The 57,671-nt window shown below is 45.3% G+C and carries 50 protein-coding genes and 1 pseudogene (2 of these 51 only partly in view); 38 read left to right on the top strand and 13 right to left on the bottom strand.

Features of this window, described 5'->3' with window-relative positions; translation table 11 throughout:
- A protein-coding gene (locus ACFPRA_RS10905) for an MFS transporter (protein WP_381434014.1) crosses the window boundary here: on the top strand, positions 1-678 show its end. The gene continues 711 nt to the left of window position 1, outside the view; 678 of the gene's 1,389 nt are visible here — the last part of the coding sequence; its start codon lies beyond the left edge, outside the window; its stop codon occupies positions 676-678.
- Positions 679-792: 114 nt separating this feature from the next.
- Positions 793-1,137, top strand: coding sequence for a hypothetical protein (locus ACFPRA_RS10900; RefSeq protein ID WP_381434011.1), 345 nt, complete (start codon positions 793-795; stop codon positions 1,135-1,137).
- 61 nt (positions 1,138-1,198) lie between these two features.
- Here the strand turns inward: ACFPRA_RS10900 and ACFPRA_RS10895 are convergent.
- Positions 1,199-1,879: pseudogene (locus ACFPRA_RS10895) on the bottom strand (MBL fold metallo-hydrolase); the annotation flags it as partial.
- Between the two features lie 465 nt (positions 1,880-2,344).
- Here ACFPRA_RS10895 and ACFPRA_RS10890 point away from each other — a divergent pair.
- Positions 2,345-3,877: an AbgT family transporter gene (locus tag ACFPRA_RS10890; protein ID WP_381434009.1), complete on the top strand. Its 1,533-nt coding sequence runs from the start codon at positions 2,345-2,347 to the stop codon at positions 3,875-3,877.
- Positions 3,878-3,953: 76 nt separating this feature from the next.
- Here ACFPRA_RS10890 and ACFPRA_RS10885 read toward each other — a convergent pair whose 3' ends face one another.
- From ACFPRA_RS10885 to ACFPRA_RS10875, 3 genes are read right to left on the bottom strand one after another with little or no spacing between them, the layout of a single operon-like run.
- Positions 3,954-4,850 carry a glycine betaine ABC transporter substrate-binding protein gene (locus ACFPRA_RS10885; RefSeq protein WP_381434006.1) on the bottom strand — a complete coding sequence of 299 codons (897 nt, stop codon included), beginning with the start codon at positions 4,848-4,850 and terminating at the stop codon, positions 3,954-3,956.
- Positions 4,847-5,500 (bottom strand): ABC transporter permease, encoded by a 654-nt coding sequence (locus ACFPRA_RS10880; protein WP_381434004.1) that lies wholly within the window; start codon positions 5,498-5,500, stop codon positions 4,847-4,849. The genes ACFPRA_RS10885 and ACFPRA_RS10880 overlap by 4 nt, the downstream gene beginning before the upstream one ends.
- Positions 5,493-6,629: a betaine/proline/choline family ABC transporter ATP-binding protein gene (locus tag ACFPRA_RS10875; RefSeq protein ID WP_381434002.1), complete on the bottom strand. Its 1,137-nt coding sequence runs from the start codon at positions 6,627-6,629 to the stop codon at positions 5,493-5,495. The genes ACFPRA_RS10880 and ACFPRA_RS10875 overlap by 8 nt, the downstream gene beginning before the upstream one ends.
- A gap of 252 nt (positions 6,630-6,881) precedes the next feature.
- On the opposite strand from ACFPRA_RS10875, the gene ACFPRA_RS10870 reads away from it, so the two are divergent.
- The 4 genes from ACFPRA_RS10870 (at position 6,882) to ACFPRA_RS10855 (ending at position 11,691) form a co-directional block, all read left to right on the top strand.
- Positions 6,882-7,559 carry a response regulator transcription factor gene (locus ACFPRA_RS10870; RefSeq protein ID WP_239389967.1) on the top strand — a complete coding sequence of 226 codons (678 nt, stop codon included), beginning with the start codon at positions 6,882-6,884 and terminating at the stop codon, positions 7,557-7,559.
- Between the two features lie 16 nt (positions 7,560-7,575).
- Complete coding sequence (locus ACFPRA_RS10865) at positions 7,576-8,616, top strand: sensor histidine kinase (protein ID WP_381433999.1); 1,041 nt, start codon at positions 7,576-7,578, stop codon at positions 8,614-8,616.
- Between the two features lie 335 nt (positions 8,617-8,951).
- Positions 8,952-9,740, top strand: a complete 789-nt coding sequence (locus tag ACFPRA_RS10860; RefSeq protein ID WP_381433997.1) for an ABC transporter ATP-binding protein — start codon at positions 8,952-8,954, stop codon at positions 9,738-9,740.
- The gene (locus ACFPRA_RS10855) at positions 9,727-11,691 is read left to right on the top strand and encodes an ABC transporter permease (protein ID WP_381433994.1); all 1,965 of its coding nucleotides are present in this window, start codon (positions 9,727-9,729) and stop codon (positions 11,689-11,691) included. The genes ACFPRA_RS10860 and ACFPRA_RS10855 overlap by 14 nt, the downstream gene beginning before the upstream one ends.
- 54 nt (positions 11,692-11,745) lie before the next feature.
- Here ACFPRA_RS10855 and ACFPRA_RS10850 read toward each other — a convergent pair whose 3' ends face one another.
- Together ACFPRA_RS10850 and ACFPRA_RS10845 are read right to left on the bottom strand one after the other, a co-directional pair.
- Positions 11,746-13,194, bottom strand: a complete 1,449-nt coding sequence (locus tag ACFPRA_RS10850; RefSeq protein WP_381433992.1) for an SLC13 family permease — start codon at positions 13,192-13,194, stop codon at positions 11,746-11,748.
- Positions 13,191-14,378, bottom strand: coding sequence for a glycerate kinase family protein (locus ACFPRA_RS10845; RefSeq protein ID WP_381433989.1), 1,188 nt, complete (start codon positions 14,376-14,378; stop codon positions 13,191-13,193). The genes ACFPRA_RS10850 and ACFPRA_RS10845 overlap by 4 nt, the downstream gene beginning before the upstream one ends.
- A gap of 345 nt (positions 14,379-14,723) precedes the next feature.
- Here ACFPRA_RS10845 and ACFPRA_RS10840 point away from each other — a divergent pair, with 345 nt between their 5' ends.
- The 3 genes from ACFPRA_RS10840 (at position 14,724) to ACFPRA_RS10830 (ending at position 17,339) form a co-directional block, all read left to right on the top strand.
- Positions 14,724-15,116: a hypothetical protein gene (locus tag ACFPRA_RS10840; protein WP_381433986.1), complete on the top strand. Its 393-nt coding sequence runs from the start codon at positions 14,724-14,726 to the stop codon at positions 15,114-15,116.
- Positions 15,117-15,161: 45 nt separating this feature from the next.
- The gene (locus tag ACFPRA_RS10835; RefSeq protein WP_381433983.1) at positions 15,162-15,758 is read left to right on the top strand and encodes a hypothetical protein; all 597 of its coding nucleotides are present in this window, start codon (positions 15,162-15,164) and stop codon (positions 15,756-15,758) included.
- A gap of 177 nt (positions 15,759-15,935) precedes the next feature.
- The gene (locus ACFPRA_RS10830; RefSeq protein WP_381433980.1) at positions 15,936-17,339 is read left to right on the top strand and encodes an alanine/glycine:cation symporter family protein; all 1,404 of its coding nucleotides are present in this window, start codon (positions 15,936-15,938) and stop codon (positions 17,337-17,339) included.
- Between the two features lie 108 nt (positions 17,340-17,447).
- Here the strand turns inward: ACFPRA_RS10830 and ACFPRA_RS10825 are convergent, their stop codons facing one another.
- Entirely contained in the window at positions 17,448-17,945 is a 498-nt protein-coding gene (locus tag ACFPRA_RS10825) for a DUF3231 family protein (RefSeq protein WP_381433977.1), read from the bottom strand.
- A gap of 228 nt (positions 17,946-18,173) precedes the next feature.
- Between ACFPRA_RS10825 and ACFPRA_RS10820 the strand changes: the two genes are divergently transcribed.
- The 15 genes from ACFPRA_RS10820 to ACFPRA_RS10750 all read left to right on the top strand — a co-directional run bounded on the left by ACFPRA_RS10820 (position 18,174) and on the right by ACFPRA_RS10750 (position 36,480).
- On the top strand, positions 18,174-19,031 hold the full coding sequence (locus ACFPRA_RS10820) for an MBL fold metallo-hydrolase (RefSeq protein ID WP_381433973.1): 858 nt from the start codon (positions 18,174-18,176) through the stop codon (positions 19,029-19,031).
- A gap of 443 nt (positions 19,032-19,474) precedes the next feature.
- Positions 19,475-21,697, top strand: coding sequence for a ribonucleoside-diphosphate reductase subunit alpha (locus tag ACFPRA_RS10815; protein ID WP_381433971.1), 2,223 nt, complete (start codon positions 19,475-19,477; stop codon positions 21,695-21,697).
- On the top strand, positions 21,682-22,125 hold the full coding sequence (locus ACFPRA_RS10810; RefSeq protein ID WP_381433968.1) for a flavodoxin: 444 nt from the start codon (positions 21,682-21,684) through the stop codon (positions 22,123-22,125). The genes ACFPRA_RS10815 and ACFPRA_RS10810 overlap by 16 nt, the downstream gene beginning before the upstream one ends.
- The gene (locus ACFPRA_RS10805; protein WP_381433965.1) at positions 22,080-23,141 is read left to right on the top strand and encodes a ribonucleotide-diphosphate reductase subunit beta; all 1,062 of its coding nucleotides are present in this window, start codon (positions 22,080-22,082) and stop codon (positions 23,139-23,141) included. The genes ACFPRA_RS10810 and ACFPRA_RS10805 overlap by 46 nt, the downstream gene beginning before the upstream one ends.
- A 329-nt stretch (positions 23,142-23,470) precedes the next feature.
- Complete coding sequence (locus ACFPRA_RS10800) at positions 23,471-27,157, top strand: nitrate reductase subunit alpha (RefSeq protein WP_381433962.1); 3,687 nt, start codon at positions 23,471-23,473, stop codon at positions 27,155-27,157.
- Positions 27,147-28,745: a nitrate reductase subunit beta gene (gene narH / locus ACFPRA_RS10795; RefSeq protein WP_381433960.1), complete on the top strand. Its 1,599-nt coding sequence runs from the start codon at positions 27,147-27,149 to the stop codon at positions 28,743-28,745. The genes ACFPRA_RS10800 and narH overlap by 11 nt, the downstream gene beginning before the upstream one ends.
- The gene (narJ, locus tag ACFPRA_RS10790) at positions 28,738-29,307 is read left to right on the top strand and encodes a nitrate reductase molybdenum cofactor assembly chaperone (protein WP_381433957.1); all 570 of its coding nucleotides are present in this window, start codon (positions 28,738-28,740) and stop codon (positions 29,305-29,307) included. Before narH ends, narJ begins: the two co-directional genes overlap by 8 nt.
- Positions 29,300-29,980 carry a respiratory nitrate reductase subunit gamma gene (gene narI, locus ACFPRA_RS10785; RefSeq protein ID WP_381433955.1) on the top strand — a complete coding sequence of 227 codons (681 nt, stop codon included), beginning with the start codon at positions 29,300-29,302 and terminating at the stop codon, positions 29,978-29,980. Before narJ ends, narI begins: the two co-directional genes overlap by 8 nt.
- A 298-nt stretch (positions 29,981-30,278) precedes the next feature.
- The gene (locus ACFPRA_RS10780; RefSeq protein WP_381433953.1) at positions 30,279-30,743 is read left to right on the top strand and encodes a GAF domain-containing protein; all 465 of its coding nucleotides are present in this window, start codon (positions 30,279-30,281) and stop codon (positions 30,741-30,743) included.
- Complete coding sequence (locus tag ACFPRA_RS10775; protein ID WP_381433950.1) at positions 30,740-31,807, top strand: PAS domain-containing sensor histidine kinase; 1,068 nt, start codon at positions 30,740-30,742, stop codon at positions 31,805-31,807. The genes ACFPRA_RS10780 and ACFPRA_RS10775 overlap by 4 nt, the downstream gene beginning before the upstream one ends.
- The gene (locus tag ACFPRA_RS10770) at positions 31,804-32,451 is read left to right on the top strand and encodes a response regulator (protein WP_239389797.1); all 648 of its coding nucleotides are present in this window, start codon (positions 31,804-31,806) and stop codon (positions 32,449-32,451) included. The genes ACFPRA_RS10775 and ACFPRA_RS10770 overlap by 4 nt, the downstream gene beginning before the upstream one ends.
- A 21-nt stretch (positions 32,452-32,472) precedes the next feature.
- Positions 32,473-33,000 carry a hemerythrin domain-containing protein gene (locus ACFPRA_RS10765; RefSeq protein ID WP_381433948.1) on the top strand — a complete coding sequence of 176 codons (528 nt, stop codon included), beginning with the start codon at positions 32,473-32,475 and terminating at the stop codon, positions 32,998-33,000.
- A 338-nt stretch (positions 33,001-33,338) separates the two neighbouring features.
- Positions 33,339-34,853: a nitrate/nitrite transporter gene (locus tag ACFPRA_RS10760; RefSeq protein ID WP_381433945.1), complete on the top strand. Its 1,515-nt coding sequence runs from the start codon at positions 33,339-33,341 to the stop codon at positions 34,851-34,853.
- 76 nt (positions 34,854-34,929) lie between these two features.
- Positions 34,930-35,949: a ThiF family adenylyltransferase gene (locus ACFPRA_RS10755; protein WP_381433942.1), complete on the top strand. Its 1,020-nt coding sequence runs from the start codon at positions 34,930-34,932 to the stop codon at positions 35,947-35,949.
- 15 nt (positions 35,950-35,964) lie between these two features.
- A complete protein-coding gene (locus ACFPRA_RS10750) occupies positions 35,965-36,480 on the top strand; it encodes a MogA/MoaB family molybdenum cofactor biosynthesis protein (protein WP_381433940.1) in 516 nt (171 codons plus the stop codon).
- A gap of 76 nt (positions 36,481-36,556) precedes the next feature.
- On the opposite strand, the gene moaC is transcribed toward ACFPRA_RS10750, so the two are convergent.
- Positions 36,557-37,048, bottom strand: coding sequence for a cyclic pyranopterin monophosphate synthase MoaC (gene moaC, locus ACFPRA_RS10745; protein WP_381433938.1), 492 nt, complete (start codon positions 37,046-37,048; stop codon positions 36,557-36,559).
- A 61-nt stretch (positions 37,049-37,109) separates the two neighbouring features.
- Here moaC and ACFPRA_RS10740 point away from each other — a divergent pair, with 61 nt between their 5' ends.
- The 6 genes from ACFPRA_RS10740 to moaA are packed head-to-tail and all read left to right on the top strand — an operon-like array spanning position 37,110 to position 41,122.
- Positions 37,110-38,366: a molybdopterin molybdotransferase MoeA gene (locus ACFPRA_RS10740; protein WP_381434866.1), complete on the top strand. Its 1,257-nt coding sequence runs from the start codon at positions 37,110-37,112 to the stop codon at positions 38,364-38,366.
- Entirely contained in the window at positions 38,363-38,875 is a 513-nt protein-coding gene (gene mobB, locus ACFPRA_RS10735; protein ID WP_381433935.1) for a molybdopterin-guanine dinucleotide biosynthesis protein B, read from the top strand. The genes ACFPRA_RS10740 and mobB overlap by 4 nt, the downstream gene beginning before the upstream one ends.
- On the top strand, positions 38,862-39,308 hold the full coding sequence (locus ACFPRA_RS10730; RefSeq protein ID WP_381433933.1) for a molybdenum cofactor biosynthesis protein MoaE: 447 nt from the start codon (positions 38,862-38,864) through the stop codon (positions 39,306-39,308). Before mobB ends, ACFPRA_RS10730 begins: the two co-directional genes overlap by 14 nt.
- Entirely contained in the window at positions 39,305-39,538 is a 234-nt protein-coding gene (moaD, locus tag ACFPRA_RS10725; RefSeq protein ID WP_381433931.1) for a molybdopterin converting factor subunit 1, read from the top strand. Before ACFPRA_RS10730 ends, moaD begins: the two co-directional genes overlap by 4 nt.
- Positions 39,535-40,131 carry a molybdenum cofactor guanylyltransferase gene (locus ACFPRA_RS10720; protein WP_381433928.1) on the top strand — a complete coding sequence of 199 codons (597 nt, stop codon included), beginning with the start codon at positions 39,535-39,537 and terminating at the stop codon, positions 40,129-40,131. The genes moaD and ACFPRA_RS10720 overlap by 4 nt, the downstream gene beginning before the upstream one ends.
- Complete coding sequence (gene moaA, locus ACFPRA_RS10715; protein WP_381433925.1) at positions 40,112-41,122, top strand: GTP 3',8-cyclase MoaA; 1,011 nt, start codon at positions 40,112-40,114, stop codon at positions 41,120-41,122. Before ACFPRA_RS10720 ends, moaA begins: the two co-directional genes overlap by 20 nt.
- 130 nt (positions 41,123-41,252) lie before the next feature.
- Here the strand turns inward: moaA and ACFPRA_RS10710 are convergent, their stop codons facing one another.
- The 5 genes from ACFPRA_RS10710 to ACFPRA_RS10690 all read right to left on the bottom strand — a co-directional run bounded on the left by ACFPRA_RS10710 (position 41,253) and on the right by ACFPRA_RS10690 (position 47,277).
- The gene (locus ACFPRA_RS10710) at positions 41,253-42,779 is read right to left on the bottom strand and encodes a tripartite tricarboxylate transporter permease (RefSeq protein ID WP_381433922.1); all 1,527 of its coding nucleotides are present in this window, start codon (positions 42,777-42,779) and stop codon (positions 41,253-41,255) included.
- 282 nt (positions 42,780-43,061) lie between these two features.
- Complete coding sequence (locus tag ACFPRA_RS10705; RefSeq protein ID WP_381433919.1) at positions 43,062-43,511, bottom strand: tripartite tricarboxylate transporter TctB family protein; 450 nt, start codon at positions 43,509-43,511, stop codon at positions 43,062-43,064.
- A gap of 323 nt (positions 43,512-43,834) precedes the next feature.
- Positions 43,835-44,848, bottom strand: a complete 1,014-nt coding sequence (locus ACFPRA_RS10700) for a Bug family tripartite tricarboxylate transporter substrate binding protein (RefSeq protein WP_381433915.1) — start codon at positions 44,846-44,848, stop codon at positions 43,835-43,837.
- A 141-nt stretch (positions 44,849-44,989) separates the two neighbouring features.
- Complete coding sequence (locus ACFPRA_RS10695) at positions 44,990-45,682, bottom strand: response regulator (protein ID WP_381433912.1); 693 nt, start codon at positions 45,680-45,682, stop codon at positions 44,990-44,992.
- Positions 45,679-47,277 carry an ATP-binding protein gene (locus ACFPRA_RS10690; protein ID WP_381433909.1) on the bottom strand — a complete coding sequence of 533 codons (1,599 nt, stop codon included), beginning with the start codon at positions 47,275-47,277 and terminating at the stop codon, positions 45,679-45,681. The genes ACFPRA_RS10695 and ACFPRA_RS10690 overlap by 4 nt, the downstream gene beginning before the upstream one ends.
- A gap of 119 nt (positions 47,278-47,396) precedes the next feature.
- Here ACFPRA_RS10690 and ACFPRA_RS10685 point away from each other — a divergent pair, with 119 nt between their 5' ends.
- The 7 genes from ACFPRA_RS10685 to ACFPRA_RS10655 all read left to right on the top strand — a co-directional run.
- Complete coding sequence (locus ACFPRA_RS10685) at positions 47,397-48,359, top strand: 2-hydroxyacid dehydrogenase (protein ID WP_381433906.1); 963 nt, start codon at positions 47,397-47,399, stop codon at positions 48,357-48,359.
- 362 nt (positions 48,360-48,721) lie between these two features.
- Entirely contained in the window at positions 48,722-50,611 is a 1,890-nt protein-coding gene (locus ACFPRA_RS10680; protein WP_381433903.1) for a V4R domain-containing protein, read from the top strand.
- Positions 50,612-50,770: 159 nt separating this feature from the next.
- Positions 50,771-51,760 carry a formylglycine-generating enzyme family protein gene (locus ACFPRA_RS10675; protein WP_381433900.1) on the top strand — a complete coding sequence of 330 codons (990 nt, stop codon included), beginning with the start codon at positions 50,771-50,773 and terminating at the stop codon, positions 51,758-51,760.
- A gap of 329 nt (positions 51,761-52,089) precedes the next feature.
- Entirely contained in the window at positions 52,090-54,357 is a 2,268-nt protein-coding gene (locus ACFPRA_RS10670; protein WP_381433897.1) for an arylsulfatase, read from the top strand.
- A 294-nt stretch (positions 54,358-54,651) separates the two neighbouring features.
- A complete protein-coding gene (locus tag ACFPRA_RS10665; RefSeq protein WP_381433895.1) occupies positions 54,652-55,491 on the top strand; it encodes an alpha/beta fold hydrolase in 840 nt (279 codons plus the stop codon).
- A 28-nt stretch (positions 55,492-55,519) separates the two neighbouring features.
- Positions 55,520-56,731 carry an acyl-CoA dehydrogenase family protein gene (locus ACFPRA_RS10660; protein WP_381433892.1) on the top strand — a complete coding sequence of 404 codons (1,212 nt, stop codon included), beginning with the start codon at positions 55,520-55,522 and terminating at the stop codon, positions 56,729-56,731.
- 26 nt (positions 56,732-56,757) lie between these two features.
- Positions 56,758-57,671, top strand: the 5' portion of a protein-coding gene (locus ACFPRA_RS10655; RefSeq protein ID WP_381433889.1) for a VOC family protein. Its footprint extends 91 nt past the window's final position; 914 of the gene's 1,005 nt are visible here — the first part of the coding sequence; its start codon is at positions 56,758-56,760; the stop codon falls past the right edge of the window.

The following is a 57,671-nucleotide window of genomic DNA, read 5'->3' as shown; positions in this document are numbered from 1 at the left end:
GTTGGGTTACCGGTCGTTAAAATGTTTGAAGAGAAGCGAGCGCTTAGCACTTTTATGTTTTGGATTGCCAGCTTCTGCTCACTCCTCCTCGTTTTCTCTTTGACTACTTGGCTGCCACGTCTATTGATGCAGGCAGGCTATGATTTGAGTTCAAGCTTACTCTTTACGGCGGTCATGCAAGTTGGGGCAATTGCAGGAACAATTCTACTTGGAAGGCTGATGGACAAAGTAGGTCCAAAAAAAGTGCTTGTCCCCCTTTTTCTTTCTGGAGCTCTTGCGCTTGGGCTCATTGGCTTTTCAAAAAGTACGGTCATCGTCTTCGGACTGATTGCAGTCATCGGTGCAGCGTCTATTGGAGTTCAAAATTTATCAAGTACATTTGTTTCCCAGTATTATCCGACTAGTATACGTGCGTCTGCACTTGGCAGTACAATGGCAATTGGCCGGATTGGCGGTATCTTAGCCCCAATCCTTATCGGAATCTTGTTGACGTTGAACTTGCATCCGCAATTTAACTTTGGGGCTATTGGAATCGCGTCTTTAGTTGGCGGTATAGCATTAGCGTTTGTACAGGAGCAACATGCGTCCTATAACAAGCTAGAAGAGGAAAACTTGAAACAAGTTCAATCTAAACTAGTTAAAGAGAGCTATGCGGAACCGATTCGATTACCAAAATAAAATAAAAGATGGCAATGTCGGTGGTGTGAGTATCTAGGCAAATGTTAATCTATTGGACCAGTTTGTTATAAAACAAAGCTAAGTGAAGAAAAAAGCATTTTACCCTTGGCGGGGGTGCGGAGATGTGCAACGGTTTTATCGATGTGTCCGCATAATATACAAGCAGGTGCCCAGCCAGCTCTGATCGCTCAGGCCTTTCCAGCTAGATTGCGCTATAGTGGTGCTTCCATTGGTTTACAAATACCTGCAATATTTGCTGGAGGGATCGCTCCGCTCGTCTGCACGTATCTCGTGCAAGTGACTGGAACCATTTACTCAATTGGTTTTTATTTAGCATTTACTGCGGTTCTGAGTCTTATAGGTACTGTTTTACTTAAAAATCTTTCAGCAACTGGTGAAGAGACTGAGGAAATGATAATCGGCAGCGATATGGAACAGCCGAAACTAGTGAAAAATTGATGCATGATTGAAGAAAAGGGCTGTCCAGAAAGTTTGTGAAAACTGAGGACAGCCTCTTTGGTTATAGAGAAATTGTGTACGGCTTCCCGACTTCCGCAAGCTCGACAGATCCGTTAAATGTACTGGCAGCGGCCGCAAGAATCTCTTGGATATCACCGTGCAGTGGCAAATGGGTGAGTACAAGCTGGTTGACACCGGCCAGTTTCGCCAATTTGCCCGCTTCGCTACCGCCCATATGACCGGGTGCTTTGCCAACATGTTCTTCATACAAGTTCGCTTCACTTATTAACAGATCAGCCCCGCATGCGAAGTCCACCAGCTCATCCCGCCACTCTGTATCTGCCGTCAAAATGACTGATCGATCGTCCACTTTAAATTTCATTGCCAAGCAATAGACAGGGTGGATTGTTCGACAAAAAGATACTTCAAACGGTCCGATTTGGACGATCTCCTCTTCTGAAATGCCCACACCTACTGTCTGTTCTTTGTATGACAGTTTCGCGAAGTTTTCTTCATCTTCCCGATGTCCGTAAATTGGTAAAACAGGTGCCGGTTTGCCGAGATAGTACTGGATCAGCCGGCTATATTGCAGGCTGCCGATATCTGAAATATGATCTGCGTGATAATGACTGATGACGACCGCATCCAATTTTTCTAACGGTAAATGATTTTGCAAGGATGACAGAACCCCGCTGCCACAATCGATCAGACAATGGAAGCCTTCATGTTCGATTAAAAACGAAGAGGTTGCACTGTTTGCTTTCGGGTAACCGCCTCAAATGCCGATGGGGATAACTTTCATATTGAAACGCCTCCTTCATTGTTGTAAGTGTATCGTGGAAACGCGGCAAAGAAAAGTTTGTACGAGAAAAATGGAAAGTAGATAAATTTGGCAAAATATTAGACTACGAGTAGTATCATCTTTTACGAGAAGTACAATTGTAAATAACTAAAAAAGCAAAAAAATAGTTACAATTTATTTTTTTGTTAAATAGGTGATTCTGATAAAAGGGTTTCAACTCAAATAATATAAGATTTCAAATGAATTCATTAAAGAGTTGGAAGGTATTGACTGTTCGTCATATTTCAAAATTATTTTTTGCTATTTAAATAATTCTAACTATCTTATATACTGATAATTATTCAAGAGATTGGTTATTTTTTTTCTGAACATTTTTACTAACTATTGGTATGGAAGGAGTCTCCTATGGAAACGAAAAGAAAGGGTTTATTCCAAAGTTTTTTGGACATGGTTGAGAAAACCGGAAATAAGTTGCCGCATCCGGTAACTTTGTTCGCTGGATTGGCGCTGCTTGTCCTTGTCCTATCATGGATAGTATCATCATTTGGGGTAACCGCCGAACATCCTGGCAAGCCGGGAGAAATGATTGAGGTTAAAAACCTACTAAGCGGGGAAGGTATCAAATACATATTTACACAAATGACGGCGAACTTCGTCGGGTTCGCACCGCTTGGTGTTGTTTTGTTAACGATGTTAGGAATCGGGCTCGCAGAAGGATCGGGTCTGATTAGTGCACTGTTACGTGGGTTTGTTATGGCCGTTCCCAAACGACTGATTACAGCAGGACTTGTTTTTGCAGGCGTTATGTCAAGTGTTGCTTCAGATGCGGGATACGTTGTCTTGCCTCCCCTTGGAGCGGTTATCTTTGCCGCATTGGGACGTCATCCGTTAGCGGGTCTTGCAGCTGCATTCGCTGGTGTTTCCGGAGGATTTAGCGCAAACCTGTTTTTATCAGGGACGGATGCATTGCTCGGTGAGCTGACCATTTCCGCAGCGGCAATCATGGATCCTGCATATGCAGAAAATATGAACATCGCTATGAACTATTTCTTCATAGCAGCTTCTGTATTCGTTCTAACATTCGTTGGTGCGTGGGTAACTGAAAAAATTGTCGAACCGCGCCTTGGTGAATATAAGGGCGAGTACCGCGAAAAAATTGAAAAGCTGACGACGATTGAGAAAAAAGGACTTGTTTGGGCGACGGTTTCTGTAGTCATCTCAAGTATCTTATTTGCATTGCTCATTCTTCCTGAAGGGGCACCGCTACGTGGAGTGGAAGGCGAAATGCCGATCATTCGTTCACCGTTTATGAGTTCGTTGGTACCGATTATTGCAATTTTGTTCTTTATACCTGGACTTGTTTACGGGAAAGTTACGAAAGTGATCCGCAATGATCGAGACGTTGCTGCGATGATGTCTGCGACGATGGCGGCGATGGGCATGTTCATTGTCTTGTCGTTTACAGCGGGTCAATTTGTTGCCTTTTTCACAGAGTCCAACATGGGGCTGATGATTGGTGTGTATGGTGCGCAATTCCTTGACAGCATTAATTTAAGAGGGATTCCTCTCATCTTGATGTTTATCCTTATTTCAGCATTTATCAACCTGTTCATCGGTAGTGCGTCTGCGAAATGGGCGATGATGGCACCGGTATTTGTACCGATCATGATGGAGATGGGCTATACGCCTGAGTTAACGCAAATGGCGTACCGTATCGCCGATTCGTCTACGAATATCATTTCACCACTTATGACTTATTTCGCGATTATTATCGCATTCGCACAGAAATACGATAAGAAAATGGGAATTGGGACACTTATCTCAGTCATGTTCCCATACAGCATGTTCTTCCTTGTCTTCTGGACAGCGACACTTGTTGTCTGGATGTTGTTCGGTATTGATTTGGGTCCTGGTTCAGGAATCCACTATCCAAATTAATCATATAGTGTCTTAAAAACAGTTTTTTTTATAGAAATGAAAACCGCACCCTTTCACAAGAGGTGCGGTTTTTCATTTATTTCTTTTCAATCAACCCTGATTCAATCAAAAATTCTTCTGCGACGATTTCGACCATCATGCCTTCGTTGTCGACTTTGGCGTTCATTTTTTGCATGGCTTCTTCGTCGATTTTCCCTTCGAGTTGTCTGAGGACTTCCTCGATTTCAGGATACTCTTGCAGCGCTTCTTTTCGTACGAGCGGCAGTGCGTGGTAGGGAGGGAAGTAGGATTTATCATCCTCCAACACACGCAGGTCATAATCTTGTAGCTGACCGTCTGTTGTGTAGGAGTTGATGACGTCCACTTCTTTTGCGCCGATGGAACGGTACATGATGCCGTGGTCCATCCCTTTGACGTCTTTGAATTTCAGACCGTATTCTTTCTGGAAGCCGGGTAGGCCATCCGGACGGTCGATAAATTCAAAAACCGCACCGAGTGTGAAGTCTTCAGAGACTTTCGCGAAGTCGCTGAATGTTTTGACGCCAAGCTCTTCGGCTCTTGATTCGTCTAAAGCCAATGTGTACGTATTATTGAAGCCGAATGTGTTGAAGGCGATAATGCCGTCTTCGTCGACAAGCCGTTTTGTCGCTTCTAACGTCTCTTCGGCTGTCCCGGGATCCTCGTGGTAATAGGTGACGACAATTGTCCCTGTATAATCGGGTATGACGTCGATCAGACCGTTTTGCATTGCATTCCAGACGACAGTTGAGCCGCCAAGGTTCTCTTTGTAAGAAACCTCTATATCGGTTTTCTCTTCAATCAATTGTCCCATCACATGCGACAAAATGATGCTTTCCGTATTGTTTCGTGAACCAAGTATCAATGTATCCTTTTCGATGAAGATACAGCCTGATAGCATACTCGCGACAAGTATTGTCATCATCAATGCGATAAGCTTTTTTCTCATACTCATTTCAATCCTTCCGGCGTGGTCCATTTTTCAACCGCAGTGAAGAGCGTTTCAAGAATGATCGCTAGAAGTGCAGCCGGAATCGCTCCTAGTAAAATCAAGCCGTCGATGCCGCGCGTAATCCCAAGGAAGATGAAATCGCCTAGACCGCCCGCTCCGATGAACGCTGCCAGTGTGGCATTCCCGACGTTAATGACCGCGGCTGTACGGACTCCGGCCATGATGACGGGGATCGCTAAAGGCAACTCCACTTTGAGGAGGACTTGCATACTCGTCATTCCCATCCCTTTTGCCGCCTCGGTCGTCGCCTTGTCAACATCTTTGATGCCCGTGTAGGTGTTCCGAATTATCGGAAGGAGCGAATACAGGAACAATGCGGCAATTGCCGTTTTGACACCGATCCCGAAAATAGGAATCATGAATCCGAGCAATGCCAAGCTTGGAATCGTCTGCATGATTCCGGCCCCGCCGAGCACCAAGTTAGCAAGCTTAGGTACACGTGTAGCGAAAATACCGAGTGTCACGCCGAGGATGATAGCGATCAACATCGAGAAAAATACAAGTTGGATATGGACAGATGTGGCTGAAAGCAATTCTTGCCAACGCATCTGCAACTGTTGGGTGAGCTGTTGCCAAATATTCAAGTTATTCATGGTCGTTTTCCTCCGTATCTGTCCACGGGCTGGACATGGCGGATAGCAATGAACCGCGTGTGACGACGCCTAATACCCGCTGTTGTGCGTCAACGATCGGAATAATGCCGAATGGTGCCTCATCCATCATGACAATGGCATCCCTGGCTGTCGCTGTCTCTGGCAGGAATGGCTCACGGGATAACATGATTTCTTCGACCGTTTTAATGACATCCAATTTTTTGATGACATCGTATGCGGAAACGATTCCGACTAGCTTTTTGTCATCATCGACAACAATAAGGTTTGTAATTTTTCGCTGCCGGATAAGCGAGAGCGCTTTTTCCGGAGACCTTTGAGGGAGAGAGGTGACGACTGTTTCCGACATAATTTCGGTAACGGGCATCAGTTCAGGGTTTTGGGTTATCCGGTGTTTACCGATGAACTCCTCTACAAAGCCGTGGGCTGGTTCGTGAAGTAATTTTTCTGGAGTGTCCAATTGTAGAAGTTTACCGTCTTTCATAATTGCGATGCGATCGCCCATCTTCAATGCTTCATCCATGTCGTGGGTAACGAAAACAAAGGTCTTATTCAATTTTTTATGCAAGGCACTTACTTCGGCCTGCAACTGTTCGCGTGTCAGTGGATCGAGTGCACTGAATGGTTCATCCATTAAAATAATGTCCGGGTTGGCTGCCAGTGCCCGCGCAATCCCGACTCGTTGCTGTTGACCGCCGGAAAGTTCTTTGGGGTAACGGGTGGCATATACTTCGGGATCGAGGCCGACGAGTTCAAGCAGTTCGTTCACTCGAGCTTTAATCTCTTTGTCGTTCCATCCCTTCATTTGCGGGACAATGCCGATGTTCTTTTCGATCGTATAGTGGGGAAAAAGTCCGATCTGTTGGATGACATAACCGATGTCCTTACGCAATTCAGATGGATTATACGAATTGATATCTTTTCCGTTGATGGAAATGGTTCCACTCGTATGGGGTTCCATCTTATTGATCATTTTCATTGTCGTTGATTTTCCCGAACCACTTGGTCCAATTAGCACCAAAAATTCACCTTCCTGAATATCGAAGCTAATTGACTTTACGGCTTGGAAGCCGTCATCATACACTTTGCTCACATTTTCAAATTTCAGCATGAAATCCTCCTATTATTTTTTTCTTTCATTATTATTTCGATAAAGTGAATAAAAAAATAATGAAAAGTAATAAAAAAACAAGACATTTTAACTCTTGCCAATTTAAGAGTGTCGTCTTATTCAATTAGTATAGCATATGCAAAGAATATTTAACAGGTTTTTCTGATATTTCCGTCCTCTGATGTCCTGAATTGCTTGGTCGTGAAGGTTTCCGATAAAATGGACGGAAGAAGGGAGTCGATCGGGGTGGACATGAGCATTTTTATTGTTGAGGATGATATTTCAATTTTTAATTCACTAAAAGAACGGCTGGAGCAATGGTCTTTTCATGTCAAGGGACCGGCTGATTTTAACGATGTGATGGGATCTTTCATTCAAACGAATCCGCATCTTGTCATCTTGGACATTCAACTGCCGGCTTATGACGGATTCCATTGGTGTCGCGAAATTCGTGCGGTGTCAAAAGTACCGATCATTTTTTTATCCTCCCGCGATCATCCGCTGGATATGGTCATGGCAATGAATATGGGCGCGGATGACTATATTCAGAAACCGTTCCACCTGGATGTGCTGCTTGCGAAAACGCAAGCCTTATTGAGAAGGACGTATGCATATGGTGAGGAAGCGCCGGATGTGCTGGAGTGGAATGGTGCGATGATTGACTTGAAACGGGGCGTCATTCGACGAGATGGGCAGGAAACGGAGCTGTCGAAAAATGAATTTTTCATCCTGACTGTGCTCGTTCAATCCAATGATGAAATTATTTCACGTGATGATTTGATCCGAAAATTATGGGATGACGAACGGTTTGTCAATGACAATACATTAACGGTGAACGTGACACGCCTACGGCAGAAACTTGCGGAAATCGGGCTGGGTGAAGCAATTGTTACGAAAAAAGGACTTGGTTATATGGCGGTCACGTTGTAGGAAGGGGGTTATCCACATGTTCATTCATTATGTGAGGGATATGAAAAGTTGGATTTTGTTTTTTGTGCTGTCGCTCGGGTTGGCGGACATGCTCATTTGGTTGGATCCGGGGATCGACGCAAAGTTTGCATCGGTCCTTTATTTTAATCTGTTGCTGATTGTCATATTGGTCTTATTTATCGTTTGGCGGTATCGGGTGGAAATGAAATTCACAAAAAAACTGGTTGTGCTTGCAGAAGAGCAAATGAAGGACTGGCAGGAAGCATTGCCGGAAACTGACTTTCTACGGGATGAAATGGTGAAAGAAGTTTTGCAACAGGCCGAGCTGGAATTTTCAAGTGAACTGGCCGCCATTCGGAAGGATCGTGTCATCGAAGGGGACTATACTGCCGCGTGGGTGCATGAAGTGAAAACACCGCTGACCGCGATGAAATTGACGATGGATGCCCATCGGGAAAATCCGGTTATCCGGAAAATAGAAACGGAGTGGTTGCGCGTCCATTTGTTGATCGACCAACAGCTGTACATTTCGCGATTGCCGACGCTTGAAGCGGATTATGTTCTGGAAAAAGCGGACTTTCGCCAGCTGGCCACAGCGGAAGTGCGTGAACTAGCGACATGGTGCATGGAAAAGAATATTGCAGTCGAATTGGAAGGCGAAGGGCTAGACGTTGTCACAGATGTGAAGTGGAGCCGATTCATCATCCGGCAACTATTGACGAATGCATTGAAATACAGTCCAGAAGGGGGAACGATTTTTATTTCAATGGATGTCACGGCGTTAGGAAATGCTATATTGACGATTAAAGATGAAGGGCCCGGCATCGAACCCCATGATGTACCGCGGATTTTCGATAAAGGATTCACCGGCGGAACCGGCAGATTGCATAACGCCGCAACCGGCCTAGGCCTTTACCTCGCACAAACGGTTGCGGAGAAAATCGGAATACAACTGACAGTGCAATCTGAAGTGGGAAAAGGAACGATTGTTGGCATGACTTTTTCTATTGAAAATGAGTTTGATAAAACGAGAATTCGCTCGGGGGATGTGTACTGAGGAGGGCGCGATGGTGAGGGATTATGATCGTTTGGAGGGAGTTATTGAGCGTTGGGAATGGTTTATGATCACTTGGATGTGTCCTTTGAGCGCTAGGGAGATTTTATTATTATTAGAAGAAGCGTATTGAGCGCCAGTAAGAATTAATGATCACTTGAAGGCACCCCATCCCCATTTCAACTTTGTCCAAAGGTGATTTTGCATGAATTCTCATGACTGAACTTTGCAACATGACAATATTGTCATGTTGGGGCTTCCGTTTGTCATGTAAATCGAACGACTCGCTGTATGAATCGCGGTACGATAGAGACATGATGAAAAGGGAGGCAGTTGCAATGAATACGATACATTCAACGGGTAATACCGTTTTACATGCACAAAATGTGCGGAAATCATATGGTTCGCGTGGCAATGTCCAGCAAGTTTTGAAAGGGATCGATTTGCGTGTGATTGAAGGGGAGTTTGTGGGAATCATGGGATCGTCGGGGGCGGGAAAGACGACATTGCTGAACGTTCTCGCGACGATTGATCGTGCGACGGAGGGGACCGTCCTGATTAGCGGTTCTGATATTTCCAAGATGAAAGACGCGGAGTTATCTGCATTCCGGCGCGATAAGCTGGGCTTTATTTTCCAAGATTATAATTTGCTCGATACATTGACAGTAAAAGAAAATATTTTATTGCCCGTATCGCTGGGGAAAAAGAAAAAAAGAGTGGTGGAGGCGGAGTTCAATGCCATCGCCGACATTCTAGGCATTAAAGATCTCGCGCATAAATACCCGCATGAAATTTCCGGTGGGCAGAAGCAGCGGACGTCTGCTGCTCGTGCATTGATCAATAAGCCATCGATGGTCTTTGCGGATGAACCGACGGGCGCGCTTGATTCGAAATCGGCGTCGTCTTTGCTTGGCACGATGGAAGAAGTCAATGAACAGCGGGGTGTCACGATCATGATGGTGACCCATGATCCTGTAGCATCGAGCTACTGTAGCCGTGTCGTCTTTTTGAAAGATGGAACGATCTACTCGGAATTGTATCGCGGTGATAAGACGAGACAAGCTTTCTTCCAAGAGATACTGAAAGTCCAAGGCGTACTTGGGGGCGACAACGTTGACTCTATTTGATCTTGTCATTCGCAGTATGCGGAAAAATATCAAACATTATTATCTCTACTTTTTTGCGCTTATATTAAGTGTTGTTTTGTATTTCGTCTTTGCGACATTGCAATATGATCCAGCCGTTATGGAACAATCCGAAGTCTCTGCGAATATGGCAGCGGCATTTAGAGTAGCGGGCATCTTGTTGTTGTTCATTGCTGGTATTTTCGTTGTCTATGCCAATGCAATTTTCTTGAAAAGAAGAAGTAAGGAAATTGGATTGTATCAATTGATAGGATTGACAAAGGGCGCAGTGACGCGACTACTCATTATTGAAAATGCCCTTCTCGGTGCGGGCGCGCTTATAATCGGTGTTGGGGCAGGGCTGCTCGTTTCCCGCGTATTTTTAATGCTGCTGATGAAATTGATTGGACATGAAGGCTTCATTGAGGTGTCTTTTTCGATGGCGGCAGTTATTCAAACGGCTGTTGTTTTTATCGCCATCATTGCATTGACATCTGTCCAAATGCTGTTCACCGTTTACCGGAGCACTTTGCTTGGATTATTTAATTCTGAGAAGTCAGGTGAGCATCCGAAAAAGCCTAAATCGTTCCTATCCGCGGTGTTGGCTATCCTTGGAATGGGGCTGATTGTGTTCGGTTATTGGTTATCGGGGCATATGTTGAACAATATGATCTACTTCAATATGTTAGCAGTATTGGCTTCGACAATACTCGGCACGTATCTTGTGTTTCGCGTCACAATCAGTTGGCTATTTTACCAAATTCGGAAACGGAAGCAAGGGCATCTCGGCTTGAACAATAGTTTATCCCTTGCGCCGCTTATGCATCGGATGAAGGGGAATGCCAATTCGCTGACAATCATTACTGTATTATCCGCGATGACGCTGGCAATGCTGGCGGGTTCGTATTCACTTTATTATTCGACGGAGAAGGAAACGCGTTACATGATGCCGTTTGATTTTGCATTTGACGAACAATGGCTTACAGATGATGAAATATCAGCCGAGGCTTTTGAAGCCAAATTAAAAGAGAAGGAAATCAATTATACAACAGCAACAATTGAATTGCTTGGTGTGGAAGGGACTTATGAAGAAGGGATTTTCCCTGCATTTATGGACTGGTCAGGAGGAATCTATAATACCTATATTGTAAGTGCTAAGCAACTACAAAATGCAGGCTTACAAGTTGATACACCAAAGGATGGGACTGTCATTTATCATTCCTCAGAGATGAGTTTCTTAGCAAAAGATATGAAAATTCCATTCGAAATCTATATTACAAGTAGTGAGCCGGAAAGCAAATATACAGCTGTAAAATTGGGTGAAGGCAACGTAATCAATAATACTTGGGGTCCCCAATTTGTCGTTAATGACGCTGACTTTGAAAAATATAAAAAAGCGATGGTTCCAGAAAGTATAGAAAACATGTCCCCCGAATGGATCATAAAAAGCATCCGTATTTTCAATATAACTGACAAATCCCAACTTGCGCTAGCTTCGGATATTCGGACCCAGCATTGGGATGAAGGTTCATGGTCATATGGTGCTGATTATTATTCCATGTACGAAAGATCGATCCAGTCAAACGGATTACTCATCTTCATCGCGGGGTTCTTAGGACTTGTGTTCTTAATTTCAACAGGTAGTATCTTGTATTTCAAACAAATGACGGAAGCGGAGCAGGAGAAGAAAAGTTATGCGACACTGCGACAACTCGGTTTTACGGTCCAAGACATCATGCGCGGTATCATCCGTAAGCAGGCATTCGTCTTTGGATTGCCTTTGCTGATCGGCTTGCTGCATTCCGTATTCGCCATCAAAGCGGCCTCGTTCCTCTTTATGTCCGATATTACAGTGCCCGCTTCCATTGCGATGGGCGTCTATGCGCTGATCTACTTGATCTTCGCATTCCTGACGGTCGGTTACTACAGGAAAACGGTCAAATCCGCTTTATAATTGACGCAAGTGCCAGTCACCAGAACAATGAAAATTGCTTTGGTGACTGGCATTTTATAATTCCATCCCCATCCACTTCCAAAACGTGAAGTAAAATAAGACCATCGCCATGATATAAAGAGGCATGAGAACAGCGCTTATTTTAACCAAATGCTTGGCATCAAAGGAGACATCCCCTTCCTCGTAGAACAGAAGAAGGGCTTTTGAACTGACCGGGAAGGTGACACAATAGTTCATCCCGATCAAGCTTAGGAAAACGACTGTTGCGGGATTTACCCCGATTGTTTCGCTGAACAGTATCAAACCCGGGATGAATACGACTGCACGTGTCGTATGGGAAGTGATGTATAAGTGGCTTGTAGTCGTTACAATAGCGATGATCAATACGATCAACCATTCGTTCCCATGCTCGACAAGCCTAAGTACACTAAACAATTCTTTTTCAATCCAAGCGACTGCACCGTTATCGACGAGCACTTTTCCAAGCGCAGTTGCTGCGGCGACGAACACGATCAAATTCCAGGACACGGATTTCATTCCGTCTTTCCAACTGATGACGCCAAAGGACGGGAGCATGACGAATACAGCACCGATCATTGTAACGAACGCAATATCGTAGCCGTGGATGCTTTCTGCCATCCAACCGAAAATGAGTAACGTTATCAGAATAACTGTTTTTCTCTCTTTAACATTGAAAGTTTTTTTGGCTTCAGCCGTTACTTCCATTGCTTGTCCTGTAAATTTCGATGCATTGCGGGGCCATAGCATCCATTTGACGATGATTGCAGTGAACAGGGTTGTAATGATTGCAAACGGAACTCCCCATATAAACCATTGAACGTAGGAAATGGTTTGATCGACAGTGCTTTCAAGCAAGCCGATTCCGATTAGATGGGAACCTGCACCGATTAAAGTGGCAGATGTGCTCATTAAGATGACGATGGGTGCAAGTACCGCCAGCGCACTTTGTTCTTTTTTGGAAAATTTTTTGCCAAGTTGTTTAATGATCGGCATGGATAAGGCAGCCCGACCAGAAGTCGAAGGGATGAAAAAGGCGGATGCAAATAAAATGGATGTGACTCCGGCAAGAATGGAGTTTTTATTTTTTGCTCTGCTTAGGATGGAGCGGGTGAACCTCTCCGCCAATCCCGACTGTTTAACCGCTTCTCCGATAATGAACGAACCTACCATCAGCCACACGACTTCTTCCGCAAGTGAATGATAGAGCAATTCCTGACTACCCGCCTTCATCAGCACGATGAATATCAGCAGGGCAATGGCGACAAAGCCGGCAGGAATTTTAGTGGCGATCCATAGGGTCATCGCAGATAAGAAAGCAAACAAAGAAACCTTTGCGCTATAATCCAGATTTTCAATCAGACCGATTGCTAATAAGAAGAGGATATGGACGCCTAGGATTGCCCATGTTTTCTTTGTAAAACGGCTGACCAGCCGAGTGAGCGGCCGATGTGCATGCGCATGTTTTTCCGCTCTCGTCATCATTTTTGCAAAACCCCTTTTAAAGAGCTGATCCGTTTGGCAATGGTGAGGCCGATGGAGACTTGCCTAAGCGCAGCTTCCGTACTATCTTCAATCCATTTTGGTGCATTGATCATGGCTTTTTCCAACGTTGTCGGTTTGGGGATGATACTTAAATAAGCATCAATGCCTGCATTGTAATTTAGTTCTGCTCCTTGTCCGATTGTGCCGGTAATCGCAATGACTGGAATGTGATGTTTTTTTGCAATACGCGCGACTTCTGACGGGATTTTTCCGTTTGGCGTCTGAAAATCCAGACTGCCTTCCGCCGTGAAGACGACATCTGCGTTTCTGATTTTTTCTTCGATCTGAATATAATTCTTTATGATTTCGAATCGTGGATACAATGTGGCTCCGGCAAAAGCGATGAGGCCCGCCCCTAAACCGCCCGATGCACCACTTCCAGGTAAATACCTGACATCGAGTGCAACTGTTTTCTTGATTAAAGCGGCATAGTGATCCAGCGCCTCCGATAATAGTTCAACCTGTTCCGGAGTTGCTCCTTTTTGGGGACCGAATACACGGGCGACGCCTTGGTCACCGCATAATAGATTCTTCCAGTTACATGCCACGTCAATGGGGACAGTAGAGAGCCTTTCATCCAGAAAGCTGGTGTCAATATGCCTGACTTTCATTAAGTCTACTACACTGCGTACTTGTATCGGTTTTGAGCGTGTATCTAGAAATTGCGCGCCGAGTGCTTGTGCCATTCCGACTCCGCCATCAGATGTGCCTGAATCACCGCAACCGAACAAGATTTGGTCGACGCCTAAATCCAATGCGGAAAGAATCAGTTCTCCGACACCATAAGTCGTCGTTTCTAAAGGATTTCTTTGATGGCGCGGAACTAATTTCAATCCGGCAACCGCTGCCATTTCGATGACGGCTATCTTCTTTCCGTTCTCAACGAAAATGCCGAAATGGCTTAAAATCTTTTCTCCGACCGGCCCCGTCACTTCACGATAAATGATCTTCCCTGCTTTCAAACGAATGATTGTTTTGGCAAAGCCTTCACCCCCATCAATCATCGGTACAATTTCTACATCAGCCTTACGGTCAAATCGCTTTGCGCCACGCTCCATCGCCAAAGCCACTTCTTCTGCATCCAAACATTCTTTAAATCCTGACGGAACCATAACGATCTTCATTTCCATATCCTCCTCTGAAATCTAACATTGAATACTAATCTAGCAATCGAATACTAGAGAATGCTGAGAGGATCATTAGAAAGTGATGAGAGCTTCTGAAATTGGAGTAAGAAAACTAGACGTTATTATAGTAGAGTTAAATTCCCATAACTACTCGTTGTATGTCTATCCTAGTGAATAGGTATTTTGTTGTAAGGGATTTATTTTGCTACTCATTTATTCATAGTAGAGGAATAGCGAAGATGAGTCTGAGGATAGAATTGGTCAACTGTTTAATTTACTTCAAATAATTCGTGTTATGCTGAACGCAAGAAAATAGCATGTAGAAATGGGGGTTGATGGATAGTGAAGATGAAGTGTGAATGGTTCATGGTTCTTTTGTTCACAATTTTATTGGTATCGGCGTGTAGCGAGAAGCCGGCAAAGGAAACATCGGAAGGCGACAGCGTAGAACAGAATGAAAACCTAGAAGGTCGCTTCGATGGTGATGAAGAGAATAAGGTTGAAAAAGAAAAAGTGGAATTTGAAAGCCCAGGAGCGGGTGCGCCTGATGATCAAGGTGAGCTAGACGTCTGGTTCGAGGGGGATGTGTCACTGGATGGCCAAAAACTCACTGTGAAGGGCTTAACGAATCTCTTGCCGGAGTCCAAATTATATTTTTTGATGGATGGCATCGAGGCACAGCTCATTGGCGGGAATATGATTGCGTTTGTGGAAGATAATGGCGAATTTCTGTAAGAAACAAAACTACCGGAAAGTTTCAATGGGCTATTCACACTTGAAGTGAAGTTCGAACCGGCAATCCAAAATGATGCGATCAAAGAGCAATACGGCGAGTCAGGAGAAAATTTACAAGGCGAATTTATCCGTGTTTACGCTGATACGCAAAGTGAAGTCGATTATAAAAAGGCGGCTGTCCAAATCGAAATGGCACAACAAGATGGACAGAAAGAGAGGGAAATCGAACCGCCTGTGTGGGAAGTGCCGGCAAATTATGGGGAGACTGAGATATGGATGGAGCCGACGATAACGAAAGACGATCGTTATGTTTATATCGATGCGAAAAGCAATTTGCTTGAAGGGACGCAAATGAAGTCAAGGGACAGTATTCCGGGTTACATCACTTCGGGTTTCATTGGCATGACGTACGTAAATCCGGATGGCAGCTTCCGTCTCATTTTCAAAAATCCTGAAAGTGATAAGCGAATCAAAGATTTACAGGATTATGAAATTATTCTTGAACCACAGATTGAAAATTCAATGTCTGCTCGTGTAGCTGCGACATATGGAAAGAACGGTGAACATTTTACCGGAAAGTTAGTGGAACAAGACGGTGATAAGAAAGTGATCCGTTTCCATATGAAAGTGAAAGGAATTTGACTTGGGGAAAGTCCTCCGAATAGAAAAGTATAAAAGAGGAATATTAAGAAGACACCAGAATCCAATCGGGCTTCTGGTGTTTTTCGATAGGGCTAAGAAAAAAGTTGGATTTGAACTGATTATGGGTAGATAAAAGGGAAGGACATGAAAAAGTGATGAGAAAGGGGAAATCTGTACATGATCATGGATGCATTAAATTGGTTAGTCGGTCCGGCAAATGATTTCATATGGACGTATCTTCTTATTGGAATTCTGCTCTTGGTCGGCGTTTACTTCACAATCCGTACGAACTTCGTCCAAGTGCGATTGTTCGGCGAAATGTTCCGCTTGATCGTTGAGAAAAAAGAAGATAATGATGGCGTCTCCGCATTCCAGGCCTTTACCATTAGTGCAGCTTCACGGGTGGGGACAGGAAACGTTACCGGTGTGGCGCTAGCCATCGGGATTGGCGGACCTGGCGCGGTATTTTGGATGTGGGTCATCGCTATTATCGGAATGGCCACAGCGTTTGTGGAAAGTACGCTTGCGCAAGTGTACAAGGTGAGGGATGGAGATACGTTCCGGGGAGGACCTGCTTATTATATACAAAAGGCACTCGGGGTCCGAAAGCTGGGAATCGTGTTTGCGATTTTATTGACACTTTGTTTTGGCTTTATTTTTAATGCGGTACAGTCCAATACGATTAGCCAATCGTTTACAGATGTATTTGGTGTACCGGATTGGCTCGTCGGCTTAGTTCTTGTGTTGATAACAGCGGTCATTATTTTTGGCGGCGTCAAGCGAATTGTCAAAGTGACGCAGGCCATCGTACCAATTATGGCGACATTTTATATTGCGGTTGCCCTTTACATTGTCATCGTGAATATCGCAGAAGTACCCGCTATGTTCAAATTGATCATTGAACATGCTTTCGGGATTCAGGAAATGGTCGGCGGCGGTGTTGGTGCCGCTATGTTGCAAGGGATCCGACGCGGTCTATTTTCAAATGAAGCGGGGATGGGTAGTGTACCGAACGCTGCGGCAACTGCAAATTCGTCCCACCCGGCAAAGCAAGGGCTTGTCCAAAGTCTAGGCGTTTTCTTTGATACGATCATTATTTGTTCGGCTACGGCGTTCATCATCATTCTTGCCGGGCTTTATGACAAAGGGGAGCAGAGCGGCATCATTTTGACGCAATCCTCAATGGCTGTCCATGTCGGTAGTTGGGCTCCGTATTTTGTCGCCATTGCGATTTTCTTTTTCGCATTCAGTTCGGTTGTCGGGAATTATTATTATGGAGAGACGAATATTGAATTCATCAATGCTCATCAGTCATGGCTGACGATTTACCGTGTGCTGGTACTCGGTATGGTGATGTTTGGGGCAATGGCAGAGGTGAAAATCGTCTGGAGCATGGCGGACTTGTTCATGGGCATGATGGCCATCATCAATCTAGTTGTTATTGTAGTGCTCGGCAAAGTGGCGTTCAAGGTGTTAGATGATTTCACAATCCAACGAAAAAAAGGACTGAATCCCGTCTTTAAATCCAGTTCGGTACCAGGCCTCAAAGGGGCGGAGTGTTGGGAAGAGGAAAAGCGTTGAGGGCTGAGTAACATATAAAAAAGTGTTTTGGATACAGAAAAGGACCCTGAGACACAATATCAGGGTCCTATGTTGAAAGGCGTCTTATTCAAAAGAGAACTTTAGAAGTCATTCATTATGAAGCGGAGGCGGCACAATCCAACCTTTCTCTTTGTTCAAACGCAACAGTTTCAGGCCGAACATTGCTCGTTCAGCAATATACTTACCGAACATCATGGCAATATCCTCTCTGAGGCACTGTCCCATTACTTGGCTGCATGAGACAAGTCCTTGCCCCACATTTATGGAGACAGCGGCACTGATTTCAGGATCTGAAAACCTTGCGCCGACCGGAATCTCTTCAGCTTTTGCCTTAGGACGTCCAGGTAAGGAAGGGGGCGGTGCAATGCCATTATCTTTTAGGATCTGTTCGAGCGCCTTATTTTCAGCTTTCATTATTTTTACAGCTTCTTCAAGAAGCTTGATCAGTTCATCATCGCCCGCATGATTAACGAACGCTTCATATCCACTGATCAATCCATTGTTTGCTCCGATAAAAGCCCAAACACCAATTATCTCTCCGTAATGCATCGGTTCCTTTTTGGGATTTCCATCCATAATGCCCATCGTAAAAGCACTCCTTCTCTTCTTTTTATTTCATCTTCAGCAAGTAGTATGTACAACCTCAGTTTATCTATACGGAATCTTGGGAAAATAGGAGTTACCTCAAAACTCTCATAAGCCAAGTTATGGACTAGCCAATTTTGGAGCGGTGTAGTGGATCTGCTCCGGGTATAAAAAAGTTGTTCGGGCAAAGGATAATAAGGATTTGTTCGAATTAAGGAGGAAAAATAATTGGACGAGAATTTAACCTACGGAGAAGACTATAAATACATACCTGCAACTTCGATTGAAAGCGGAGTCGGAACGGAGGTTCTTCCAGATCTCTATAGCTATACAATACAAATCGTGAATATTGTGTTGGTCGGGCATCCGGACAAAAAAGAATTTGTTTTGGTTGATGCAGGAATGCCTTATTCAGCCGAAAAAATAATGACCGAAACGGAAAGGCGTTTTGGCGAGGGGAGTCGACCAAAAGCCATTATTTTAACCCATGGACATTTCGACCATGTCGGCGGGATTATCGAGCTAATCAAAAAGTGGGAAGTACCTGTATATGCCCATGAGTTCGAACTGCCATTTTTGACAGGTGAAATGGATTATCCTGAACCGGATCCGAGTGTGGAAGGGGGAATGGTTTCAAAGATGTCACCCATGTTCCCAAATGAAGCGATTGATCTTGGAAGTCATGTGAAACCACTCCCGGAAGATGGCAGTGTCCCTCATTTGCCCGATTTTCGATGGATTCATACACCTGGGCATGCACCAGGACATGTATCGCTCTTCAGGGAAAAGGACAAGGCTCTAATTGCAGGGGATGCCTTTGTAACCGTAAAGCAGGAATATCTATATAAGGTGATCACTCAAGAACAGGAAATCAGCGGCCCGCCACGCTATTTGACGACGGACTGGACAGCAGCACGGGAATCCGTGGAGAAGCTGGAAGCTTTAAAACCTACTGTTGCGATTACGGGGCACGGACTTCCTATGACCGGTGAACTATTGACGGACAGTTTGCATAAGCTTGTTCAGGAGTTCGACAGCATTGCCGTTCCCGATTTCGGAAAATATGTTGACGAAACTTCAGAGTAGGTAGCGAATCGAAATGTCAATAAAAATCTATCTTCGACATAAAATTTCATGTTGAAGATAGATTTTTATTTGCGTGGAAAAGTTGTTTATAACTTCTTCTCTATTCCTGTGGATTATGATGGAGACGGTTCGTCAATTGTGGACATCTTTTTGTGGATAGTGTGGGTAAGTGCTATGGTCAAAAGTTTTTCCATTTACGTGTAGAACACAATATGTTAGGGTATATGTAACGAATAAGACACTATATATAGTGTTTCGGAAAGTTAGGCACTGAAAGCGTTTTTGACTTTTCAACCTATTTTGGCAAATGATTAGCAAAGCGCCAGCCACTGCTTACTTATATGAATAATTACACGTCCATATGGAGCAGATCCGTTGGACGTTAACGTAAAGTTATACCAAGATGGACTGCTTTAGTTACTAAATGGAGGGAACAGATTACCATGACAATTAAAATTGCGAAGACCGGTATCGATCGGTTATTGGATGAATTACAAAGTGAATTTGGGGTTAGCAAAATTGAGCCGTTGATCATTGCAAGTGACCGGTGGAGACAGCGCAATCCTGAAGGAAGCGAGTCTGAATGGGTAAAGGCGATGACATTGGAAGCGCTGAGTAATATCGATGAAGCTGAAGTCTATTGGACATTCGTAGCGGCACGCATCCATCTTCGCGATGTCTACAATCGTCAAGAGCAGTTGCGTGGTGCGAAGGTTTACACGGACTTCGCGGACAATGTAGCCCGACTTGTGGATCAGGGATTGTACACGCCTGTATTGACTGCAAAATATTCACGTGCAGATTTAGAAGCGCTTGGAAAACTTCTTGATCCGGAACGGGACAAACTCTTTACATATATCGGTTTGAAAACGTTGATGGATCGTTATGTTGCGATCAATTTCACTAAACAGTCCGTTGAACTTCCGCAGGAGCGCTGGCTCATCATCGCGATGACACTCATGCAGGATGAGACGGAAAACCGTTTGGAAAAAGTGGCGGAATCTTACTGGGCAATGAGCAATCTGTATATGACCGTTGCAACGCCAACATTGGCGAATGCCGGCAAGCCGCATGGCCAGCTATCGAGCTGTTTCATTGATACAGTCGACGATTCGTTACAAGGCATTTACGATAGTAATACGGATGTCGCCAACTTATCGAAATACGGTGGTGGGATCGGCGTCTATATGGGGAAAGTGCGGAGCCGTGGCTCATCCATCCGAGGGTTCAAAGGCGCTTCAAGCGGTGTGCTTCCATGGATCAAACAATTGAATAACACAGCGGTCAGCGTCGATCAGCTCGGACAACGTCAAGGTGCGATCGCGGTCTATCTTGATGTTTGGCACAAAGATATCTTCACATTCCTGGATCTTAAATTGAACAATGGGGATGAGCGTCTACGTGCACATGACATTTTCACGGGTGTTTGCCTTCCGGATATTTATATGGAGCAAGTGGAAGCACGTGGGGAGTGGCATTTATTTGATCCACACGAAGTACGCACGGTCATGGGCTATTCGCTTGAGGACTTTTACGATGAGACCAAAGGAAAGGGCTCATTCCGTGAAAAATACGAGGAATGTGTTAACAATCCGGAGCTCAGCAGAGAAACGGTTCCAGCGATTGATATTATGAAACGCATCATGCGCAGCCAGCTTGAGACGGGCGTGCCGTTCATGTTTTATCGTGATGAAGTGAACCGTGCCAATGCCAACAAGCATGAAGGCATGATTTATTCTTCTAACCTGTGCTCGGAAATTATGCAAAACATGAGTGCGACGCAATTTGAATCTGTCACATTGGAAGATGATATTGTCGTTTCACGTTCGAAACCGGGCGATTTCGTTGTTTGTAACTTATCCTCCATCAACCTTGGGCGCGCAGTTCCAGAAGACGCATTGGAAAGATTGATTGCCATCCAAGTGCGTATGCTGGATAACGTCATCGACTTGAATAAAATTCCGGTCGTCCAAGCGCAACGAACGAACCAGCGTTATCGCGGTATCGGTCTCGGCACATTCGGCTGGCATCATTTGCTCGCACTGAAAAATATTCAGTGGGAATCGGATGAGGCTGTAGACTATGCGGATAAACTATACGAAAAAATTGCTTATTTGACGATCAAAGCTTCCTCGGAACTGGCGAAAGAAAAAGGGGCTTATCCATTATTTGAAGGATCGGATTGGCAGTCTGGGGCTTATTTCGAGCACAAAGGGTATGACTCGGAAGAATGGCAACAATTGCGTGCGGAAGTGGCTGCAAATGGCGTACGTAATGGCTATTTGATGGCTGTTGCACCGAATAGTTCGACGTCTGTCATTGCAGGATCGACGGCATCGATTGACCCGATCTTTAAGCCGTTTTACCATGAAGAGAAAAAAGACTATAAATTGCCGGTCGTCGCGCCTGATTTGGATCACCGTACGTATGACGTCTACCGTCGTTCTGCGTATATCGTCGATCAGCGCTGGTCAGTTAAACAGAACGCAGCAAGACAGCGCCATATTGACCAATCGATTTCATTCAACTTGTATGTACCGAATAATATCCGAGCTTCCGTTCTTCTGGATCTGCATATCCAAGCATGGAAATCCGGGATGAAAACGACGTATTATACGCGTTCAACTGCGACGGATATTGAAGAGTGCGAATGGTGTCATTCTTAATCGCCTATGCTTCTTGGAGCGGAAATACGCAGGAAGTTGCGGAACTCATTGAGGAGACGTTGACAAGTAATGGCATTACTGTTACTACGTATCGAATCGGCGGAGGGATTGCGATTCCGGATCCCCGCCAATTCGATGCGATGCTCATCGGTTCTTTTACATGGGATCAAGGTGCAACGCCTGATGAAGTGAAGGATTTCGTCGCAGATATCGGCTATAAACCTGACAATGTGTACGTCTTCGGAACAGGGGATACCCAATTCGGAGGCGATGCATTGTTTTGCCATGCCGCAGTCAAATTGGCACGCTTTTACGCATCGGGTTATGAACCGCTTCAAATCGAACAAAGTCCACGTGGCGTACAGGAAGAGAAAGTCATCGAATGGTCGAAAGGGGTTATTCAACATTGGAACTACTTAAACGAGTAAAAGTCATTGAACCGGCAAATCCAAATAAATCTACAGCGATTTTTGGCGGGAAAGCAAGCGGCATCCTCAATTGGAATGATCTTGCCCATCCGCATTTCTATACATTGCGTCAAAAAATCCGTTCACTCTTCTGGACGGCGAATGAAGTCGATATGACACAGGACGTCAAACAATTTTCGACAATGACGGAGCGAGAACAAGATGCATTTCTCAAAATCATCGGTCTGCTCGCAACGCTGGACGGACCGCAAACGGATGTCGCAGCGAAACTTTCTGATTATACGACTGATCCCTCTGTTAAATCGTTAATGGCAACGATTGCCGATCAGGAAAGTGAGCATAATCACAGCTATGCGTATGTCCTTTCGTCTGTTACGACGCTGGACAAACAACTGGCTTCATTTGAAATGGGACGCACGGATGAAGTATTAATGCGCCGCAATGAGCGTATCGTTGAGGTCTATAATGAGTTCGCTGAAAGTCCGACAATCGAGTCGGCATTGAAAGCGATGATCTATACGACATTGCTTGAAGGGTTGTTTTTCTATAGTGGCTTCGCCTTTTTCTACAACTTGGCGCGCCATCAGAAAATGGTCGGTACATCGACTATGATTTCTTATATTAACCGAGACGAGCTGCAACATGGGAAAGCGATCAGTGATATTTTCCGCGCAGCGCTCGCAGAGAATCCGGAGTATAACACAGAAGAATTTACAGAATGGATCTATGATCAATTCCGTCACTCCGTTGAGCAAGAAACGATCTGGAGCCGCTATGTACTAGCGGGTATCGAAGGCATCGACCTTGAAGAAATGGCCGGCTACGTCAAATACCGTGCCAATAAGATGCTTCGCATGCTTGGGTTAAGTGAAATCTATCCAGAATTCACCGATAATCCAATGAGGTGGATCCGTGCTTATGTGGACAGCTTCGATGATACGAAAACCGATTTCTTTGAACAGTCATCACGTCAATACGTCAAGACAAGCGATTTGAACGGATTTGACGATTTATAATAGAGCGAAAAGAGAGTACATGAAAAAACGTGTACTCTCTTTTTATATTTCAATAGGGTATTGCCTATTTTCCAACTGCAGAGCCACCTTATCTATTTTTAGACAGGGTGGTTTTTTGCTGTCTTAAGGGAAGTCAGGAAGGGATATAGGGCGTTCCCTAATAGAAAGGATGATGACTAAACTTTAGAGTTATGGGTATAGGGATGAAAAAGGATATTGCTCTCTGAATCATCTGAAAGTCAATTATCAAGCATGAAAGCTATTCGTGATTCTAGTCTTAACAATCTACATTTTCCAAAGATATTTTGATAAAGGAGTGAGCTTTTCCGATGAAGAATCCGAGGAAGAAAGCGTTTGGATTAAATTATTTTAAACCGGTCGAGCGCTATTCTGGAAATTGGTCCATTTTGGAAGAGAAAAGCAGGGAATGGGAAAACATGTATCGTCAACGTTGGTCCCATGACAAAGTCGTCCGTACAACGCATGGTGTCAACTGTACTGGTTCCTGTAGCTGGAAAGTATTTGTGAAAAACGGCATCATCACATGGGAAAATCAGCAGATTGACTATCCTTCCTGCGGACCGGATATGCCTGAGTTTGAACCGAGAGGATGTCCACGTGGCGCTTCATTTTCTTGGTATGAATATAGTCCGCTTCGTGTGAAATATCCGTACATACGTGGAAAGCTGTGGCGCATGTGGAGTCAGGCGCTATCCGAGCATCACGATCCTGTGAAAGCGTGGGCAAGCATAGTGGAAAACCCTGAAAAGGCAGAAACCTACAAAAAAGCGCGTGGCAAAGGCGGGCATGTCCGTGTCAATTGGCGGGATGCAACGATGCTCATTTCTGCACAACTCATTTATACGATCCGCAAATACGGTCCGGACCGGATTGCAGGATTCACGCCGATCCCGGCAATGTCGATGATCAGCTATGCATCCGGTGCACGCTTCATCTCTCTTCTAGGGGGAGAAATGCTGAGCTTCTATGATTGGTATGCGGATTTGCCTCCGTCTTCCCCGCAAATTTGGGGTGAACAGACAGACGTGCCAGAATCCAGTGATTGGTTCAATGCAGGTTACCTCATTATGTGGGGATCGAATGTTCCATTAACGAGAACGCCGGACGCCCATTTCATGACGGAAGTGCGCTACAAAGGGACGAAAGTGGTCTCTGTCGCACCGGATTATGCAGAGAGTGTGACGCATGCAGATGACTGGATCGCAGCAAATCCGGGAACGGATGCCGCCGTTGCTCAAGCGATGACCCATGTCATTTTAGACGAATTTTACGAGCAGCGGAAAGAGCCAATGTTCTTGAATTATGCAAAGCAATATACGGATATGCCTTTCCTCATTACGTTGGAAGAGCATGAAGGTTCCTACAAAGCCGGGCGTTTCTTACGGGCTAGTGATCTAGGTAGCGAGTCCGAGCATGCAGAGTGGAAGCCTGTCATCTACGATGAAACGACCCATGAAGTTATTGTTCCGAATGGAACGATGGGACAGCGTTGGGAAAAGGATGTCAAATGGAATTTGATTCTCGACAATGAGGATGGCACACGTGTTGAACCAGCATTGTCCGTGGCGGATCATGAGGCGGAATGGACGGAAATGGTTTTCCCTTATTTCGATAATTCGGAGAACGGTACATTCAGACGTCCGATTCCAGTGAAAAAAGTTGTCTTCAAAGATGGAACGGAACGTCTTGTGACAACCGTCTACGATCTTATGCTCAGCCAGTACGGCGTCCGTCGCATCGGCAGTGAGTTGGAAGCACAAGGATATGATGATGCAACATCGCTATATACACCGGCATGGCAAGAGAGGATTACCAACGTCAAACCTGAGCTAGTCATCCAGATTGCCCGTGAATTCGCACAGAACTCCTTAGATACGGGCGGGCGTTCGATGATTATTATGGGAGCGGGCATCAACCATTGGTTTAACAGTGATACCATTTATAGATCGATATTGAATCTCGTGACGTTGACGGCTTCCCAAGGGGTCAACGGAGGCGGATGGGCGCATTACGTCGGCCAGGAGAAATGTCGTCCAATCGAAGGTTGGAGCACAATCGCTTTTGCAAGGGATTGGCAAGCACCACCACGTCTGCAAAATGCGACATCCTTCTTCTATTTTGCAACAGATCAGTGGAAATACGAGGAAATGGGTGCGGATCTACTCATGTCGCCAACTGGCGGAAAAGCGCGCTATGAACATCCGGCTGATTACAATGTGTTAGCTACCCGACTCGGTTGGTTACCATCCTATCCACAGTTTAATAAGAACAGTCTTTTATTTGCCGAAGAGGCGGCGAAAAATGGAAAGACATCGACGGAAGAGATTGTCAACCATACTCTCGAACAGCTTAAATCCGGTGAAGTCAACTTTGCTGCAGAAGATCCTGGCGCGCCTGAAAATTTCCCGCGTTCGCTGTTCGTTTGGCGTTCGAATCTCGTCTCTAGTTCCGCAAAAGGGCAGGAATACTTCATGAAACATCTTTTCGGCGCATCGGATGGCTTGCTTGCATCCCCGAACGAAGAGGTGAAGCCGGAAGAGATGGTTTGGCGGGATGAAGTGCAAGGGAAACTCGATCTGCTTGTTGCACTCGATTTCCGGATGACGGCGACACCGATGTATGCGGATATCGTTCTTCCGGCGGCTACATGGTATGAGAAACACGATCTTTCATCGACGGATATGCATCCGTTCGTCCATCCGTTCAATCCGGCAGTCGATCCGCTGTGGGAATCCCGTTCGGACTGGGATATTTACCGTACGATTGCTCAAGCATTCTCGGAAATGGCTGAAACGCATCTTCCTGGCGTTTACAAAGATCTGGTCACTTCGCCATTGGCACATGACTCCGTCCAAGAGATTGCCCAGCCTTACGGAGAAGTGAAAGATTGGAAAAAAGGGGAAGTGGATGCCATACCGGGCAAAACGATGCCTGGCATGACGATTGTCGAGCGGGATTACACGAAAGTATACGATAAATACGTTACGCTCGGACCGCTGTTATCGACAGGAAAAGTGGGAGCTCATGGCGTCAGTTTCTCCGTCGCGGAAGAATACGAAATGATGAAAGGCATCAATGGTACTTATTTCGATGACACCATTAAAAACGGACTTCCGAAACTGCATACGGCTAAACAGGCGGCCGAAGCGATGCTGACATTGTCCTCTGCAACGAATGGCCGCGTTTCACAGCGGGCTTTCGAGGCAGCAGAACAGGATACAGGTGTGGAGTTGAAGGATATTTCAGCAGACCGCGCTGCGGAGCGCTTTACATTCGCAGGCATTACGGCGCAACCGCGGGAAGTTATTCCAACGCCGGTCTTTAGCGGTTCCAACAAATTGGGCAGACGCTATTCACCGTTTACAACGAATATCGAACGGCTTGTACCGTTCCGGACATTGACGGGCAGACAGCATTTCTATATCGACCATGAATTCTTCCTCGACTTTGGCGAAGCGTTGCCGGTCTATAAACCGACATTGCCGCCGATGGTGTTCGGACCGCGCGATAAACAGATCATCGGCGGACAGGATTCGCTTGTGCTGCGCTATTTGACGCCGCATGGCAAGTGGAATATTCACTCGACATACCAAGACAATCAGCATATGCTAACCCTCTTCCGTGGCGGTCCGACAGTGTGGATTTCCAATGAAGACGCGGAAGAGCACGACATCGCCGATAACCAATGGCTCGAAGTGTATAACCGGAACGGTGTCGTGACCGCAAGAGCCGTTGTCAGTCACAGAATGCCAAAAGGGACGATGTTCATGTATCACGCGCAAGATAAGCATATTCAAGTACCTGGATCAGAAATAACAGAAGAACGTGGCGGCAGCCATAATGCACCGACGCGGATCCATATGAAACCGACGCAAATGGTCGGTGGATATGCGCAGCTCAGTTACGGCTTCAATTATTACGGTCCAATCGGAAATCAGCGGGATGTGTACGTTGCAGTCCGCAAGATGAAGGAGGTCAATTGGCTTGAAAATTAAAGCGCAAGTTGCAATGGTCATGAACCTAGACAAATGTATCGGCTGCCACACTTGTAGTGTCACTTGTAAAACGACATGGACGAACCGTGAAGGTGCCGAGTATATGTGGTTTAACAACGTAGAAACAAAACCGGGGATCGGTTACCCGAAACGGTGGGAAGACCAAGAGCTCTATAAAGGTGGATGGAATCTTCGGAATGGTAAGTTGGAATTGAAATCCGGGTCCAAATTATCGAAAATCGCACTCGGTAAAATCTTCTACAATCCGGATATGCCGGAAATGAAAGATTACTATGAACCGTGGACGTATGATTATGAAAAATTGACGATGGCTGGCGACAGCGAGCATACGCCTGTCGCGCGCGCGAAATCTGTCGTATCAGGCGAATATATGGACCTTGAATGGGGGCCGAACTGGGAAGATCAGCTAGCCGGTGCACATGTGACTGGGCCGACCGATCCTAATATCCAGAAAATAGAAGAAGAGATCAAGTTCAACTTCGAGCAGGCATTCATGATGTATTTGCCAAGGCTTTGCGAACATTGCCTCAATCCGAGTTGCGTTGCATCATGTCCATCCGGTGCGATGTATAAGCGGGATGAGGATGGGATCGTCCTTGTCGATCAGGAAGCATGCCGCGGCTGGCGCTATTGTATGACGGGCTGCCCGTATAAGAAAGTCTACTTCAACTGGAAAACGAATAAAGCGGAGAAGTGTACATTCTGTTTCCCACGGATCGAATCAGGCTTGCCAACGGTTTGTTCCGAAACATGTACTGGCCGGATCCGTTACTTAGGTGTCTTGCTGTATGATGCAGACCGTGTCCTTGAGGCCGCTGCCACACCGGATGAAAAGGATCTGTACAAAGAGCAATGCGATTTGTTTCTTGATCCGAATGATCCGGAAGTGATTGAACAGGCAAGACGGGATGGTTTGGCGGAGGAATGGATCGAAGCGGCACAAAATTCCCCGGTGTACAAACTGGCGATCGAATATAAATTAGCATTTCCGCTTCACCCTGAATACCGGACATTGCCGATGGTATGGTATGTACCGCCACTTAGCCCGATCATGAACTATTTTGAAGGGAAAGATTCAATCAAAAATCCAGATATGATTTTCCCAGCAATCGAGGAAATGCGGATTCCGATCCAGTACCTTGCCAATATGTTGACAGCAGGGGATACAGAAACCGTGAAAGGGTCACTGCAACGTATGGCGATGATGCGTTCTTATATGCGCGCATTATCATCCGGTAAGGATTTCGAAGAATCCAAGTTGGAGCGCGTCGGACTCACTGCTCACCAGACAAAACAGATGTATAGATTGCTGGCAATCGCCAAGTATGAAGACCGCTTTGTCGTCCCGACTTCCCATAAGGAAGGGCATATGAATATGTACCGTTCTCAAGGTTCCGCGGGTTATACGGAAATGGGCGATTATAATATGGGCGTGAACCAAAACAAGTTCAGCTATTCCACTATGGGAGCGAATGGAGGGTGTGACGGTTGCGGCCCGGTTTCTCCAATGAAATCCGGAAAGGAAATTTACGAAGAGAACTTCTATGGAGGGATCTGGCGTGATTGATCTGCAAAAGTTATACGAAGAGAAACAGGCTTTCGGTTTTTTCGCATATCAGCTGTCCTATCCAGAGAAGCTCAGCTATCATCCGTCGGTCATGGAAGAGTCTTTTGACTCTTCCCATCCGGCTTACCCAGCGGTCAAAGCCTATTGGGACCAGATGTATACATACAGCTTCGATGAAATCCAGGAGATGTATACGTCCACATTTGATTTCCAAAAAGAGACGACGCTGTTCATGACGTTTGTGAAATACGAAGATGCAAAAGAGCGCGGTCAGATGTTAGCGCGATTGAAAGTACTCTATGAGATGTTCGGACTGAATATGCCAGATAGTGAGCTATCGGATTTTCTACCGCTTATGTGTGAGTTTATCTATGCGGCTGAATGGCTGGGAGATCCACGGGCGCAACAAAGTTTTTCCATGCTGCTCGCAGTGATGGAAGACGGCACCTATCATTTGATGAAGGCGCTTGAAAAACATAACAGCCCTTATTTCCACCTTATCAAAGGGATGAGGGAAACATTCAAATCTTGCATTCGGCAGGAGGAAACGGCCAATGACTAATCAATTTCTTTGGGTCATATTCCCTTATATTTGCATGGCGACGTTCATTGTCGGCCATATTTTCAGATACCGAAACGACCAGTTCGGATGGACGGCGAAATCGAGTGAATTCATAGAGAAAAAACAGCTGATGATCGGCAGTATTTTATTTCACGTCGGGATCATTCCTGTTATTGCAGGTCATGTTGTCGGGCTCGGTGTCCCAAAAGAATGGACACGTGCCCTTGGCATCAGCGATCATCTCTACCATATGGGAGCGATTTGGGTAGGCGGTTTATTCGGATTTATGACGTTGATCGGCATGGTGATTTTGACATGGCGTCGTTTCGCTCTGAAAAACGTACGTCAATTGTCTTCTGCTTCCGACCTAATCGTCAATTCTCTACTGTTGCTCATCGTTTTCCTAGGCATTTACAGTGTCGTTGTGACAAACGCGGTACAGCCTGAGTTTGATTATCGGGACTCGATTTCAGTTTGGTTCCGTTCACTTCTGATTTTCCGTCCAGAGGCAGTGTACATGTCCGCTGTTCCGCTGGCTTTCCAACTGCATGTATTAACCGGACTTCTCATTTTCGCGATGTGGCCATTTACAAGGCTGGTTCATGTATGGAGTGTCCCATTGAATTACGTGGGAAGAAGCTATATCCTGTATAGAAAGAATCGTGTAAATTAAGGGGAAAAGGGTGGGGACGCCTTTTTTATCTTCATTCAGCAGAAGACTCCCACCTCTGTAGGTAGCGAGATGAATGTGGTTTTGGTTTCCTGTTCAGCGGGTGTTCAAACGCCTGCTGAACGAAGATAAAGCCTCCGGCGGATGTCACAGATTTTGAAAGGAGTTAAAGGGAAGGCAGTCTAAGTTCGCGACGTCCTGTCGCGACGACTGCATGACCTACATCCTGTAGGCCTCAAGCTCGATTCAAAATCTGGACGCAATTACGCCAAGGCGTAATTGATATAGGGAGTATAGGACGATGAGAAAAGATGATCGATTTGATTTTCAAGAGAAAATAGGGCAGATCAAAGAGGACTTCGGTTTTGACTTTGTCGGTGTGGCACTCGTTCAGTCCGCTGAACGCCGTTTTGAACTACGTTGGACATATGCCATTGGCAATCGTAGTGACCGCTATCGGAGAATTATTTTACAGAGCGGGAAAGGTGTTGCAGGGTATGTATTTAAATCGGGTAAACCGTTTCTCGTGGACAATACGGAAAAGGTGCTTGGAAACAGGGATTTGTTCAATTATCCGATTATCGACGTGGAAGGGTTGAAAAGTTTTGGTGCTATCCCTCTTTATCAATCCAACCGCGTCCAAGGGGTGTTGCTTGTAGGGTACCGATCTGTCGGTGAATTGTCTGTTGAAGCATTTGCAGAATTCCGTCGCGTGATCGGAGCTCAAATTGGACCCTATTCCAGTGGGGAGTGGATAGAAAGTTGATACGTATAAGTGATACTCAGTTAGCTGATCTGCTGTTGAAGCTATTTGAAAACTCTGCTGAAGCGATTTTCTTTTTTGATCGGCATGGAAAAGTGATTGCGCTAAATCATGCAGCAGAGCTCATATTGGGTGCGGAAGTGTTAGATCGTATGGCTGCGGGTGATAAAGAAGCGATTTGTCTGACTTGTAAAGGGTATACAAGCGAACAAGAAATGCAGACGTGCATGTCCTGTTATATGAAGAACCCCCAACAAGATATCAGTTCCTTCCAAGTGTACTTAGATACGAAAGGGAAGGGGGTTATCCCTTATACGGCCAGCTACCAGACGATCGATGTGGAAAATGGCATCCGGGTTTTCATGCTTCGGGATTTAACGAAGCAATATAAAACGCAGGAAATGCTCAATCAGAAAATGATGATGAAAAATATTATCAAAGCACAAGAAGATGAACGGAAACGCATTTCAAGAGAATTGCATGACGGTGTGGCGCAGGAAATGCTCAGTTCACTTGTCGAACTCCGGGTCCTAAAATATATGAATGTAGACCAGGAAGTATTGCAGAAAGTACAGCAGACGGAAGGGACGCTGATGCGGCTACTTGATGATATCCGTCATCTATCGGTTGAGTTAAGACCGGCAGCGCTGGATGATTTAGGACTTGAAGCTGCATTTAGAACCCATTTCAAATGGATTGAAAAGAATTATGGGCTTGTCGTTCATTTCACATCCGAACTAGAATCCAAACGATATGAAGGGGAGATTGAAACCGTTGTCTATAGAATCTGTCAGGAAGCGATATTCAATGCACTCAAATATGCAAACGTCGATGAGATGGACGTCCGGCTTCTCGAAGATAACGAAGCTTTACAGTTACACGTTTCCGATCGAGGGGACGGGTTTGATTTGAATATCGTCCATCCAAAAGGGACCGGTCTTGGGTTATATGGGATGCGAGAACGGGCAGAACTGGCTGAGGGACGACTGACGATTGCATCTGAACCGGGAAAGGGTACCCGGATACAATTAGAAATACCTTTACGAAAAGGGGGGGGCACTCGTTGAAGATCATAATCGCGGATGATCATGCGGTCGTTCGTAGCGGCTTCATGCACATTTTGAACTTCCAGCACGATATGGAAGTGGTTGCGACAGCTGCGGACGGTTTAGAGGCATATGACCTCGTTGCCAAACATCGCCCGGATCTCTTGCTGATGGACTTGAGCATGCCACCGGGGGAAAGTGGGCTCATTGCAACGGGGAAGATCCACGAAGATTTTCCTGAAACGAAGATCCTTATTTTGACGATGCATGATGATGAGGAGTATTTGTTCCATGTATTGAAAAATGGGGCGTCCGGTTATGTCTTGAAAAACTCTCCGGATGAAGAGTTGTTAGCGGCCATTCGGATTGTCTATGAGGGTGGGACATATATCCATCCGACGATGGCGACTTCGCTCGTGCGGGAATTCGTTAAAAAAGACGGGGACGGTGTGGAGACAGATCCGTTCAAGATTTTGTCGAAACGTGAAATTGAAGTATTGCCGCTCGTCGCGAAAGGTTATGGCAATAAAGAAATTGCGCAAAAGCTCTATATTTCCGTAAAAACGGTTGAGGCGCATAAGGCGAAAATTATGGAAAAACTGCAGTTGAAAAGCCGTCCGGAGCTGGTCGAATATGCATTGAGGAAAAAGTTTTTGAACTTTTAAGGATAGCGAGGTGGGCAAACATTGACGGTCACCAAAAGGTTCAAGTTTGATCTTCCGGCATTGCGTGTGCTTGAAAACGAACATCAGTATTTGTCCTATTTAATGGGAGAGTGGCATGGAATCGTCCTTGGATTTGAGCGTGACGCCTATTCTATTGAGGAAGGGCGCGAAGCATTGCGAGAGCTTCGTAAGCGGATTGTCGAGTTTATCGATCCGTATAAAAAACATACAGAAAAAGAAGAGGAATTCCTCTTTCCAATGCTTGCCCGCTATGTAGGAGATGAGCAAGGACCAGTTCAGGCGACAGAGGAAGAGCATGAAGAAATCGATGCTTATATCGGTCATTTCCTGCATCATACGCTAAGGGGAATCGAGGATTTGACGATGCAGGAGATGAAAGACGTCGTCCGTGATGCAGGAGAGGCTTTTGAAGTCATCACCGTCCACTTCATCAAGGAGGAATCGGTTCTGTTTCCAATGGTCAATAATGTCCTTCGGATTGAAGAGCAGGATAGGCTGTATGAACAACTGTATACTTCGATTTTGTAATCAATTACGCCTCGGCGTAATTGCGTCTGGATTTTGAATTGAGCGAAGCTCAATTAACTCCTTTCAAAATCTGTGACATCCGCCAGAGGCTTCATCTTTGTTCAGCAGGTGTTGGATACCCGCTGAACAGGAAGCAAAACTGCAAACACTCGTCACCTATGAGGTGGTAGTCTTCTGTAGCTGACGCTTCGCTTTCAGTACAAAAACATTTGCTGAATGAAGATGAAGGTAAATTGAGGGATATCCCTAGCCGGATATAGGGGGGCACCCAATCGTTTCTAGATAAGTAAATCGCTACAATCAATTTAGATATCTCTAATAAGATTGGACTGATTGAAATGATAAGAAAAATCCAGTTACCGTTGCAGACGGCAAACTTAGTTGTCGGGTTCATGGTGTGGGTCTTGATTTCATCCTTGTTACCTTACATTCAGGAAGAGATTGCGATTCCGGCAGAAAAAGTGGCAATCGTAACAGCGGTCCCGGTCATTTTGGGATCGATTTTAAGAATTCCGCTCGGTTATTATGCCAATATTTTCGGTGCAAGGCTCATATTCCTCGTTAGTTTTGTTTTATTGTTATTCCCTGTGTTTTACATAAGCGAGGCTTCGACGTATGTGGACCTCGTGATCGGTGGGACATTTCTCGGAATCGGTGGTGCGGTTTTCTCGGTCGGGGTAACATCGCTACCGAAGTATTATCCGAAAGAAAAACTCGGCCTCGTCAATGGGATTTATGGTGCCGGTAATATCGGGACTGCCGTTTCAACCTTTGCGGCACCTGTCATCGCATCCCAAGTCGGTTGGGCGATGACCGCTAAACTTTATCTTGTGCTGCTGTTAGTTTTTGCGGCTTTGAATTTCTTTTTCGGTGATCGCAAAGAAGTGAAAGTGAAGACACCGATTATCGAGCAGATCAAAGGTGTTTATAAAAACGAGAAACTTTGGTTCTTTTCATTGTTTTATTTCATCACATTCGGTTCGTTCGTTGCGTTCACGGTGTTTTTACCGAACTTCCTCGTCACTTATTTTGATTTGGAGAAAGTCGATGCTGGGATGCGGACAGCGGGATTCATCGCTGTTGCGACCATTCTCCGTCCGGTTGGCGGATGGTTGGGGGATAAGTTCCAGCCATTGTTTCTGCTGATGGGTGTTTTTGCAGGGTTGACAGTCGGCGCTATCATTCTTGCATTCTCTCCTTCCATCGGGCTTTATACGGCAGGGAGCATGTTGATCGCCATTACAGCGGGTATCGGGAACGGCGTCATCTTCAAGCTTGTCCCGTATTACTTCAACAAGCAAGCAGGAATCGTCAATGGAATCGTCTCGATGATGGGAGGACTGGGCGGATTCTTCCCCCCTTTGCTCCTTTCAACCATCCATTCCATGACGGGTTCCTATTCCATCGGCTTCATGGCGTTTTCGCAAGTGGCATTGGTCAGCTTAGTCCTTGTTGTTTGGCTCTATTACATGGATCGGGTTGCAACAGCGAAAGAAGTATTCAATTCAACAGGTCAGGGAGTTCTTGTTACGGATGTTAGCGGAACGATTCAATCCGTCAATCCGGCATTTACAAGATTGACCGGGTATACTGAAGAGGAAGTGCTTGGCCGAAATCCGAATCTATTAAGTTCGGGACGCCAGTCGGAAGAGTTCTATACGACGATGTGGAGCCAAATCGGTCAAGAAGGTTTATGGCAAGGGAAAGTATGGAATAAACGAAAAAACGGAGAAGAATATTTAGAGTTGCTATCCATCAGTGCGGTAAAAGATGATTCTGGAGACGTGACGAGATATGTCGGAACGTTCAGTGATATTACGCCGATGGACGTGAAGGGCAGCCGGTCAATTTGACCGGAAGCCCTTGCTTCGTTTTTGGCTAATGGATTGGTAGTTGTGAAATGTTTTTGCTTGAAGGGGGAGGGTTTTGTTGGACAATCGTTATTCAAGACAGACATTATTCAAGCCTGTCGGGCAGGCTGGACAGGAGCAGTTGAGTAAGGCGCATGTAGTGATAATTGGCTGTGGGGCGTTAGGATCATCGATTGCAGAGACACTCGTCCGTGCAGGGGTTGGTCGATTGACGATTGCGGACCGGGATTATGTGGAACCATCGAATTTACAAAGGCAGCAATTGTTTACGGAACAGGATGCACGGGATGGCGTTCCTAAAGTGGTGGCTGCTGAGAAAAGATTGAAGAGTATTCGGGAAGATAGCGATATCAGAATGGTTCTCGACCATATCGATGGTCCGCTATTGGAAGAAATCGCGAAAGATGCGGACCTACTCATGGATGCGACGGATAATTTTGAAACGCGGCTCCTGATGAATGATGTGGCTTGGAAAAAAGGCATTCCGTGGGTGTACGGAGCTTGTATCGGTAGTTCTGGAACCGTCTTCCCTTTCATACCGGGTGAGTCGGCTTGTTTCAGATGCTTGCTTCCCGTTTTGCCGTCTGTCAATGAAACTTGTGATACGGTCGGGATTATCGCGCCTGCTGTTCAAATTACGGCAGCTCATCAAAGTGCAGAAGCGCTCAAATGGCTAACCGGAAATAAAACGGCCTTGCGGAAAAAAGTGCTTCATTTTGATGTTTGGCATAATACGCAGGTCGAAGCAGGGATTTCCCGGATGCGTAGCGAAGTATGTGAAACATGTGGAGAATTACCGATTTATCCTTCTTTATCAAGTTCGGAAGACGCAGGTTATGCGGTTTTATGTGGGCGAGATACCGTACAGATCACGCCTGCTGCGGGGCGTCCCTTATCGATTGAGGATGGAGAAAAGGTGGCAAAACGGCTTGGAACGGCTTATAAAGTGACACCCTTTTTCGTTGAATTTCATGCGGAGGGATATCGTTGCATCTTATTTGGTAATGGCCGTCTCTTCATCCATGGACTGAAAGATATGAAAAAAGGACGTAAGCTGTACCATCAATTTTTTGGCTGAACGGGGGGAAGATTTTTGTCGCATATCAATGAGTTAGAAAAAGAAAAAAGTCTTGTCTGCAGTGTATTGACGATTAGCGACACACGCAATGCAGGGAATGATCATAGTGGGCGGACCATCGTGACAAAGCTTGAGTCGGCGGGACATCGATTGTTTGAAACCCGCATCTGTCAGGATGAACAGCAGGAGATTAAGTCCGTCTTAGAGGAATGGTTACGTAATCCGGAAATTCATGCGATCATTATGACAGGCGGTACGGGGATCGGTTTCAGAGATATTACGATTGAAACAGTTACCCCTTATTTTACAAAAACATTGGATGGGTTCGGTGAATTATTCCGTTACTTAAGTTATACGGAAGATGTTGGCTCGAAGGCATTGTTAAGCAGGGCGGCAGCAGGTGTGGTTGAACAGAAGGCTTTGTTCGCGCTTCCAGGTTCTGTGAAAGCAGTGGAATTGGCGATGGACAAACTGATTCTCCCTGAAATCCATCATATTGTAAACGAACTGACGAAGCATTTGGGAGAATAGGAAAAGATGTGCCGGCTACTGAACCGATTTGAATGATAGGTCAGTAATCGGCACTGGGCACAGAGATGCAACCCGTTTACCCTTTTCGCTGAAAGTCTCCATTTTTACCGCCCGTTTTCTGCTGAAGCATTGTCGGTCCGATGATCATTTCTTTTCCGGCCGCTTTGCACATGTCGTAAATGGTGAGAGCGGCGGCGGAAGCGGCAGTCAAGGCTTCCATTTCGACACCGGTGACACCTTTTGTTTTCACTTCGGCTTGGATCAGGATTTCGTAATGGTCGGCAGCATCGTCAATGTTCCATTCAAAATGGATATCGACACCGGTTAACGGAATCGGGTGGCACATTGGGATGATGGTCGATGTGTTTTTGGCTGCCATGATGGCTGCGACTTGTGCAACTGCAAAGACATCGCCTTTTTTGTTCGTTCCTTCTGTAATTTGCGAATGGATGGTTTCGTTGACAAGGATGGAGGAGGAAGCGATCGCTGTTCGAACGGTTTCGACTTTATCGGAAACGTCAACCATTTTGGCACGGCCTTGTTCGTTGAAATGTGTGAGTTCAGACATGGGAGTCATTCCTTTCATGCATAGTGAATTTAGTATAACAGATGGAAATGGGGTATTGGGAATGGTAGAAATGAGAAAGCCGATTCAAGTAGCAGAGGCCGTCCGGTTGGTGATGGAGCATTGCCATCCGCTAGGGGTGGAAACCATACCGCTTGAACAGGCTTATGGCAGAGTTTTAGCCGAACCGATTATCGCGAAACATGATGTGCCTTCATTTGATCGTTCGCCGTATGATGGTTTTGCGGTACGTTCCGAAGATACAATCGGTGCTTCGGGAGCTAACCGAATTTCATTTAAAGTAATTGGTGAAATCGGGGCCGGTCATGTCGCAGATCGTGGAATCGGGCAAGGGGAAGCTTATCGGATCATGACGGGGGCACAAATACCGGAAAACGCGGATGCGGTTGTCATGTTGGAACAGACTGTTGAAGGGGAAAACGGTTTTACCATTCGGAAGCCGTTCAGCCCAGGAGAAAATTTCTCATTTAAAGGCGAGGACGCCCAAAAAGGAGAAGTGCTCATAGAAGCAGGAACATTGGTCCATCCAGGGACAATCGCTTTGCTGGCAACGTTCGGATATGCGGAAGTGGAAGTGGCCAGGCGCCCGATTGCAGGCATTTTATCAACAGGGACCGAATTGCTCGATGTGGCGGACGAACTCGTTCCCGGGAAGATTCGTAATTCAAACGGTCCAATGATTGTAGCGCAGTTGACGCGGATGGGAATTCCCTGCAAATCCTATGGAATGCAAGCGGATCAGTTGGATGCATGCACAGCGATCGTAGAAAAGGCGATTGCGGAAACAGATTTTCTGATTACGACAGGCGGCGTTTCCGTTGGTGATTATGATTATTTACCGGCCATTTATGAGCGGTTAGGTGCCAAAGTTTTATTCAACAAAGTGGCGATGCGGCCGGGAAGTGTGACGACGGTCGCGGTGCTTGGTGAAAAGCTGTTATTCGGGCTGTCAGGGAATCCATCAGCCTGCTTTACAGGATTTGAACTGTTCACTCGGCCTGCGGTACTCAACATAATGGGTGGAACAGCGCCCTATATGCCGCATATGAAAGCTGTGTTAGGCGAAGATTTCACAAAACCGAATCCGTTTACCCGCTTCATCCGGGCTGTTTGGGAAATGACACCGGAAGGAATCATTGCTAGACCAGCCGGTTTTAATAAATCCAATGCGGTCTCCTCCATCGCAAGGGGGAATTGTCTGCTCGTTTTGCCAAGCGGGACACGTGGATACACAAAAGGGATGGAAGTGGACATCCTATTAATAGGTGCAGAGCAAGGAGTAAAAGAGTGGGTGCTATGAAAACACTCCATATTGTTGGTTTTAAAAATAGTGGCAAAACGACACTCATAGCGAGATGGGTGCGTTTATTAAAAAAAGAAGGGCTGTCGGTTGCGGTTTTGAAGCATCATGGACATGGCGGACAACCTGCGATGCCAGATGCTTCAACGGACACGATGCAGTTTTTTGACAATGGCGCCGACGCATCAGTGGTTGCGGGTGGCGGTGCGGTCCAATTGCTGATGAATGCCGAACCGGGATTCGCCGAATTGAAAAGATGGGCATCGATCGGCAATCCGGATATTTTGCTCATAGAAGGGTATAAAGAACAACAAGGTGAGAAGGTTGTTCTATTGCGTGAGCGGGAAGATTGGGAAGTTTTGCGGTCATTGGATGGGATTCAGTTGATTGTTGGCTGCCCTGGCATAACGGTGGATAGAATACATATCGCATCCAGAACGGAACAACAGCAGTTAGATAGTTGGCTACTTGACTGGATAGGGAAGGTGAATGATAGTGAAACCATTTGAAATTGTTGAAACGCCGATTGAAGCGCAGAAGTATACCGACTATGTCCTACATGCAGGCGCAGGGGCTGTGACGGTCTTTACCGGGCACGTGCGCGAATGGACGCATGGCGTACGGACATTGTATTTGGCGTACGAGGCCTATGTACCAATGGCAGAAAAGAAACTTGCAGAAATCGGTGCTGAGATGGAGGTAAAATGGCCGGGCGTGAAAGTGGCGATTGTCCATCGGATTGGCGAATTGCATATTTCGGATATTGCCGTCTTGATTGCGGTATCCTCACCGCATCGGAAGGCAGCGTATGAAGCGAATGAATATGCCATTGAACGCATTAAAGAGGTCGTTCCAATTTGGAAAAAGGAAATTTGGGAAGATGGCGAAGAGTGGATCGGCGGTCAGAAAAAGTATCCAGAGAATGGGGTTGTTTCGAAGTGATCAAAGTGAATTATTTTGCGAGACTCCGTGAGTTGACAGGGAAGGCGGAGGAGACGCTTGAGAAGGAATCGATGACGGTCGGGGAGTTATTGGATTGGGCGGAAGCGACCTATCCCGGTTTTGGCAAGGATACGATGTACGTCGCGGTCAATGAAGAATATGCCTTGAAAGAGGATGTCATCCGCTCGGGGGATATTTGTGCATTCATCCCTCCGGTAAGCGGCGGATGAGGAAAACGGTCGGCATCGTCTTGGCGGGAGGACTGTCCCGGCGATTCGGTTCACCCAAAGCATTTGCCATGGTGGGCGGTCGGTATTTTTATGAGTTAGCAGTGGAAGCGTTGAAAGAGAATTGTGATGAAGTGGTTATCGTAACGCGTCCTGAACTGATTGACCACTACCTTGTCGAGGTGGGGCTCGCGATTGATACACCTGAATTTGCGGGAAATGGTCCGCTCGCAGGGATCCTGTCCGTGATGGAATCCGTGCAAGCGGAACGCTATGTCGTGCTCCCATGTGACATGCCGTTTGTAGAGAGTGCGGTGGTCGGCAAATTGTTGGCTCGCCATGACCAAGGGGTGACTGCAGTTATTGCGGAGGAGCGGCATCATCCGCTCGTGTCCGTCTGGGATCGGGTTGCGGTACCGGTCATACGTAAAGCATTGGAAAATGAACAAAACCGTGTCATGCCCGTCCTTGCACGAGTTGGCGTAACGTGGGTGGACGGCGGTGAATTGGCTGAGGATGTAAAGCAAGTGTTCACAAACGTCAATTCACCAGTAGCTTTGGAAAGGAGCGAGGAAAATGAAAGCAATCACAGATAAGCTTGGTCGCCCGATTCGAGATTTGCGCATATCGGTGACGGATCGCTGTAACTTCAGATGCTCCTATTGTATGCCAAAGGAAATTTTCGGTGATGACTATGTATTTTTACCGAAAAGTGAATTGCTGTCGTTTGAAGAAATGGTACGGTTTGCCCGGATCTTTGCTTCACTTGGTGTGAAAAAGCTCCGCATTACTGGCGGTGAACCGTTGATGCGCCGCGATCTTCCGCGACTGATTGAAAAATTGATGGGGATTGAAGGCATTGAGGATATCGGTTTGACGACGAATGGTGTATTGCTCAAGCAATATGCGCAACCGCTTTACGATGCGGGCCTGCGTCGCTTGAACATGAGCCTGGATGCGCTTGATCCGGACATTTTTGGGAAACTGAATGGACGGGGGATCAAGCCGGATCTGATCCTTTCCAATATCGACTATGCACAAAAAATCGGTTTTGAAATTAAGGTGAATATGGTTGTTCAAAAAGGGGCCAACGAAGGGGAAATCCTTCCGATGGCTGCCTATTTCAAAGAACGGGGTATCACATTGCGCTTCATCGAATTCATGGATGTCGGCAATGACAATGGCTGGAGCTTCAAGAAAGTCGTTACAAAAAAAGAGATTTACGACATGTTAAGCGCCGTTCACGACATTGAACCTGCCGAACAGCATTATTATGGCGAAGTAGCAAAACGATATCGTTACGTAGATAATGGAGCCGATGTTGGTTTCATCACGTCGGTGTCGGAATCATTCTGCTCGACCTGCACACGGGCACGGTTGTCATCGGATGGCAAGCTGTATACTTGTCTATTTGCCTCGAAGGGATTTGATTTGCGGGAACTGATCCGCAGTGGAATGACGGACGCAGAGTTGACCGATGCGATTATGGACGTATGGGAACGGCGAGGTGACCGTTACTCGGATGAGCGCACGGAACAGACCGCAAAAAATCGCAAGAAGATCGGCATGAGCTATATTGGTGGGTGAGGCGCTGTTGTTGCAGCGCTTTTATAATGGAGAGCGTTGTGAAGTTTAGTGGAAACGTTACTTACTCCTTCAAACTTTCCGTATTAAAAAGCGGATTGCCCATTTAATCGGGCAATCCGCTTTTTCAGTATTAACCTTCTTCTTCCACAATGACTGAGCGGCCTTTCATTTTCAATAACATAGGGACGAGAAGCCATGCTACAGCGGCAATGATGAAGATAAGGGATAGTGGTTTCGTGAAAAAGATGCTGAAATCACCGTTTGAAATGGTGAGTGCTCGGCGCATATTGTTTTCAATCATTGGTCCTAACACAAGTGCTAATACCAATGGAGCGACTGGGTAATCGTTTTTCGACAATAGATAACCGGCCACACCACAACCAAGCAATAAGTACAAGTCAAATGTCGTATACTGGACTGCATACACTCCGAAAAATGAAATGGCCACGATGATCGGCAACAAGTATTTTTTCGGTGTCTGAATGACTTTGGCGAATACACGAACGAGTGGCATATTCAAGATTAATAGCATCAAGTTGCCGATAAACATACTGGCGATCAGTCCCCAAGCCACTTCTGGATGCTCATCAAAGAGGAGCGGGCCGGGTTGGATATTGTACATGATCAACGCACCCATTAGGATTGCGGTTGTACCGGAGCCGGGGATTCCTAATGTTAATAAAGGAATCATGGCGCCGCCGGAAGCTGCGTTATTTGCTGACTCCGGACCAGCTACGCCGGCGATATTCCCTTTTCCGAACGTCTCGGGTTTTTTGCTGAATTTCTTCTCTGTCATATACGAGAAGAAAGAGGCGAGTGTAGCGCCTGCCCCTGGAAGGACGCCGATGAAAAATCCGAGCAAGGAACCGCGGACAATCGGGACGGTACTGTCTTTCATATCCTGTTTTGTCGGAAGGATCCGCTTGATTTTTGCGATGGATTCGTCTTCGCCATCACGTTCCAATATGGTCTTGAACACTTCACCGAGTGCAAACAATCCGACTGCAATTGTTAAAAATTCCAATCCGGAAAATAGAATGGGTTGGTTGTATGTAAAACGAGCGATGCCTGATACTGCGTCGATACCGATCGTACCGAGCATCAGTCCGAAGACGGTCATCATCAATGCCTTGGTCATCGATTTTCCGGCCAGACCGCTAACGGCAGCCAAACCTAATAGCATCAAAGAAAAATATTCCGCAGGTCCGAATTTAATGGCGACATTAGAGAGGGGTTCGGCCAATAGGACAAGACCGATAAGCGCAACGATGCCGGCACAAAACGAACCGATCGCCGCAATGGCCAAAGCTACCCCGGCACGGCCTTGTCTAGCCATTTGGTAACCATCCAGCGTTGTCACGACGGATGAGGACTCTCCTGGGGTATTCAATAAAATGGAAGTGGTTGAGCCTCCATACATAGCGCCGTAGTAAACACCGGCAAGTAGAATGATTGAACTGGCAGCAGCTGCACTTGTCGGCATGCCTGAAGTAATGGTTGCCGTAACAGGGATGAGGAGCGCGACTCCACTCATTGGTCCGATGCCAGGCAACACGCCGACTGCCGTCCCGATGACCACACCGACAAACGCAAATAATAGATTATGCCACTGAAAAGCGATCGCAAATCCATCCGCTAAAAATTGTAAAGTGCTCATAACTTGACTCCTTTCTTGATCAATTACGCCTTGGCGTAATTGCGTCCAGATTTTGAATTGCGCTTTCTTAATTGCTGGTGCCTTAATTTCTGCAAAGAACGCAGAAATACGGCAAATCGAACCCTTCGCCGTTCGATTCGCAATTAACTCCCTTCAAAATCTGTGACATCCGCCGGAGGCTTTAACTTGATTCAGCATGATAGTTGAATTTATCTTAAATTAGGATTTTGAACTTGCATTTGTTCGTCATGTCTATAAATGATAGAGGAATGCTGAAGCAAGTTAAAATGTAGGGAATCCAGGCAATGAGCCGCCGAGAAATTCCGCAAAAAAGTAATAGACACCAAATGAAAAAACCGCCGCGATAATAATGCTAGGTAAGTAACGGCCTCGTTCCATCGTTTGGAAAGCGATAAGTAAGAAAAGGAACGTTGAAATGACATATCCGATTTTTTCTAATAAGAACGCGTATAATGCCGCACTGACAAGAATGATGATAAATTTCTTATATTGAAGCTTTTCTTTGGCGACTGCCTCCGCTTTGTATTTAAACGTTTCGTATAATAAGCGCAAGCTCAGAAGAATTAAAATAATGCCGAGCCACATCGGGAAGATTTTAGGTCCAACTGCCGACCCGTATGCACTATCGGCTATTTTCATACTTTCAATGACAAATAAAAGACCAATCAGTAAAAAGACGATACTCGTATAGCGATCGAATGTTTTACTCATAGTCCTTGACACCTCCTTAAAAGAAAAGGCGGCTAAGCCGCCTTAGAGTGTAGACAAAGTGGTTATTTAACTTTGTCTACCTCTTTTTTAGGTAAACGCTGTAAATTAGGAATTCCTTCAGCCTGATTGAAAACGCTTGTCACGTGGAAGGCAGGCTAAGAGTGCGACGTCCAAAAAAAGTGCCTTAATTTCTGCAAAGAGCACAGAAATACGGCAAATCGAACCCTCTGCTGTTCGATTGGCAACGGATGCATGACCTACATCCTGCAGGCTTCAACAACGGATGCGAGCGTTTGTCAACAGGCTGAACCGCCCAAATACTGTTATTTTTGCATGCCGAGTGCAGTTAGCAATTCCACAATGACTTTGTCTTGGTCTTCCAGATACTTCGTGAAGTCTTCGGAGTTTCGGTATTCACTTTCCCAACCGTTTCGCTCCAATTCAGCTTTCCACTCATCCGTCTCGATCATTTCTTGCAACTTTTGACTCCAATAATCGACAGCTCCATCAGACATTTCCTTCGGTCCGAAAATACCGCGCCAAATCGTGAATTCTGCGTCAATCCCTTCTTCTTTGAGAGTCGGAACTTCGGCTAAATCCCCGCTAAGACGTTCTGCAGAAGTGACTGCAAGGACACGGACATCACCGGATTTTACATATTGTCCGATTGTGGAAGCATCTGTTGCGATAACATCTGCATTTCCCCCGAGCAGTGCCGCAACAGCCTCACCTCCGCCGTCATACGATACATATTTCACGACTTTCGGGTCAATGCCATATTCGAACGCAGGCAGGACGCCGACAAGGTGGTCCATCGATCCGGGTGCTGAGCCACCGGCAAGTGTCACGGAGGCTGGGTCACCTTGAATAGCATCCAATACATCCGTCAACGTATTGAATTCCGAATCGGCTTTGACAACGATTGCACCATAATCACGTGTCAATTGTGCTAGAGGTGTTGTATCTTGATAGCCGTAAGGGCTGTTTCCTTCCGCCTTGTTGTTGTTGATCAAGAGAGGCGGAGATTTGACGAGAAGGGCGTAATCGTTTTTCGCCTCTTTTGTTGCAAATTCCGCCATGTAAACAGCACCGCCACCGCCGGGCTTGTTTTCCACCGTAATCGGTTTTTCAATCAATTTCGTATCATTCATCGTTTTTGCAATGGCGCGGGCGGTCAAGTCCCATCCACCGCCTGCCCCAGAAGGTGCAACTAACGTAATATTGCGCTCCGGATACGTCGAGGAAGCACCTTCTTCTGCTTCACCATCTGTTGAACATGCTGCAAGGCTAAGGGCTGCTACGCCGGCCAATGCAAATGTTGTGAGTTTCTTCCACATTCCTATAGTTCCCCCTTTTGAAATGAAAAAAAATGATAGCGTATGAAACCGCTATCATTAATTTATCAGAAGATTACTTGAATTCGATGTTTCCGTCGATAAGTTGGATAATGTGAGTAAATGTCATTTTGTTCATAATGTTCACCGGCTTTTAAGAAAGTATCTTCTTTCAGGACGTCCGACTGAACCGTATAAAAGCTCTGTAAATGCACGTTTTTCCGAAACGAGGTATTCCAAATAGCGTCTAGCAGTTGAACGGCTGACACCGATTTCCAATCCGAGCGCTTCTGCCGTGATGCCACCTTCCAAATGTTCGATATGGCTGACGACTTTCTCTTTCGTCAGAGGATCGATGCCTTTGGGTGGGGCGGAAGCAGGGGGCGATAACGTTTCTGTTGTTTTATTCCACAGAAGTTGGATGGAGTCTTCTTGTAAAGGTCCATCGCCGGTCAATGCCTCCCGCTTTGCTTTGTAGGAGAGGAGACTTTCCTCAAATCGATTGAACGTCAGCGGCTTCAAAATATAATCGGCAACGCCTCGCCGATAGGCTTTTTTTACAATATTGACTTCGGCCGCAGCCGTTATGAAAATAATGTCCGTTTCGGGACTGTCTTCATGGATGAAGGCCATGATTTCTGTACCGAGTGTGTCTGGTAAGTAGACGTCCAATAGGACAAGGTCCGGTGACAAAGCCTGGACCCAATCTTTTGCTTCCTCGCCGGTATGTGCCGCCCCGACAACATGGAAGCCGGCAATTTTCTCAATGAATCGTCGGTGGATGTCAGCAATTCGTTTATCGTCTTCAATGATTAACACTTCAATTGGTTTTGTCATGAAAAATGTCCCCTTTTCGGAATGGAGATGATGAATAATGCGCCACCTAGATCTCCTTTTTCTAAAGTGATGGAACCCCCAAGATCCTTCACATTTTCTGCTACTTTTAGTAACCCATATCCCCGGTCTTCATAATCCTTTGTTGAAATTTTCACTTGAAATACCGCATTCAGTACGTCGGCAGCAATGCCAAGTCCCGAGTCCTCCACTTCAAGTAAGATCTCTTCACCGTTATCCGAGATGAAAATACGGACCATCCGACGATCTTCTGAAAATGATTCGACCGCTTCAAAAGCGTTGGTGACCAAGTTTCCGATAATGGAAACGAAGTGATTCTTTTCCAAATGCTCAGGAAGTTCTTGTAAAGAGCTATCTTCATCGAGAAGAAAACGGATTTTCAATTCTTTTGCCCGGTTGAAAAAGCCGATGACAATCCCCCCGAGAAAAGGATCTCGCAATCGCTTTGTCACAAACTGGATCAGGGATTGGTGTTCGGACGTCTCGTCATGGATCAGGTGGAGTGCCTCCTCGTAAGAATGAAGTTGGATTAGCCCTGAAATGGTATATAAAAAATTATTGTATTCATGCGTCTGTGCCCGCAGCGCTTCTGTATACCGCTTTACTTGTGATAATTCCATCGTTAACTGGTCGATGTCCGATTGGAGTCGGAACGTTGAAACGGCTCCGACGATTTGGTGGCCCACTCGGATAGGGATCCGATTGACAATCACTTTTTTTCCGTGAATCTCCATCGGACGATCAAGATGTCGCTCTCCGGTTTCCAACACATTTGGGAGAAGCGTATTCGGTAGGACGTCCCGGATGGAGCGACCGATCAGCTCGGTCTGACGGGGGAATGAAAGTGCTTCGTAGGCAGCGGCATTCACCGTCGTAATCAGACCTTCTGCGTCGACCATAATAATCCCTTCGCGGACGGATTCGATCAAGGCATTGCGCCCGGTGAATAAATTGGCAATTTCCGCGGGTTCAAGATCGAATAATTCTTTTTTGATGTTGCGTGCGAGGATGCTTGATCCGATTACACCCAAAATGATGGCGATGAGCACGATATAGAGGATATTATCGGCATACTGGAAAAACATGGAGGAAATATCTGTTGTTAAAAACCCGACGGATATGACTCCGATAATCTGGCCTTGCTCATTAAAAACCGGAGCTTTCCCACGCAGTGCGGGACCTAGTGAACCTGTCGCTTCGGATAGATACGATTCCCCAAGTATGAGGGCGCGTTCATTATCATCGCCGACCATTTTTTTCCCGATCCGTTCCGGAACGGGATGGGCATATCGAATGCCCTCGTTATTTCCGATGACGACATATTCGGCGCCGGTTTTCAGGCGGATGGCTTCCGCGATTGGCTGCAATACTTCTGTCGGATTGTCATGTTCAAAACCCGCGCGTATATCAGGTCTATCTGCAGTCGTCATTGCGATACTTAGCGCCCGCTCTCCAATTTGCTGTTCAATTCCTTGCGACATCGTGTAATAGAAGGAAAGACCGATGATGACGGCGATGACAGAAACGAAAAGGGCACCATATGAAAAGATGCGTGATTGTAAAGTTACCGGTTTCATTTATATCATCCCTCTATCTTTTTTGTGTGCACATACAGCGGGATAGCAGTCTTACATAGTCCCAATGCACCTCTCTATATGCTACACTATTAACAATTATGGGAATAGGGGGATTTTGGATGGCAGCGAGAATCTTTATTACAAGAAAGATGGAAGAGCAAGTAGTTGCATCGTTACGAAAGAAGTTCGATGTGCGGATGTGGGATTCGGAGAGTGAGAAAGTTCCGCGGGAGGTCTTGCTGAGAGAAGTGGCGGATGCAGATGCATTATGGAGCGTTACGGCAGATTCCATCGATCGGGAGGTGCTGATGGCGGCACCGAAATTGAAGATTGTCTCGAATATGGCGGTTGGCCATAACAATATTGACCTGGAAGTTGCGAAAGAGCGGGGGATCATTGTGACGAATACGCCAGATGTGCTGACGAATACGACGGCGGATCTTGCTTTCGGACTACTCATTGCGACAGCGCGTCGATTGATGGAGGCGGAAGATACGTTACGCAAAGGTCAGTGGACATCTTGGTCTCCAATGGGCTATACAGGGATGGATATAGGAGGTGCTACGCTAGGCATCATCGGGATGGGAAGGATCGGTGAAGCGGTAGCACGACGGGCGAAAGGTTTCGATATGCGTGTGTTGTATCATAATCGCAGCCGGAAACCCGAGGCGGAAGCGGCCTATGGTTTCGAATATGCCGAGCTCGATACATTGCTGAAAGAAGTGGATTTTATTGTGATTCTGGCACCCCTTACGCCGGAGACGCTGGGAATGATCGGTGAACGGGAACTTGCGCTGATGAAGAAGACAGCCGTGCTTATTAACGTTGCACGTGGTGGGATTGTCGATGAGACCGCGTTGTATCATGCACTGAAGGAAGGGCAGATTTGGGCAGCGGGCCTTGATGTGTTTGAGAAGGAACCGGTTCCGCTCGACAATCCGCTACTTACACTGCCAAACGTGACAGTCTTGCCGCATATCGGTAGCGCTACCATTAAAACCCGAATTGGCATGATGGAATTGAGTGCTCAGGCAATTTTGGATATATTGGAAGGAAGGGAACCGAAAAATCGCGTCGTTTGATGATAAATTTCAAGTCAAGCTATCAAATACATGGAGATACGAAATGACGAAAGCAATGAGAATTGCTGGTGAATCTGTCATGAAAAAAAGCAACTTTCTGCATATCTGCCGAAAAGTTGCTTTTTTAAAAGAAATGATATATTGAAAACGCTTACTATCTTTGTTAAGCTTCAAGAAATAGGATGGAAGTTATACTAGGCAATGACAAGCAAAAATGAATGCATATAATTTCTATTTGTGAGGATTCGTAAATGATATTGTCTGGAAATCCGATTTTTGGGACAGGCAAGTGAGAGGAGAAAATTTCGTGATGTAAGCTCTTGGAATAGAATCTATCAAAATGATGAAAGGGTGTTCTAACTATGATTGTTCATGTATCAGGTCAATCGGAAAGCCCACAAACTCTGCAGGAAGATCGTTTGATATCGACCTATCCAGAGGCATTTGGAATTTTGAGGAAAGGGCTTATCAAGCATATAGGCATGCAACGAATGAAAGGTTTCTTGCTCAGCTATGGCTGGGAAATGGGAGTCAGTGATGCGAGGAAAGAAATGGCATCAGATTCTTCGCTGGAAAATTTGTTGAAACAGGGACCTGTCTATCACCATCTAAACGGCTATATTCAAAGTATCGTGTATGAGGCGGATTTTAAATTTGTGAGCGATCAATCGATTGCATCCGTTCATGGGAAAGGAACATGGATCGGATCGTATGAGGCAGAAGAACATGTCAAACGTATCTCGATTTCCGACACACCGGTTTGTCATATTAATGTCGGTTATTTAAATGGTTATTTAACGACAGTATGCAATCATCCGGTTATAGTGAAAGAAATTTCATGCGTCGGGATGGGGGACGATAAATGTGAATGGATCTTAAAATCACAAGATCTTTGGGAAGAGGATATTCAGGAGGAATTACAATATTATCATCAAACGCCAATCGTTAAAGAACTGGAATTTACATATGAACAACTACTCGAACAGCGTAATAGCATTACGAAGATATCGAATGTCCATAAAAGGTTAACGGAAGAAATCATTAATGGCAATGACTTGCAGTCCATTGTCGATATTGCATATGAAATCACCGATATCCCGTGTATCATACAAGATAGAAATTTTCGTGCGCTTGCCTATTCGGGGTTAACGAAGGATGATTTTCTTCAGTTGGAACTGGAATTTAATGCATATATACAAAAAAATAAAACCAACGTACCTTTGTTTAAAAGAGGCGGCAATGAGGTCACTTCTGTAGAAGGGACGGTAATTAGTACAGAGAAGCAAAGCCGTCTTATTGTACCAGTTACTGTCAGAAAACAAATTATCGGTTACTGTATTTTCCTCTATATTGAGGGGAAAAGCAGATGCCGGGATAATGATTTACTCATACTTGAAAGGGTTTCCAATGCGGTATCTTTATTTCTGTTGAATGAGAAAACGAGCTTTGAAGCGTTTGAACGGATGAAAGGAAATTTTCTGGAACAATTATTGAATAACCAATATGCTTCACGAAAAGAAATTATTAGGCGTGGCACATACGTGAACATTGATCTTTCGCAACCCTTTCACATTGTTGTAGTAGGATACGTCAGTAAACAAGCAGATAATATGAATGATGAGTTTCTGCTTCATGAACAAATTATCGAAACGGCCCATGCCTATTTCAAGAACCAAAAACGCAATGTCTTGATTGGCCAAAGAGAGGGGAATATCGTTTGCTTAATTTGTAAAGAAGCAGACAAGGAAAGTGAAATCTTTGAATTATCCATAGAATTTATGGATTATTTAGAAGAGTCGTTCAAGAACTGTGAATTTCAATTCGGTATTAGTACTGTGGGCAAGCAAATAGAATCCGCCACTCAATATTATGATGAGGCATTATTAGCGCAAAGAATGACTGTAACAAAAAAAATTGTTTCTTTTGCGGATTTAGGTGTGGTGGGCGTATTGATCAATTCATCAAACGCTGAGACTATTAAAGCATTGGCAATAAATATGTTGGGCCCTTTGTATAGTGAGGATGGCTTTCCAGATGATAAGCTTATTAAAACACTCTATATATTTCTGGCCAATGGTGGAAGATTAGAGCAGACGATGCTAGATCTTCAGTTATCAATGAGTGGATTATTATACCGGATTAAAAAGATAGAAACTGCTATTAAAAAAGATCTCCGCGCTCCTGAAGACAGTCATCAGTTGTTTTTAATATTGGAAGCTTTGATTGCATTAGGAGTATTAGAAATAGAGTAGCCAAAAGGAGAGGCAAGATCTGTGAAATAGGGTACTTCGCTACGGTTGAATATTATTTTGTAAGCGGTTCCGATGTGGAAGAGTGCCTGAAATAAAGAATACATAATGATTGTGCGACTTGCAGTAAGGTCGCTCTTATGAAAGGAGAAGAGATTGACTATGGTGAAACAATGTTGCCCACCACGAAAAACAGAAGCTAATGTTACAAGAGAACTAGGGGAGGTTTCGACTTCCATCGATGTGGTTAATGGGCCGCTCAGGCATATGGAACAGATGGTCAGGCTTGAAGGTGGCGAATTTTTAATGGGAACAGATGATCAAGAAGGGTTTAAGGAAGATGGAGAAGGGCCGGTGCGCAACGTTCGATTGAAGCCTTTTCTCATTGATAAATATGCTGTAAGCAATGCACAATTTAAGGAATTTATCGATGCGACAGGTTACCGAACAGATGCGGAGAAATACGGATGGTCCTTTGTGTTTCACCTTCTAGTATCTGAACAAATAAAGCTACAGAATCAGCAAGTTGTGCAGCAAACACCATGGTGGCTCCAAGTACATGGAGCCAGCTGGAAGCACCCCGAAGGACCGGGCTCATCGATCGATGAACGACTGGATCACCCCGTTGTCCATGTTTCCTGGAACGATGCCCAAGCGTATTGTCAATGGAGCGGTAGAAGATTGCCGACAGAAGCAGAATGGGAGTACGCTGCCCGGGGCGGACTTGTCCAGAAGAAATATCCATGGGGCAATAAATTAACTTATAAAGGCAAGCATAACTGCAATACGTGGCAAGGCGTTTTTCCAACTACCAATACTGCCAAGGATGGATTTGTTGGAACGGCTCCGGTTCATTATTATTCACCGAACGACTACGGCTTGTACAATGTGGTCGGCAATGTTTGGGAATGGTGCGCAGACTGGTTTTCGCCCCGTCATCCAGATGAAGAAATAATCGTGAATCCGCAAGGTCCAGCGACCGGTCAGGAAAAAGTCATTAAAGGCGGTAGCTATCTTTGCCATAAATCCTATTGCAATCGTTACCGCGTAGCAGCTAGATCGCGAAATACGGCGGATAGCTCCACGGGGCATATGGGGTTTCGGTGTGCGGCGAATATTATTCCAGAAAGCCTGGAAAACACCAAATTGTAATGTAAATTGAAGGTAAACAGCAATGGAGTTATGGGATCATCCTGTAACTCCATTGCTGTTTTTGGCTTTGTACAAAACTATATAATATTTACTAAATAATTCGATTATTTAACACTAATTTTGTACTAGTTTTTAATCATTTTACATGTCTATAATTTGATAAATACATCTTGAAAGCGCATTCATATTTAGGGTTATTTATTTCAGGTTGTGTTCAGTCCCCTGTCCGTTAGAAGGGAGGAAATGTATTGGCGACTCCATAGTAAAGGAAGATTCAGATAGGTGCTTGAAAAGAGTTTTTGAAAAAACGTATTGGAGTGATAAAGGTTATGTATAATGTGCCCAAACAATTTACTTGGCCGCCTTTTCAAAAAGTGGCAACACTACTAACGAGTGTAACTTTGTTAACAGCTTGTGGAAATAGCAATAAAGTGATGGAAAATGTACCGGTAGAAGAAAGCAATCCATCTCTGGATCGTGAAAAAATGAATATCGCATATATAGTACTAGACGACTCTGGCTATTCTGACCTTTCTAGCTTTGGGTCTGAAATACAATCTCCCCATACGGATTGGCTTGCGGAAAATGGATTGAGATATAATAACTTCCATGTAACGCCAACATGCTCTCCTACAAGATCGGCATTATTGACAGGTAGACAATCTCATGAATTTGGAATGGGAACAGTGGCAAATTTTGACCTTGGTCCAGATTTTCCGAATAAACGCGGAAGGATTCAACCGGAATTTGCTACGATTGCTGAAATCCTGAAAGAGGAAGATTACAACAATTATGCACTTGGGAAATGGCACTTGTCACCATCCCATCATGCTACGCCGGCAGGCCCTTATGAAAACTGGCCACTTGGAAAAGGGTTTGATCGCTTCTATGGTTTTTTGGAAGATTCCACTGATCAAATGAAACCTGAACTGGTTAACGATAATACTTTTATTGACGTGCCTGATGAGAGCGACTACCATTTTTCCGAAGCGATGGTGGACCAGGCTAATCAGTATATTACGGATCATGTTTCCATCGATCCGGACAAGCCCTTTTTTGTGACATTGAATTTTGGAGCCCAGCACCAACCTATACAAGTGCCTGAGGAATATATCCAAATGTATGAAGGAGAGTATGACGAAGGATGGGATTCCATACGGAAGAAGCGATTTGACAAACAGATAGAAATAGGAATCCTGCCGAAAAAAGCTGAATTTATTAATCGAAATCCGGGTGTCAAAGCATGGAATGCATTAACGGAGGAAGAGCGGAAAACATATGCCCGTTTCCAAGAAGCTTATGCGGGTTCGATCACTTATACGGATGAACAAATTGGCAGATTTATGGATCATTTACGTGCTGTTGGCGAATTGGAGAACACGCTTATTATTGTTATGTCCGATGATGGGGCAAGCGGTCTTGGAGGGGAAAACGGAGCCATTAATCATACATTAACATACAACGCGATTCCCCAAAGTAAGGAAGAAGTTATGCAGGCATACGATTTAATAGGGTCTGAACATGTAAAGGCTGAGTTCCCAAGCGGTTGGGCACAAGTGAGCAATACACCGTTTAAAATGTACAAGTCTACCACTTTTGAAGGTGGGCTTCGAGCGCCGCTTATTGTCTATCATCCGTCACTCATTAAAGATAAGGGAGAAATCCGTGAACAATATGTCCATGTCAGTGACATTACCCCTACTGTATTGGACTTATTGGGTGTTGAATTGCCCGAAAAGATAAAAGGCATCAAGCAGGAACCACTCACGGGAGAAAGTTTTAAGCAATCGTTGACAAATCCTAAAGCAGAAGGAAAAAAGACACAGTATTATGAGCATCTTGGTCAACGCGCAATTTATCATGATGGTTGGAAGGCGATAGGGATTCACCAAAACGGCGAAGATTACGACAAAGACGTCTGGGAATTATATCATGTCGCTGAAGATATGACTGAGCATAAAAATGTAGCAAGGGATAATGTAAAGAAACTGAAGGAACTACAGGAGTTGTTTAATACTGAAGCGGAAAAGTTCAATGTCTTTCCGATGAGTGATCTGGGGCTAGGCGGTTTTCTATCGGTTCCGGAGGATTCGAACAGGGCAAAATCGAGATTTACATTCTATCCCGGCATGTCTCATCTTCCAGAAGGTGCTGCACCTTTCACTATTAATAAGAGCTATTCGATTCAAGTGCCTGTAGTCCGAGAAAATAGTGCAGATGAAGGTGTTCTCGTTGCTTTGGGAGATTTTCAAAGCGGTTATACTTTTTATATACAAAACAATAAACTTGTGTATGAATATATTTTAGGGACTAAGGTTTATAAAGTGGAATCATCTGAAGAAGTGCCTGTAGGTAACAGTGTTGTTGAAATGCAATTTAAGAAAACAGGCAATTATCAAGGTACGGTCAGTCTTTCTATTGACGGACGACAAGTGGCGGAAGGAGAAATTGAGAAAACGCACCCACTCAAATTGTCTTTTGAAGGTCTAGATATAGGGCAAGATAACTTGAACCCTGTCAGTCAGGCATACGAAGGAAAATTCAAGTTTTCCGGAACGATTGAAAAAGTTGTTTTTGAGTTGGAAGAAGCGCATTAACCAGCATTATATTTCGGTGAAATAATTTTTAAAAAGGGAAACTTCGCTCGTCATGAGAAGAAGTTTCCTTTTTCTTATAGAATCTTTATCGAAAATGGCTTATTGAAACTACATACCACAAAGTTTTTACTAAATAATTGAACCATTCTGTATGATTTTGATTCTAGTTATTGGCTTTTTTGAATGACATAATTTAAGAAAGGTTCCATTGAAAGCGGATACATATCCGATTTTTCCGAACCAACCTTTCATCGGAACTAACTTTACATTTTAACGGAAAGGAAGGTAATTAACATGACACAAATTTCAACAAAACGGATACAGACGGGAGATTATGAAACGGTTTTTCATGAAGGAGGGGAGCAAAACAAAGAGACGGTTATCTTTCTTCACGGCGGTGGCCCGGGAGCAACCGCAATGTCGAATTGGAAAGATATTTTACCTATCTTTAGCGAGCGATATCATGTAGTGGCTCCGGATATCCGGGGATTTGGGAGTACAGACCATCCAGAAGAACGGCCAACTGAAATGTTAGGGTGGATGCACCAAAGGGTGGAGCAAATCGCAGCCTTAATCGACAAGCTTGGTATCCAAAAAGCGCATCTCGTGGGGAATTCCATGGGAGGGGCTCTTGCTCTTAACTTGACCATGAATCTACCGGAGCGATTTGAGCGGGTTATTTTGATGGGGAGCGCAGGTGCATCTACTGAACCAACACCAGAGCTTTACAGAATGGCCAATTTTTATAAAGATCCATCGCCAGCTGCTCTTGAAAATCTATTTAAATGGTTTGTGTACGATGAGAAAATCCTTGGCGATCAACTCACAGCAATTACTGAGGAGCGGTTCCAGGAAGTGATGCGTCCGGAAGTTAGAAAATCCTATGAGTCTATGTTTAAGAGTCCGCCATATATGACGATTCCTCCAGCTGCGCTGAGAAGAATGAACCATCCGTTTTTAATTCTTCATGGACGTGACGATCGCTTTGTCCCGTATGAAGGAAGTCTCCAATTTTTAACGCATCTCCCGAACGCCCAACTGCATGTTTTTGATCGTTGCGGACATTGGGTGCAGGTAGAACGGAAAAAAGAGTTTGTGAAGCTCGTCTTAGATTTCTTCGCGGAAGAACTATAAATCATCTAAAGCAAAGGAGAATTGTCCCATGAAGCATAATCTTTCCGATGTTGTTGTATTGCAAACCAATGAGGAACTAGTAGAAAAGGCAAAAAGCTTTGTGCCTAAATTGCGTGCACGGGGTGGCGAGACAGAAGAACTTCGAAGAGTGCCAGAAGATATCATTCAAGAAATGAAAGATGAAGGGCTTTTCAAAATTCTTCGTCCTAAAAGATATGGCGGCCATCAATCGAATATTCGAACGTATTTGGATTGTCTTGTCGAGATCTCACGTGGTTGCGGTTCGACGGGTTGGGTCTACTCTCTTTGTAATATCCGTGAATTAATGATAGCGGAATCCTTTTCAGAAAAAACGCATGAAGAGATTTATGGTCCGAAGACAGATGTCGTATTTGCGGGTGTCTTTGAACCGAGGGAAATCCGGGTTCGTCGCGTAGAGGGAGGCTACCACATTGATGAGGGAAGATGGATGTTCTGCTCTGGTAGTGTCCATGCAACATGGGGCTACTTTGGGATGCCGCTTGTGGATGAGACGGGTGCTGTCATAGATCACGGTTTGATCACTTTGCCTTTCAAAGATATCGAAATCGGTGATGATTGGCATACGCTCGGTATGCGAGGTACATCCAGCCATGGCGTTATCATCAGGGATACCTTTGTGCCCGACCATCGTGCGGTATCTTTGTCAGAAACCAAAAACGGGAATTTCCAATCTGCCCATTTGCGGGATGACGCATTGTATAATACGGCACTTTTTCCAGCTCTCAATTTGTCATTATCGGCTCCGGCTTTAGGACTGGCAAGGGCTGCTTTGGATATCTTTATGGAAAGACTTCCAAACCGCAGAATCAGTTATACATTTTACGAGAAACAAAGTGAAGCTCCTGTAACGCATTTACAGCTATCGGAAGCCTCTTTAAAAATTGATTCGGCGGCGATGCATTTTTACCGTGTTGCAGATACACTCGATGCTGTTGCTGAAAGCGGTGAATATATGGATGTGGAGACGCGGGTGAAAGTGAATGGGGATATGGGGATCGCTGTGGAGTATTGTAAAGAAGCGATCAATATCCTTATCGGGGCCAGCGGAGGATCTTATATTTACGATGGCAACCCGTTACAGCGCGTATTCCGTGATTTTTGGTCGATGTACGTGCATGGAGCGATCTTGCCATCATCTCAATTGGAAACCTATGGTCGAATCCTGTCAGGATTAGAACCGAATAAAGACTTTATCTGAAAATAATGATGAAAGCGGGGATGAAAATGAATCCAGAAATTGCAAAGTTAGGACATGTTTCACTGGTCACTCCAAATTTAGAAAAATCACTTTGGTTTTTCCATGAAGTGATCGGTTTGGAGATTACGGAGCGGTCGAGCGATACCGTATACTTACGGGCTTATGGGGAGTTTGAACACCACAGTCTTGTGCTGAAAGCAGGGGATCGTGCTTATATGGACCATATCGGATGGCGGGTAAAGCGTCCTGAAGATGTGGAGTTGTTTGAACGTATGCTAAAAGCTTCTGGTACGGAGGTTCAAAAGGTTTTGAAAGGACAGGAGGCGGGTCAGGGAGATGCCATTCGCTTCCAAATGCCTACCGGTCATAATCTTGAATTATATTATGATGTAGAAAAACCACTTGCTCCGGAAGGCGAGCGCTCGGTTTTGAAGAACCAAACGCATAAAGCATGGAATCGCGGGATTTCTCCACGCAGAATCGACCATGTGAATGTTTGGACATCCCATGATCCAGGCACTGCGCATAATTGGCTTGCAGACCAATTAGGTTTCAAAATGCGGGAATATATTCGGGTTAATAACGAACAAGTACTTGCCGGATGGATGAGTGTGACACCGCTCGTACATGATATTGCAGTGATGGCTGAACCTAATGCCCCGACGCCTGCAAGATTCCATCATGTAGCGTATTGGTTAGACAATGCTCAAGATGTCCTGAGAGCTTGCGATATTTTACGGGAGCACGGCATCGTCCCGGATTCGGGTCCTGGAAAGCACGGCATTAGCCAAGCGTTGTTCACTTATGTACAGGATCCGGGCAGTGGTCACCGTGTCGAATTGTTTAGCAATAGTTACCTCATTTTTGATCCGGATTGGGAACCGATTGAATGGACGGAAAAAGATATGGATCTCGGGCTCACGTATTGGGGACCTACGGA

This window comes from Sporosarcina soli (genome assembly GCF_042655805.1).
In the GTDB taxonomy this organism is placed as follows: domain Bacteria; phylum Bacillota; class Bacilli; order Bacillales_A; family Planococcaceae; genus Sporosarcina; species Sporosarcina soli.
The sequence above is the reverse complement of the archived record's forward strand: the minus strand, read 5'-3'. Positions and strand labels throughout refer to the sequence as shown.

Bases quoted from the DNA above. Each gene is read 5' to 3' on its own strand.
- ACFPRA_RS10830 (WP_381433980.1), top strand. From the start codon at position 15,936: ATGATCATGGATGCATTAAATTGGTTAGTCGGTCCGGCAAATGATTTC.
- ACFPRA_RS10885 (WP_381434006.1), bottom strand. From the start codon at position 4,850: ATGAGTATGAGAAAAAAGCTTATCGCATTGATGATGACAATACTTGTC.
- moaC (WP_381433938.1), bottom strand. From the start codon at position 37,048: ATGTCTGAACTCACACATTTCAACGAACAAGGCCGTGCCAAAATGGTT.
- ACFPRA_RS10845 (WP_381433989.1), bottom strand. From the start codon at position 14,378: ATGAAGATCGTTATGGTTCCGTCAGGATTTAAAGAATGTTTGGATGCA.
- ACFPRA_RS10700 (WP_381433915.1), bottom strand. From the start codon at position 44,848: ATGTGGAAGAAACTCACAACATTTGCATTGGCCGGCGTAGCAGCCCTT.
- narI (WP_381433955.1), top strand. From the start codon at position 29,300: ATGACTAATCAATTTCTTTGGGTCATATTCCCTTATATTTGCATGGCG.
- ACFPRA_RS10870 (WP_239389967.1), top strand. From the start codon at position 6,882: ATGAGCATTTTTATTGTTGAGGATGATATTTCAATTTTTAATTCACTA.
- ACFPRA_RS10860 (WP_381433997.1), top strand. From the start codon at position 8,952: ATGAATACGATACATTCAACGGGTAATACCGTTTTACATGCACAAAAT.
- ACFPRA_RS10680 (WP_381433903.1), top strand. From the start codon at position 48,722: ATGATTGTTCATGTATCAGGTCAATCGGAAAGCCCACAAACTCTGCAG.
- ACFPRA_RS10865 (WP_381433999.1), top strand. From the start codon at position 7,576: ATGTTCATTCATTATGTGAGGGATATGAAAAGTTGGATTTTGTTTTTT.
- ACFPRA_RS10780 (WP_381433953.1), top strand. From the start codon at position 30,279: ATGAGAAAAGATGATCGATTTGATTTTCAAGAGAAAATAGGGCAGATC.
- ACFPRA_RS10875 (WP_381434002.1), bottom strand. From the start codon at position 6,629: ATGCTGAAATTTGAAAATGTGAGCAAAGTGTATGATGACGGCTTCCAA.
- ACFPRA_RS10675 (WP_381433900.1), top strand. From the start codon at position 50,771: ATGGTGAAACAATGTTGCCCACCACGAAAAACAGAAGCTAATGTTACA.
- moaA (WP_381433925.1), top strand. From the start codon at position 40,112: ATGAAAGCAATCACAGATAAGCTTGGTCGCCCGATTCGAGATTTGCGC.
- ACFPRA_RS10660 (WP_381433892.1), top strand. From the start codon at position 55,520: ATGAAGCATAATCTTTCCGATGTTGTTGTATTGCAAACCAATGAGGAA.
- ACFPRA_RS10810 (WP_381433968.1), top strand. From the start codon at position 21,682: ATGGTGTCATTCTTAATCGCCTATGCTTCTTGGAGCGGAAATACGCAG.
- ACFPRA_RS10825 (WP_381433977.1), bottom strand. From the start codon at position 17,945: ATGGGCATTATGGATGGAAATCCCAAAAAGGAACCGATGCATTACGGA.
- ACFPRA_RS10720 (WP_381433928.1), top strand. From the start codon at position 39,535: ATGAGGAAAACGGTCGGCATCGTCTTGGCGGGAGGACTGTCCCGGCGA.
- ACFPRA_RS10705 (WP_381433919.1), bottom strand. From the start codon at position 43,511: ATGAGTAAAACATTCGATCGCTATACGAGTATCGTCTTTTTACTGATT.
- mobB (WP_381433935.1), top strand. From the start codon at position 38,363: ATGAAAACACTCCATATTGTTGGTTTTAAAAATAGTGGCAAAACGACA.
- ACFPRA_RS10710 (WP_381433922.1), bottom strand. From the start codon at position 42,779: ATGAGCACTTTACAATTTTTAGCGGATGGATTTGCGATCGCTTTTCAG.
- ACFPRA_RS10670 (WP_381433897.1), top strand. From the start codon at position 52,090: ATGTATAATGTGCCCAAACAATTTACTTGGCCGCCTTTTCAAAAAGTG.
- ACFPRA_RS10665 (WP_381433895.1), top strand. From the start codon at position 54,652: ATGACACAAATTTCAACAAAACGGATACAGACGGGAGATTATGAAACG.
- ACFPRA_RS10890 (WP_381434009.1), top strand. From the start codon at position 2,345: ATGGAAACGAAAAGAAAGGGTTTATTCCAAAGTTTTTTGGACATGGTT.
- ACFPRA_RS10740 (WP_381434866.1), top strand. From the start codon at position 37,110: ATGGTAGAAATGAGAAAGCCGATTCAAGTAGCAGAGGCCGTCCGGTTG.
- ACFPRA_RS10805 (WP_381433965.1), top strand. From the start codon at position 22,080: ATGGTCGAAAGGGGTTATTCAACATTGGAACTACTTAAACGAGTAAAA.
- ACFPRA_RS10690 (WP_381433909.1), bottom strand. From the start codon at position 47,277: ATGAAACCGGTAACTTTACAATCACGCATCTTTTCATATGGTGCCCTT.
- ACFPRA_RS10815 (WP_381433971.1), top strand. From the start codon at position 19,475: ATGACAATTAAAATTGCGAAGACCGGTATCGATCGGTTATTGGATGAA.
- ACFPRA_RS10800 (WP_381433962.1), top strand. From the start codon at position 23,471: ATGAAGAATCCGAGGAAGAAAGCGTTTGGATTAAATTATTTTAAACCG.
- ACFPRA_RS10685 (WP_381433906.1), top strand. From the start codon at position 47,397: ATGGCAGCGAGAATCTTTATTACAAGAAAGATGGAAGAGCAAGTAGTT.
- ACFPRA_RS10850 (WP_381433992.1), bottom strand. From the start codon at position 13,194: ATGATGACGAGAGCGGAAAAACATGCGCATGCACATCGGCCGCTCACT.
- ACFPRA_RS10695 (WP_381433912.1), bottom strand. From the start codon at position 45,682: ATGACAAAACCAATTGAAGTGTTAATCATTGAAGACGATAAACGAATT.
- ACFPRA_RS10880 (WP_381434004.1), bottom strand. From the start codon at position 5,500: ATGAATAACTTGAATATTTGGCAACAGCTCACCCAACAGTTGCAGATG.
- ACFPRA_RS10760 (WP_381433945.1), top strand. From the start codon at position 33,339: ATGATAAGAAAAATCCAGTTACCGTTGCAGACGGCAAACTTAGTTGTC.